The sequence below is a fragment of the Streptomyces sp. NPDC000075 genome (genome assembly GCF_040301925.1).
Lineage (GTDB): Bacteria > Actinomycetota > Actinomycetes > Streptomycetales > Streptomycetaceae > Streptomyces > Streptomyces polychromogenes.
On record NZ_JBEPFL010000026.1, the window covers coordinates 1 to 56048 of the forward strand.

48 protein-coding genes, 3 tRNA genes and 3 pseudogenes (1 of these 54 running past the window's edge) are annotated in these 56048 nt (G+C 73.4%); 22 read left to right on the forward strand and 32 right to left on the reverse strand.

Annotation, left to right across the window (positions count from 1 at the left end):
- Positions 1 to 127: 127 nt before the first annotated feature.
- The 4 genes from ABT403_RS26475 to ABT403_RS26490 form a co-directional block, all read right to left on the reverse strand.
- The gene (locus ABT403_RS26475; protein WP_344155961.1) at positions 128 to 847 is read right to left on the reverse strand and encodes a VC0807 family protein; all 720 of its coding nucleotides are present in this window, start codon (positions 845 to 847) and stop codon (positions 128 to 130) included.
- Positions 848 to 993: 146 nt separating this feature from the next.
- Positions 994 to 1587 (reverse strand): TetR/AcrR family transcriptional regulator, encoded by a 594-nt coding sequence (locus ABT403_RS26480; RefSeq protein ID WP_344155958.1) that lies wholly within the window; start codon positions 1585 to 1587, stop codon positions 994 to 996.
- Between the two features lie 21 nt (positions 1588 to 1608).
- Positions 1609 to 2682 (reverse strand): aldo/keto reductase, encoded by a 1074-nt coding sequence (locus ABT403_RS26485; RefSeq protein WP_344155955.1) that lies wholly within the window; start codon positions 2680 to 2682, stop codon positions 1609 to 1611.
- A gap of 108 nt (positions 2683 to 2790) precedes the next feature.
- Positions 2791 to 4317 (reverse strand): MFS transporter, encoded by a 1527-nt coding sequence (locus ABT403_RS26490; RefSeq protein WP_425580160.1) that lies wholly within the window; start codon positions 4315 to 4317, stop codon positions 2791 to 2793.
- A gap of 60 nt (positions 4318 to 4377) precedes the next feature.
- Here ABT403_RS26490 and dusB point away from each other — a divergent pair, with 60 nt between their 5' ends.
- From dusB to ABT403_RS26510, 4 genes are all read left to right on the forward strand, one after another.
- On the forward strand, positions 4378 to 5520 hold the full coding sequence (gene dusB / locus ABT403_RS26495) for a tRNA dihydrouridine synthase DusB (RefSeq protein WP_344155949.1): 1143 nt from the start codon (positions 4378 to 4380) through the stop codon (positions 5518 to 5520).
- A 366-nt stretch (positions 5521 to 5886) separates the two neighbouring features.
- The gene (ppdK, locus tag ABT403_RS26500) at positions 5887 to 8595 is read left to right on the forward strand and encodes a pyruvate, phosphate dikinase (RefSeq protein ID WP_344155946.1); all 2709 of its coding nucleotides are present in this window, start codon (positions 5887 to 5889) and stop codon (positions 8593 to 8595) included.
- Positions 8596 to 9004: 409 nt separating this feature from the next.
- The gene (locus ABT403_RS26505; protein ID WP_344155943.1) at positions 9005 to 10033 is read left to right on the forward strand and encodes an ArsR/SmtB family transcription factor; all 1029 of its coding nucleotides are present in this window, start codon (positions 9005 to 9007) and stop codon (positions 10031 to 10033) included.
- A gap of 156 nt (positions 10034 to 10189) precedes the next feature.
- A complete protein-coding gene (locus ABT403_RS26510; protein ID WP_344155939.1) occupies positions 10190 to 10597 on the forward strand; it encodes a VOC family protein in 408 nt (135 codons plus the stop codon).
- Between the two features lie 9 nt (positions 10598 to 10606).
- Here the strand turns inward: ABT403_RS26510 and nirD are convergent, their stop codons facing one another.
- Genes nirD through ABT403_RS26525 form a run of 3 tightly spaced genes read right to left on the reverse strand, consistent with a single transcriptional unit; the run spans position 10607 to position 14722 of the window.
- Positions 10607 to 10939: a nitrite reductase small subunit NirD gene (gene nirD / locus ABT403_RS26515; RefSeq protein WP_344155936.1), complete on the reverse strand. Its 333-nt coding sequence runs from the start codon at positions 10937 to 10939 to the stop codon at positions 10607 to 10609.
- Positions 10936 to 13461, reverse strand: coding sequence for a nitrite reductase large subunit NirB (gene nirB / locus ABT403_RS26520; protein ID WP_344155933.1), 2526 nt, complete (start codon positions 13459 to 13461; stop codon positions 10936 to 10938). Before nirB ends, nirD begins: the two co-directional genes overlap by 4 nt.
- Before the next feature lies 1 nt (position 13462).
- Complete coding sequence (locus tag ABT403_RS26525) at positions 13463 to 14722, reverse strand: NAD(P)/FAD-dependent oxidoreductase (protein WP_344155930.1); 1260 nt, start codon at positions 14720 to 14722, stop codon at positions 13463 to 13465.
- Positions 14723 to 14917: 195 nt separating this feature from the next.
- Between ABT403_RS26525 and ABT403_RS26530 the strand changes: the two genes are divergently transcribed.
- A complete protein-coding gene (locus ABT403_RS26530) occupies positions 14918 to 15694 on the forward strand; it encodes a sulfite exporter TauE/SafE family protein (protein WP_344155927.1) in 777 nt (258 codons plus the stop codon).
- Between the two features lie 63 nt (positions 15695 to 15757).
- On the opposite strand, the gene ABT403_RS26535 is transcribed toward ABT403_RS26530, so the two are convergent.
- From ABT403_RS26535 to ABT403_RS26555, 5 genes are all read right to left on the reverse strand, one after another.
- Positions 15758 to 16357, reverse strand: coding sequence for a GNAT family N-acetyltransferase (locus ABT403_RS26535; RefSeq protein ID WP_344155924.1), 600 nt, complete (start codon positions 16355 to 16357; stop codon positions 15758 to 15760).
- Positions 16358 to 16400: 43 nt separating this feature from the next.
- Positions 16401 to 16991, reverse strand: a complete 591-nt coding sequence (locus ABT403_RS26540) for a class F sortase (RefSeq protein WP_344156808.1) — start codon at positions 16989 to 16991, stop codon at positions 16401 to 16403.
- A 270-nt stretch (positions 16992 to 17261) separates the two neighbouring features.
- Entirely contained in the window at positions 17262 to 17804 is a 543-nt protein-coding gene (locus ABT403_RS26545) for a GVDTG sorting domain-containing protein (RefSeq protein WP_344155921.1), read from the reverse strand.
- A gap of 178 nt (positions 17805 to 17982) precedes the next feature.
- Positions 17983 to 19320, reverse strand: coding sequence for an ATP-binding protein (locus tag ABT403_RS26550; protein ID WP_344155918.1), 1338 nt, complete (start codon positions 19318 to 19320; stop codon positions 17983 to 17985).
- Positions 19317 to 20015, reverse strand: a complete 699-nt coding sequence (locus tag ABT403_RS26555) for a hypothetical protein (protein WP_344155915.1) — start codon at positions 20013 to 20015, stop codon at positions 19317 to 19319. Before ABT403_RS26555 ends, ABT403_RS26550 begins: the two co-directional genes overlap by 4 nt.
- A gap of 168 nt (positions 20016 to 20183) precedes the next feature.
- Between ABT403_RS26555 and ABT403_RS26560 the strand changes: the two genes are divergently transcribed.
- Complete coding sequence (locus ABT403_RS26560; RefSeq protein WP_344155912.1) at positions 20184 to 20624, forward strand: gamma-glutamylcyclotransferase family protein; 441 nt, start codon at positions 20184 to 20186, stop codon at positions 20622 to 20624.
- Between the two features lie 12 nt (positions 20625 to 20636).
- On the opposite strand, the gene dnaG is transcribed toward ABT403_RS26560, so the two are convergent.
- The 4 genes and pseudogenes from dnaG to ABT403_RS26580 form a co-directional block, all read right to left on the reverse strand.
- Positions 20637 to 22541 carry a DNA primase gene (gene dnaG / locus ABT403_RS26565; RefSeq protein WP_344155909.1) on the reverse strand — a complete coding sequence of 635 codons (1905 nt, stop codon included), beginning with the start codon at positions 22539 to 22541 and terminating at the stop codon, positions 20637 to 20639.
- A 34-nt stretch (positions 22542 to 22575) separates the two neighbouring features.
- On the reverse strand, positions 22576 to 23850 hold the full coding sequence (locus tag ABT403_RS26570; protein WP_344155906.1) for an NAD(P)/FAD-dependent oxidoreductase: 1275 nt from the start codon (positions 23848 to 23850) through the stop codon (positions 22576 to 22578).
- A gap of 93 nt (positions 23851 to 23943) precedes the next feature.
- Positions 23944 to 25260 carry a deoxyguanosinetriphosphate triphosphohydrolase gene (locus tag ABT403_RS26575; RefSeq protein WP_344155903.1) on the reverse strand — a complete coding sequence of 439 codons (1317 nt, stop codon included), beginning with the start codon at positions 25258 to 25260 and terminating at the stop codon, positions 23944 to 23946.
- Positions 25261 to 25317: 57 nt separating this feature from the next.
- Positions 25318 to 26195, reverse strand: a pseudogene (locus ABT403_RS26580) (sirohydrochlorin chelatase).
- 174 nt (positions 26196 to 26369) lie between these two features.
- On the opposite strand from ABT403_RS26580, the gene ABT403_RS26585 reads away from it, so the two are divergent.
- From ABT403_RS26585 to ABT403_RS26605, 5 genes are all read left to right on the forward strand, one after another.
- A complete protein-coding gene (locus ABT403_RS26585; protein WP_344155900.1) occupies positions 26370 to 27077 on the forward strand; it encodes a SanA/YdcF family protein in 708 nt (235 codons plus the stop codon).
- 48 nt (positions 27078 to 27125) lie between these two features.
- Entirely contained in the window at positions 27126 to 27896 is a 771-nt protein-coding gene (locus tag ABT403_RS26590) for a glucose 1-dehydrogenase (RefSeq protein ID WP_344155898.1), read from the forward strand.
- A 108-nt stretch (positions 27897 to 28004) separates the two neighbouring features.
- A complete protein-coding gene (locus ABT403_RS26595; RefSeq protein ID WP_344155895.1) occupies positions 28005 to 30077 on the forward strand; it encodes a molybdopterin oxidoreductase family protein in 2073 nt (690 codons plus the stop codon).
- An 87-nt stretch (positions 30078 to 30164) separates the two neighbouring features.
- A complete protein-coding gene (locus ABT403_RS26600) occupies positions 30165 to 30839 on the forward strand; it encodes a DUF6445 family protein (protein ID WP_344155892.1) in 675 nt (224 codons plus the stop codon).
- Positions 30840 to 31020: 181 nt separating this feature from the next.
- Positions 31021 to 32172, forward strand: a complete 1152-nt coding sequence (locus tag ABT403_RS26605) for an RNA polymerase sigma factor (protein WP_344155889.1) — start codon at positions 31021 to 31023, stop codon at positions 32170 to 32172.
- 66 nt (positions 32173 to 32238) lie between these two features.
- On the opposite strand, the gene ABT403_RS26610 is transcribed toward ABT403_RS26605, so the two are convergent.
- The 4 genes from ABT403_RS26610 to ABT403_RS26625 form a co-directional block, all read right to left on the reverse strand.
- Positions 32239 to 34161, reverse strand: a complete 1923-nt coding sequence (locus tag ABT403_RS26610) for an ABC transporter ATP-binding protein (protein WP_344155886.1) — start codon at positions 34159 to 34161, stop codon at positions 32239 to 32241.
- Positions 34158 to 35891, reverse strand: coding sequence for an ABC transporter ATP-binding protein (locus ABT403_RS26615; RefSeq protein ID WP_344155883.1), 1734 nt, complete (start codon positions 35889 to 35891; stop codon positions 34158 to 34160). The genes ABT403_RS26610 and ABT403_RS26615 overlap by 4 nt, the downstream gene beginning before the upstream one ends.
- A 187-nt stretch (positions 35892 to 36078) precedes the next feature.
- Positions 36079 to 37515: an FGGY family carbohydrate kinase gene (locus tag ABT403_RS26620; RefSeq protein WP_344155880.1), complete on the reverse strand. Its 1437-nt coding sequence runs from the start codon at positions 37513 to 37515 to the stop codon at positions 36079 to 36081.
- 40 nt (positions 37516 to 37555) lie between these two features.
- Positions 37556 to 37855 carry a YtxH domain-containing protein gene (locus ABT403_RS26625; RefSeq protein WP_344155877.1) on the reverse strand — a complete coding sequence of 100 codons (300 nt, stop codon included), beginning with the start codon at positions 37853 to 37855 and terminating at the stop codon, positions 37556 to 37558.
- A 146-nt stretch (positions 37856 to 38001) separates the two neighbouring features.
- Here ABT403_RS26625 and ABT403_RS26630 point away from each other — a divergent pair.
- The 3 genes from ABT403_RS26630 to ABT403_RS26640 all read left to right on the forward strand — a co-directional run bounded on the left by ABT403_RS26630 (position 38002) and on the right by ABT403_RS26640 (position 38413).
- A tRNA-Asn gene (locus tag ABT403_RS26630) sits at positions 38002 to 38074 on the forward strand.
- Between the two features lie 5 nt (positions 38075 to 38079).
- Positions 38080 to 38152 (forward strand) — tRNA-Asn (locus tag ABT403_RS26635).
- 184 nt (positions 38153 to 38336) lie between these two features.
- A tRNA-Ile gene (locus ABT403_RS26640) sits at positions 38337 to 38413 on the forward strand.
- 178 nt (positions 38414 to 38591) lie between these two features.
- Here the strand turns inward: ABT403_RS26640 and ABT403_RS26645 are convergent.
- Positions 38592 to 39770 carry a carboxylate-amine ligase gene (locus ABT403_RS26645; protein ID WP_344155874.1) on the reverse strand — a complete coding sequence of 393 codons (1179 nt, stop codon included), beginning with the start codon at positions 39768 to 39770 and terminating at the stop codon, positions 38592 to 38594.
- A gap of 213 nt (positions 39771 to 39983) precedes the next feature.
- On the opposite strand from ABT403_RS26645, the gene ABT403_RS26650 reads away from it, so the two are divergent.
- The gene (locus tag ABT403_RS26650) at positions 39984 to 41237 is read left to right on the forward strand and encodes an MFS transporter (protein WP_344155871.1); all 1254 of its coding nucleotides are present in this window, start codon (positions 39984 to 39986) and stop codon (positions 41235 to 41237) included.
- Between the two features lie 51 nt (positions 41238 to 41288).
- Positions 41289 to 41549 (forward strand): annotated as a pseudogene (locus ABT403_RS26655) (esterase-like activity of phytase family protein); the annotation flags it as partial.
- 19 nt (positions 41550 to 41568) lie between these two features.
- Here ABT403_RS26655 and ABT403_RS26660 read toward each other — a convergent pair.
- The 4 genes from ABT403_RS26660 to ABT403_RS26675 all read right to left on the reverse strand — a co-directional run bounded on the left by ABT403_RS26660 (position 41569) and on the right by ABT403_RS26675 (position 46392).
- On the reverse strand, positions 41569 to 42108 hold the full coding sequence (locus tag ABT403_RS26660) for a GNAT family N-acetyltransferase (protein WP_344155868.1): 540 nt from the start codon (positions 42106 to 42108) through the stop codon (positions 41569 to 41571).
- A gap of 164 nt (positions 42109 to 42272) precedes the next feature.
- The gene (locus ABT403_RS26665) at positions 42273 to 43619 is read right to left on the reverse strand and encodes a carboxyl transferase domain-containing protein (protein WP_344155865.1); all 1347 of its coding nucleotides are present in this window, start codon (positions 43617 to 43619) and stop codon (positions 42273 to 42275) included.
- A 95-nt stretch (positions 43620 to 43714) separates the two neighbouring features.
- Positions 43715 to 45358, reverse strand: coding sequence for a sensor histidine kinase (locus ABT403_RS26670; RefSeq protein ID WP_344155863.1), 1644 nt, complete (start codon positions 45356 to 45358; stop codon positions 43715 to 43717).
- Entirely contained in the window at positions 45355 to 46392 is a 1038-nt protein-coding gene (locus ABT403_RS26675; protein WP_344155861.1) for a rod shape-determining protein, read from the reverse strand. The genes ABT403_RS26670 and ABT403_RS26675 overlap by 4 nt, the downstream gene beginning before the upstream one ends.
- A 221-nt stretch (positions 46393 to 46613) precedes the next feature.
- On the opposite strand from ABT403_RS26675, the gene ABT403_RS26680 reads away from it, so the two are divergent.
- The gene (locus tag ABT403_RS26680) at positions 46614 to 47306 is read left to right on the forward strand and encodes an esterase/lipase family protein (protein WP_344155859.1); all 693 of its coding nucleotides are present in this window, start codon (positions 46614 to 46616) and stop codon (positions 47304 to 47306) included.
- Here the strand turns inward: ABT403_RS26680 and ABT403_RS26685 are convergent.
- Together ABT403_RS26685 and ABT403_RS26690 are read right to left on the reverse strand one after the other, a co-directional pair.
- A complete protein-coding gene (locus tag ABT403_RS26685) occupies positions 47303 to 47698 on the reverse strand; it encodes a hypothetical protein (RefSeq protein ID WP_344155857.1) in 396 nt (131 codons plus the stop codon). The two genes, ABT403_RS26680 and ABT403_RS26685, sit on opposite strands and share 4 nt — an antisense overlap.
- A 10-nt stretch (positions 47699 to 47708) precedes the next feature.
- Complete coding sequence (locus tag ABT403_RS26690) at positions 47709 to 48302, reverse strand: hypothetical protein (protein WP_344155854.1); 594 nt, start codon at positions 48300 to 48302, stop codon at positions 47709 to 47711.
- A gap of 78 nt (positions 48303 to 48380) precedes the next feature.
- Between ABT403_RS26690 and ABT403_RS26695 the strand changes: the two genes are divergently transcribed.
- Positions 48381 to 49061, forward strand: coding sequence for an SCO2400 family protein (locus tag ABT403_RS26695; RefSeq protein ID WP_425580150.1), 681 nt, complete (start codon positions 48381 to 48383; stop codon positions 49059 to 49061).
- Between the two features lie 27 nt (positions 49062 to 49088).
- Here the strand turns inward: ABT403_RS26695 and ABT403_RS26700 are convergent, their stop codons facing one another.
- Positions 49089 to 49511: a MarR family winged helix-turn-helix transcriptional regulator gene (locus ABT403_RS26700; protein WP_344155848.1), complete on the reverse strand. Its 423-nt coding sequence runs from the start codon at positions 49509 to 49511 to the stop codon at positions 49089 to 49091.
- 114 nt (positions 49512 to 49625) lie between these two features.
- Between ABT403_RS26700 and ABT403_RS26705 the strand changes: the two genes are divergently transcribed.
- The 3 genes and pseudogenes from ABT403_RS26705 to ABT403_RS26715 form a co-directional block, all read left to right on the forward strand.
- A complete protein-coding gene (locus tag ABT403_RS26705) occupies positions 49626 to 50648 on the forward strand; it encodes an NADP-dependent oxidoreductase (protein WP_344155845.1) in 1023 nt (340 codons plus the stop codon).
- A 64-nt stretch (positions 50649 to 50712) separates the two neighbouring features.
- Complete coding sequence (locus ABT403_RS26710) at positions 50713 to 51138, forward strand: organic hydroperoxide resistance protein (protein WP_344155842.1); 426 nt, start codon at positions 50713 to 50715, stop codon at positions 51136 to 51138.
- A gap of 69 nt (positions 51139 to 51207) precedes the next feature.
- Positions 51208 to 51933: pseudogene (locus tag ABT403_RS26715) on the forward strand (EI24 domain-containing protein); the annotation flags it as partial.
- A gap of 426 nt (positions 51934 to 52359) precedes the next feature.
- On the opposite strand, the gene ABT403_RS26720 reads toward ABT403_RS26715, so the two are convergent.
- The gene (locus tag ABT403_RS26720) at positions 52360 to 53262 is read right to left on the reverse strand and encodes an NAD(P)-dependent oxidoreductase (protein WP_344155839.1); all 903 of its coding nucleotides are present in this window, start codon (positions 53260 to 53262) and stop codon (positions 52360 to 52362) included.
- A 98-nt stretch (positions 53263 to 53360) separates the two neighbouring features.
- Between ABT403_RS26720 and ABT403_RS26725 the strand changes: the two genes are divergently transcribed.
- Positions 53361 to 53699: a winged helix-turn-helix transcriptional regulator gene (locus ABT403_RS26725; protein ID WP_344156805.1), complete on the forward strand. Its 339-nt coding sequence runs from the start codon at positions 53361 to 53363 to the stop codon at positions 53697 to 53699.
- Here the strand turns inward: ABT403_RS26725 and ABT403_RS26730 are convergent.
- The 3 genes in view from ABT403_RS26730 to ABT403_RS26740 are tightly spaced (at most 55 nt apart) and all read right to left on the reverse strand, a layout consistent with a single transcriptional unit that may run on beyond the window.
- Complete coding sequence (locus tag ABT403_RS26730) at positions 53696 to 54412, reverse strand: carbon-nitrogen hydrolase family protein (protein WP_344155836.1); 717 nt, start codon at positions 54410 to 54412, stop codon at positions 53696 to 53698. The two genes, ABT403_RS26725 and ABT403_RS26730, sit on opposite strands and share 4 nt — an antisense overlap.
- 5 nt (positions 54413 to 54417) lie before the next feature.
- Entirely contained in the window at positions 54418 to 55548 is a 1131-nt protein-coding gene (locus ABT403_RS26735) for a low temperature requirement protein A (RefSeq protein ID WP_344155833.1), read from the reverse strand.
- A 55-nt stretch (positions 55549 to 55603) separates the two neighbouring features.
- Positions 55604 to 56048: the 3' portion of a TetR/AcrR family transcriptional regulator gene (locus ABT403_RS26740; protein ID WP_344155830.1), read on the reverse strand. 131 nt of this gene lie beyond the right edge of the window; 445 of the gene's 576 nt are visible here — the last part of the coding sequence; its start codon lies beyond the right edge, outside the window; it ends in the stop codon at positions 55604 to 55606.

Genomic DNA, 56048 nt, shown 5'->3' on the forward strand with positions numbered 1-56048 from the left:
ACCCCTCGCCATATTCGCGCCCCACCTCGGACTAGTTGCGGTGTGCTTTTCGTCCCGTGGCCAATCCCAGGTGGCCATGTCGGACTCCACCGCACCGGGCCACCGGTCTTTCGTCTGCCCGCCCGGGTCAGGCCGCGGAGCCGCCAGCCTGCGCGGCGGCCGCCGAGGCGGCCGCGGCCGCGGCCCGCTTCTCGCCCTCCGCCTTGGTCCGCTTGACGAAGCGGATCGTCCACAGGGCCAGGCCGCCGAGGGTCCCGTAGATCAGGATCGGGCTCACGGTCACCATGGTGTCGGTGTCCAGGACGTACGACAGGGCGACCCGGACCGCCGCCTCGATCAGGTAGACCACGCCCCAGACCAGGGTCATGCGGCGCTGGGCGCTGCGGAAGCCCTCGTACTGCCACAGGCCGTTGTAGTACGCCACGCCCGCCGGGGTGCCGTCCGTGCCGAACTTCCGGCCGAAGTAGAACATCAGCGGACGCGGCGCGAGGAGCGTGGCCAGGCACAGCAGCCCGAACAGCCCCGTGACGGCGGAGTCCTTGACCAGCAGGGCCCGGGTGGAGTTCGCGCCGATGAGGGAGACGGCGGCGGTGATCGCCAGGAACACCAGGGTGACGATGGCGAACTCGTCCAGCTTGCGCCGCCAGGCCACCATGATGGCGCTGTCGAGGACCGGCCAGGCCCCGCTGACCAGCAGTGCCGAGGCCTCGCTCCAGCCGTGGTCGTCGACGAGGGTGTTGTAGGTGACGATCGGCGCGACCACGCTGAGCGCGATGGTCAGGGCCAGGCCGATGGCCGCGGCTCCGCCGGAGCGTGCGGGAGGTGAGGGCTGTACTGCCGTGGACAAGGTTCCCCCTGGAACGTGCCTGAGTAGTGCGGTAGGGGGACCGTAGGGAACTGTTTATGGCATGTACAAGTCGACACGGCCCAAAATGATCGCCAAACCGTGTGGAGCATCTGATTCCGGGTAACGGGGCGCGCAGCCCCGCCGGTTCACGCGCGCAGGCCCCTGATGACGAGCGCGACGACGGCCTCGAACTCCGAGGTGATCGTGGGGGAGAACCACTCCGTCACGTACTGGGGGTCATGGAAGCGGCCGGTGGCGTCGAAGACGGCGCGCGCGGCGGCCGGTACGTCCGGCGCGGCCAGGGTGCCGGACGCGACCCCCTCGCCGATGATCCGGGTCAGCTGGTGGATCAGCTCCGTCAGGTGGGCGTCGACCACCCCGCTGTTCTCGCCGAGCAGCACCGTGTACGTCGCGAACAGCTCCGGGTCGTCGCCCGCCTTGTGGCGCTTGGCCTCGAAGAGGGCCTCCAGCCAGGACTCCAGTTTGGAGGGCGCGGCCTCGCCCGGTGCCGAGGCGATCCCCTCCAGCATGACCACGCTCTTGGCGAGCCAGCGGTCCGTGACGGCCTCGCGCAGCGCCGCCTTCGAGGGGAAGTGCCGGTAGACGCTGCCGTGGCTGACGCCCAGGGCGCGCGCCACGTCCACCACGGTCGCCTTGGTGGGGCCGAAGCGGCGCAGCACCTCCTCGGTGGTCTCGAGGATGCGCTCGGGGGTCAGGGGCTCGGCAGCAGCGGAGGACATGGGTACGACCGTACCGCCAGCTCAGTGCTCGCTGTCGAGGTGGGCCATCTGCGCCGCCGGATACCGGTCGCCGGAAGCGGAGCCGGCCGGCACCGCCGCCTCGATGGCGGCCAGGTCGGAGTCGGTCAGCTCGACCCGCAGGGAGCCGAGGGCCTCGGCCAGCCGGTCCCGGCGGCGGGCGCCCACCAGCGGCACGATGTCGACCCCCTGGCGCGGGCCCTGGGCGAGCACCCAGGCGATCGCTATCTGGGCCACGCTCACGCCCTTCTCCCCGGCGACCTTGCGCAGCGCCTCCACCAGGTCGAGGTTGCGGCCCAGGTTCTCGCCCTGGAAGCGGGGGCTCATCCCGCGGAAGTCGCCGGGGGCCAGGGCGCGGTCACGGCTGAAGTGGCCGCTGATCAGGCCCCGGGAGAGCACCCCGTACGCCGTCACGCCGATGCCGAGCTCGCGGGCGGTCGGCAGGATGCGGTCCTCGATGCCGCGCGAGATCAGCGAGTACTCGATCTGGAGGTCCGAGATCGGGGCCACGGCGGCGGCCCGGCGCAGGGTGTCCGCGCCGACCTCGGACAGGCCGATGTGCCGGACGTGCCCGGCCTGCACGGCCTCGGCGATGGCGCCGACGGTCTCCTCGATCGGGACGTCCGGGTCCACGCGGGCGATCCGGTAGACGTCGATGTGGTCCCGGCCGAGCCGCTGGAGGGAGTAGGCCAGGAAGTTCTTCACGGCCTCGGGCCGCCCGTCGTACCCGGTGAAGCCGCCCTCGACCGTCCGCAGGGCGCCGAACTTGACGCTGGTCAGCGCCCGCTCGCGGGTGGCGGCCGGGGCGGTCCGCAGGGCCTCGTTGATCAGCAGCTCGTTGTGGCCCATGCCGTAGAAGTCGCCGGTGTCCAGGAGCGTGTTCATGCCCTCGGGGGCGGCTTCCAGGTAGGCGTGGATGGTCGCCAGGGATTCGGTCCGGTCGGCCTCGCCGTAGAGGGCGGACATCCCCATGCAGCCCAGCCCCAGGGGGTAGACGGCCGGGCCGGTGGCGCCGAGGCGCCGGGCGGCGGGGGTGGTGGCGGAGGCGGAGGTGGAGGTGTTCTCGTTCGTGGTCATGGAACAAGAATGGCATGACGGCTGACAGATTTCAATATCTGTCAGCCGTTAGGCTGACGGTGCCACGGAACCGCAGGTCAGGAAGGTGTGCGCCCCGCGGCCGGGGCCTCAGCCCGCCGGAGCCGGCCCGGGCGCCGGCGGGAGCCCGCCGTCCATCCGGGAGCCGGGAGCCTGGCCCGGCGGCTCCTGGCGCGGGGGAGCGGCGGGGACCGGCGGCGACGGCTCCAGCTCCCGGGCCGTCCGCAGCGCGGTGGCGTGCGCCCAGGGGCCGGTGGTGAGCGCCCCGACGACCAGCACGAGGAAGGCGCAGCCCGTGATGATCCACCAGGCGGGCCGGGTCGCCGTCGCGAAGTCCGCGCCGCCCGCCGTCCCGGACGCCAGCACCGCCCCGATCACCGCCACGCCCAGCGCCCCGCCCGTCTGCCGGCTGGTGGAGGCCACCGCGGCCGCCACCCCCGCCTGCGCGCGCGGCATCCCGGACACCGCCGTATTGGTGATCGGCGCGTTGACCAGGCCGAACCCGATGCCGAAGAGCACGTACCCGGTGAACATCAGCGGGGTCGAGGTCTCCGCCGAGAACGCCGCGAACAGCAGCCCGCTCGCCCCCATGGCCACCCCGGACACCAGCAGCGAGGGCCGGGGCCCGTGGCTGGCGACGAGCCGCCCCGAGACCGGCGCGCACAGGAACGCGAACGCGGCCATCGGCAGCATGTGCAGCCCCGCGTCCAGGGCGTTCAGCCCCCGTACCTCCTGGAGGTAGAGGGTGGTCAGGAAGAGGAACCCGGAGAGTGAGGCGAAGGTGCTCACCGCGATCACGGTCGCCCCGCTGAAGGGGGCGCTGCGGAAGAAGCGGGGGTCGATCAGCGGGTCCGTCCGCCGGGACTCGTAGAACACCAGCCCCGCCAGCGCGGCCGCCGCGCCCAGCGCGCACCCGAGGACCGCGGGGGAGCGCCACCCCTGGGCCGGCGCCTCGATGATCGCGTACGTCACCCCGCCCAGCAGCACCACGACCAGCAGCTGGCCCACCGGGTCCGCCCGGCGCGGCCGCTCGGACCGGGACTCCGGCACGAAGCGCAGCGTCAGGGCCAGGGCGATCAGCCCGACCGGCAGGTTGACCCAGAAGATGGACCGCCAGCCCACCGAGTCCACCAGCAGCCCGCCGACCAGGGGCCCGGCCGCCATGGAGATGCCGACCACCGCACCCCACACGCCGATGGCGCGGGCGCGCTCCTTCGGGTCGGTGAAGGTGTTGGTGATGATCGACATGGCGACGGGGTTGAGCATCGCCCCGCCGACGGCCTGGACCATCCGGAAGGCGATCAGCCAGTGCAGGCCGGGTGCCAGCGAGCACAGCACCGAGCCGGCGGTGAAGAGCACCAGCCCCAGGGCGAAGACCCTGCGCCGCCCGATCCGGTCCGCCGTGGCCCCGGCCAGGATCAGCAGCGAGGCGAGGATCAGGGTGTACGCGTCGATGGTCCACTGCATCCCCGAGACCGACGCGTCGAACTCCCGGCGCATCGCGGGCAGGGCCACGTTGAGGACGGTGTTGTCCAGGCTGACGATCAGCAGGCTCATGCAGCAGATCGCCAGGACGACCAGGCGGTGCCGGCGACTCACGTGATCCGTGCCACTCATGTGATGCATACCGCCGATCGTACGAATAAGTAGGGAACGCCGCTGCGGGACAATGGGGGGATGACCACGCTTCCCGCCCCCCTCGCGATCGGCCCGCACACCGTGCAGCCCCCCGTGGTGCTCGCGCCCATGGCCGGCATCACCAACGCCCCCTTCCGGACCCTCTGCCGCGAGTACTCGGGCGGCAAGGGGCTGTTCGTGAGCGAGATGATCACGACCCGCGCCCTGGTCGAGCGCAACGAGAAGACCATGCAGCTGATCCACTTCGACGCGAGCGAAAAGCCGCGGTCGATTCAGCTGTACGGGGTGGACCCCGTGACGGTCGGCAAGGCGGTCCGCATGATCGTCGAGGAGGACCGCGCCGACCACATCGACCTCAACTTCGGCTGCCCCGTCCCCAAGGTCACGCGCAAGGGCGGCGGCTCGGCCCTGCCCTACAAGCGCCACCTGCTGCGCGCCATCCTCCGCGAGGCCGTCGCGGGCGCCGGCGACCTGCCGGTGACGATGAAGATGCGCAAGGGCATCGACGACGACCACCTCACCTACCTCGACGCCGGCCGGATCGCCGTCGAGGAGGGGGTCACGGCCATCGCCCTGCACGGCCGCACCACCGCCCAGCACTACGGCGGCACCGCCGACTGGGAGGCCATCGCCCGGCTCAAGGAGCACGTGCCGGAGATCCCCGTGCTCGGCAACGGCGACATCTGGTGCGCCGAGGACGCGCTGCGCATGGTCCGCGAGACCGGCTGCGACGGCGTGGTCGTCGGGCGCGGCTGCCTGGGCCGCCCGTGGCTCTTCAACGACCTGGTGGCCGCCTTCGAGGGCCGCCCCGAGGACTTCCACAAGCCGACGCTGCGCGAGGTCAAGAGCGCGATGCTGCGGCACGCGCAGCTGCTGGGGGAGTGGATCGGCGACGAGGCACGCGGGGTGATCGACTTCCGTAAGCACGTCGCCTGGTACCTCAAGGGGTTCTCCGTCGGGTCCGAGATGCGCGGGAAGATGGCGGTCGTCTCCTCCCTGGCCGAACTGGACGCTCATCTGAGCGAGCTCGACCTGGACCAGCCGTGGCCCGAGAGTGCGGACGGCCCGCGTGGCCGGACGTCCGGAAACAACCGAGTTGTCCTGCCGGACGGCTGGCTGAAGGATCCGTACGACTGTGCCGGTGTGAGCGAGGACGCCGAGCTGGACACGTCCGGAGGCTGACAAATCGCCCTGTGTGGCGCGTGATATACGCCACGCATGGGAGAGGTTTCGCTCAGATGAGCGCGTAAGTCACGGGTAAGACTTCCAAAGGGTGGCACTGGGTGCCACCCTTTGTGCGTTCAAGAGTTGAACGCAAATGTATCGATGATCGCTCATCCGAGCGGGATCAAGCCTCAAACGACCCCTCCGCCTTCGGGATGTGAACGCTGTTCGTAGGTTCTCATTACCGACCGGTTACTTTCGATACGGTGGCGCACGGGTGGTTACGGCCCCATGACCGCCAAGTGGACGTACCGATAAGCCTTCGATCTGGGTATGTTCCTGGCCGTCAGGGCAGCCACCCGAGTCCTCGAGGAGTCGAGACCCGTGTCGGAAAACAAAGATCAGAAGCTCGTCTACGACTTCACCGAGGGCAACCGGGACCTCAAGGACCTTCTCGGCGGCAAGGGAGCCAACCTCGCCGAGATGACCAACCTCGGTCTCCCGGTCCCTCCCGGCTTCACCATCACCACCGAGGCCTGCAAGGTCTACCTCGAGAGCGGCACGGCCCCGGCCGCGCTGCGCGACGAGGTCAGCGCGCACCTCGCCGCCCTCGAGACCAAGATGGGCAAGAAGCTCGGCCAGTCGGACGACCCGCTCCTGGTCTCCGTGCGCTCCGGCGCCAAGTTCTCCATGCCCGGCATGATGGACACGGTCCTCAACATCGGCCTCTCCGACGAGTCCGTGACCGGCCTCGCCGCCCAGGCCGACAACGAGCGCTTCGCCTGGGACTCGTACCGCCGCCTCATCCAGATGTTCGGCAAGACCGTCCTCGGCGTCGAGGGCGAGCTCTTCGAGGACGCCCTCGACGAGGCCAAGGCCTCCAAGAAGGTCACCGTCGACACCGACCTCGACGCCGCCGACCTCAAGAAGCTGGTCAAGGCCTTCAAGAAGATCGTCGCGAAGGAGGCCGGCCGGGAGTTCCCGCAGGACGCCCGCGAGCAGCTCGACCTCGCCGTCGAGGCCGTCTTCAACTCCTGGAACACCGACCGCGCCAAGCTCTACCGCCGCCAGGAGCGTATCCCCGGCGACCTGGGCACCGCCGTCAACATCTGCTCCATGGTCTTCGGCAACCTCGGCCCCGACTCGGGCACCGGTGTCGCCTTCACCCGCGACCCCGCCACCGGCCACGCCGGCGTCTACGGCGACTACCTGCAGAACGCGCAGGGCGAGGACGTCGTCGCGGGCATCCGCAACACCGTCCCGCTCGCGGACCTGGAGGCCATCGACAAGGCCTCGTACGACCAGCTCATGGCGATCATGACGAAGCTGGAGACCCACTACAAGGATCTCTGCGACATCGAGTTCACCATCGAGCGCGGCCAGCTGTGGATGCTCCAGACCCGCGTCGGCAAGCGCACCGCCGGCGCCGCCTTCCGCATCGCCACCCAGCTCGTGGACCAGGGCCTGATCGACGAGGCCGAGGCCCTCCAGCGCGTCAGCGGCGCCCAGCTGGCGCAGCTGATGTTCCCCCGCTTCGACGAGGGCGCCAAGACCACCCTCCTGGGCCGCGGCATCGCCGCCTCCCCGGGCGCGGCGGTCGGCAAGGCCGTCTTCGACTCGTACACGGCCGTCAAGTGGTCGCGTTCCGGCGAGAAGGTCATCCTGATCCGCCGCGAGACCAACCCCGACGACCTCGACGGCATGATCGCCTCCGAGGGCATCCTGACCTCGCGCGGCGGCAAGACCTCGCACGCCGCCGTCGTCGCCCGCGGCATGGGCAAGACCTGCGTCTGCGGCGCCGAGGACCTCGACGTCGACACCAAGCGCCGCCGGATGACGGTCGGCGGGCAGGTCATCGAAGAGGGCGACGTCGTCTCCATCGACGGCTCCACCGGCAAGGTGTACCTCGGCGAGGTACCCGTCGTACCGTCCCCGGTCGTCGAGTACTTCGAGGGCCGCATGCACGCCGGTGCCGACGACGCCGACGAGCTCGTCGGCGCCGTGCACCGGATCATGGCCTACGCGGACCGCGTCCGCCGCCTGCGGGTGCGCGCCAACGCCGACAACGCCGAGGACGCGCTGCGCGCCCGCCGCTTCGGCGCCCAGGGCATCGGCCTGTGCCGCACCGAGCACATGTTCCTCGGCGAGCGCCGCGAGATGGTCGAGCGCCTGATCCTCGCGGACACCGACTCGGAGCGCGAGGAGGCACTCAGTGCCCTCCTGCCGCTGCAGAAGAAGGACTTCGTCGAGCTGTTCGAGGCGATGGACGGCCTGCCCGTCACCGTCCGCCTCCTGGACCCGCCGCTGCACGAGTTCCTGCCCGACATCACCGAGCTGTCCGTGCGCGTCGCCCTCGCCGAGTCCCGCCAGGACGCCAACGAGAACGACCTGCGCCTGCTCCAGGCCGTGCACAAGCTGCACGAGCAGAACCCGATGCTGGGTCTGCGCGGCGTCCGCCTCGGCCTGGTCATCCCCGGCCTGTTCGCCATGCAGGTCCGCGCGATCGCCGAGGCCGCCGCCGAGCGCAAGAACGCCAAGGGCGACCCGCGCGCCGAGATCATGGTCCCGCTCGTCGGCACCGTGCAGGAGCTGGAGATCGTCCGCGAGGAGGCCGACGCGATCATCGCCGAGGTCGAGGCCGCCACCGGCACCAGCCTCAAGCTGACCGTCGGCACGATGATCGAGCTGCCGCGCGCCGCGCTGACCGCCGCCCAGATCGCCGAGGCCGCGCAGTTCTTCTCCTTCGGCACGAACGACCTGACCCAGACGGTGTGGGGCTTCTCCCGCGACGACGTCGAGGCCAGCTTCTTCACCGCCTACCTGGAGAAGGGCATCTTCGGGGTCTCGCCCTTCGAGACCATCGACAAGGACGGCGTCGGCTCCCTCGTGCGCCACGCGGTCGAGCAGGGCCGGGCCACCCGCCCCGACCTCAAGCTCGGCGTCTGCGGCGAGCACGGCGGTGACCCCGAGTCGGTGCACTTCTTCCACGAGGTCGGCCTCGACTACGTCTCCTGCTCGCCCTTCCGGATCCCGGTGGCGCGCCTGGAGGCCGGCCGTGCCGCCGCCGAGGCCAAGGGCTCCGACAGCCGCTGAGCCCGGCCCCCTGACAGCGCCCGCCCCCGGTTCCCTGACTGCCGGGGGCGGGCGCTTCCATCTCCGGGGAAGCCCCCCGCGCCTCACCCGGCCGGGTTTCGCGAATATTCAACGAACTCATTACGGCGCCAGGCGGCGGACGGATCCCCACCCGTCCGCCGCCTGCCGCCTATCCGCCAGGCACGTCGGCGCTTCCCGGTGCGACCGACCGCCAGGCCCCGCAAAGCCCCCCACGGCCTTCACGGAGCGTTTCGGTCGCGCCGGAGTGTGCCTGGCGGAGTACAGGATTTCGCTTGTCACGCCCCTGCCGAAAGGGGTTTCAACTGTGGCCGAAAGGGCGTGGTGACCACGTGTGACGGCATGCATACTCATGGGGCGGGGGGATTGCGGTTGCACAGGTGGGGGTTCGGTGCTTCGTATCCATTTCACTGGAGTGGACCTGGCACGCGTACGGATGGCAGGGCGTCCCGATGCGTTGTGGGAAACGATTCTTAGTTTTCATCGCTTAAGAGACCGGCGTGACGCCCGGCTGTTCGGCGAATGGCGTACGGAAGCCCGGAGCCGGTTGAATGGTGAAACAAGGCTCCTGAGCGCCCTCATACCGGCTCGCGGCTATTTCCCCGATTTCCTGACCCCCTCCGAGGGCCAGTACGGGTGGGACGTGGGCCTCGACGCCCTGCGCGGGCTGCGCGCGGACCGGCTGCGCCACGAGCTCTCGCTCGTGGGCGCGGGCGCCGCCGCGGGCTTCGGCGCGGCCTTCGGGACCCCGCCGCCGACCCGGCTGCGGGAGTTCATGGACGGCGGCACCAAGTACCTGCCCCGGCTGCTGGGAGAGCTGCGCGGCTACCACCGGGCGGCCGTGGAACCGTACTGGACGCACATCCAGGCCCAGATCGAGGCCGAGCGGGCCGCGCGCGGCCGTGCCCTCCTCGACGGGGGCGCGGACGAGCTGCTGGCCTCCCTGCCGCCGATGCTGCGCTGGCGGGCCCCGGTGCTCGAATGCGAGTACCCGGTGGACCGGGACGTACGGCTGCGGGGGCGCGGGCTGCTGCTCCAGCCGTCGTTCTTCTGCCGGCGCACCGCGGTGACCCTCCACGACCCGCAGCTGCCGCCCGTGCTGGTCTACCCGGCCGCCGCCCAGCTGGCCTCCGCCGGCGCGGGCGGGGAGGCCGCCCGGCCCGCCGAGGAGCAGCGCCAGCGCACCCTCGGCAAGCTGGTGGGCCACACCCGCTCGGTGGTGCTGCGGGCCATCGGCGACGGGGCCACCACCAGCGAACTGGCCCGCCGCGCCGGGGTCTCCCTGGCCTCGGCGAGCCAGCACGCCTGCGTGATGCGCGAGGCGGGCCTGGTGACCACCCTGCGCCACGGCAACGCCGTCCTGCACACGGTGACCCCGCTGGGCGCGGCCCTCCTCAAGGGCGGCGCGGTGGTCTCCTGAAGGATCGGTTCCGCAGGGTGGGCGACGGCCGGCAGGGCCGCCGCCCACCCCGCGGAAAAAACTTCCGCGAGGAGCGATGAGTTCGCGCGCCGCCCCCGGTCTACCCCTCGAAAGCACCGCACGGGACGTGCGCCGCCAGAGAGAAGAGGCACCGGGATGTCCGCCACCATGATCTTCGTCAACCTGCCCGTCAGCGACCTGGAGGCCACCAAGGCGTTCTGGGGCAAGCTCGGCTACTCCTTCAACGCCCAGTTCACCGACGAGAACTGCGCCTCCATGCCCATCACCGACACCATCGTCGCGATGTTCCTGACGCAGGCCCGCTACAAGGACTTCACCCACAAGGCCATCGCGGACGCGCGGACCACCTCCGAGGTGCTGCTGTGCCTGAGCGCCGAAAGCCGCGCCGCGGTCGACGAGCTGGTCGACGGTGCCCTGGCGGCCGGGGCCACCGAGCCCCGCCCCGCCCAGGACCACGGCGTCATGTACGGCCGGGCCTTCGACGACCTCGACGGCCACACCTGGGAGATCATGTGGATGGACCCGTCCATGGTCCAGGGCTGACCGTCCGCCCTACGAGGTCGCGGCGGTCCGTACCGGGTACGTCCGGACCGCCACCTCCTCGTCGTCCAGGCAGCGCCCCGACTCCAGGTCGAAGCGCTGCTTCAGCAGCGGCGAGGCCACGAACGGCCGGCCCGCCGACCAGCCCACCAGCCCCCGCGACAGCACGTGCGCGCCGGTGAAGGGGTCCTGGTTGCCGATCGCGTACGGGCGCCCCGTGCGGTCGACGAACACCGCCGCCTGGGACCCGTCCGGGAGCAGGGCCGCGACCCCGCGCCCCGGAACCAGCGACGACAGCTCGCACACCGTCAGCCAGCCTTCGGCCACCCGCAGTTCGACGGTCATCGGACGGGACCTCCCGGGGTCAGGACGGCCAGGTCGGGCTTGACCTGATCGCGTTCGGGGACGAACCGCACGGTGGGGTCGGGGGCGCCGGGCGCGTTCACGAAGGACACGAACCGCCGCAGTCGCTCCGGGTCCCGCAGCGTCTCGGCCCACTCGTCGCGGTAGTGCGCCACGTGCTCGGCCATCAGCGCCTCCAGCTCCGCGCACAGCCCGAGCGAGTCGTGCACCACCACGTCCCGCAGGTGGTCCAGGCCCCCCTCCAGCCGCTCCAGCCAGGCCGAGGTGCGCTCCAGCCGGTCGGCGGTGCGGATGTAGAACATCAGGAACCGGTCGATGAGCCGCACCAGTTCGGCGTCGGACAGGTCCTGGGCGAGCAGGTCCGCGTGGCGCGGGACGGCCCCGCCGTTGCCGCCGACGTAGAGGTTCCACCCGCCGGCCGTCGCGATCACCCCGAAGTCCTTGCTCCGCGCCTCCGCGCACTCGCGGGTACAGCCGGACACGGCCGACTTCAGCTTGTGCGGGGCCCGCAGGCCCCGGTAGCGCAGCTCCAGGTCGATGGCCATCCGCACGCTGTCCTGGACCCCGTAGCGGCACCAGGTCTGCCCCACGCAGGACTTCACCGTCCGCAGGGCCTTCCCGTACGCGTGCCCCGACTCGAATCCGGCGTCGACCAGCCGTGCCCAGATCCTCGGCAGCTGGTCCACGCTCGCGCCGAACAGGTCGATGCGCTGGCCGCCGGTGATCTTCGTGTAGAGGCCGAAGTCGCGGGCCACCTCGCCGATCACGATCAGCTTCTCGGGGGTGATCTCACCGCCGGGGATGCGCGGGACGACCGAGTACGAGCCGTTGCGCTGCAGGTTCGCCAGGAAGTGGTCGTTGGTGTCCTGGAGGGCGGCCTGCTCCCCGTCGAGCACGTAGCCGCTCGCGCCCACGACGGGGGCCAGGGAGGCGATGATCGAGCCGACGGCGGGCTTGCAGACCTCGCAGCCCTCGCCGCCGCGCGCCTGAGCGTGGCCGTGACCGTCGAGGAGCTCCCGGTAGGAGGCCAGGCGCCGGGTGCGGACGATCTCGTACAGCTCCGGGCGGGTGTACGGGAAGCAGCCGCACAGCCCCGGGTCGGCGGCGGCCGGAAGCAGCCGGCCGATCACCTTGAGGCAGCCGCCGCAGCCCGTACCGGCCTTGGTGCACTTCTTGACCTCGGGCAGGGTGGAGCAGGCCGTGATGGCCTTCTTGGTGACGTTGTGGCAGGAGCAGATCACCGCCGTGTCCGGCAGCGCGGACGGGCCCAGCGGGGTGGCGGGCCCCAGCCCGGCGGGCAGGACCAGCTGCTCGGGGGCGACCGGTGGGACGCTGCCGGTGAGCGGGCGCAGCAGCCCGTACGCGTCGGCGTCGCCGACGAGGACCCCACCGAGCAGGACCCCGTCGCCGGACATGACGAGCTTCTTGTAGATCCCCGACCGGGAGTCGGACCAGACGACGTCCAGGCTGCCCTCGGCCGCGCCGTGCGCGTCGCCGAAGGAGGCCACGTCCACGCCGAGCAGCTTCAGCTTCGTGGACAGGTCGGCGCCGGTGAACTCGCTTTCGCGGCCCAGCAGGTCCTCGGCGGCGGTCTCGGCCATCTCGTAGCCGGGCGCGACCAGGCCGTAGACCCGGCCGTCGACGGCCTGGGCGCACTCGCCGATCGCGTACACGTGCGGGTCGGAGGTGCGGCAGCGGGCGTCGACGGAGATCCCGCCGCGTTCGCCGACGGCCAGGCCGCAGTCCCGGGCGAGCCCGTCGCGGGGGCGGACCCCGGCGGAGAAGACGACGAGGTCGGTGTCGACGGTGGACCCGTCGGAGAGGCTCATCCCGGTGACGCGGCCGTCCTCGCCGGTCAGCACGGCCTGGGTGCCGACGCCGGTGTGCACGGTCAGGCCCATGGACTCGATGGTGCGCAGCAGGGCCGCGCCGCCGCCCTCGTCCACCTGGACGGGCATCAGCCGGGGTGCGAACTCCACGATGCGGGTGGTGAGCCCGAGGCCCTGGAGGGCCCCGGCCGCCTCCAGCCCGAGCAGGCCGCCGCCGACGACGGCGCCGGTGGTCCGGGTCCTGGCGTACTCCTCGATCGCGAGGAGGTCCTCGATGGTGCGGTAGACGAAGCAGCCCGGGGCGTCCCTGCCGGCCACGGGCGGGACGAAGGGGTGGCTGCCGGTCGCCAGGACGAGGACGTCGTACGGGAAGACGCGTCCGGAGCGGGAGGTGACCGTACGGGCCTCGCGGTCGACGCTCTCGGCGGGGTCGCCCAGGTGCAGTTCGATGCCGTGCCCGGCCATGAAGCCGGCCGGGGTGAGGGAGAGCTCCTCGGGGCTGCGGCCGGAGAAGTACGAGGTGAGGTGCACGCGGTCGTAGGCGGGCCGGGGCTCCTCGCAGAGCACGGTGACGCGGTGCGTGGCGGTGGCCCCGCGTTCGGCGAGCGCCTCCAGGTAGCGCTGGCCGACCATGCCGTGCCCGATGAGCACGATCGCGGGCAGGGGCTCGGTCATGTCAGTGGCCTCCGTCGTCGGTGAGCAGGTGGAACATGTCGTGCGGGGCTTCCAGGGGTTCGTCGCCCTCCCAGGTACGGGCCAGGGCGCCCACGGTGGAGAGCTCGCCGAGCAGGACCCCGCCGACGAGCCGGTCGCCGCGCAGGACGACCTTGCGGTAGGTGCCGCGGGTGGCGTCGGCGAGGCGGACCACGTCGTCGCCAGGCAGCGGGGTGGGGTCGCCGAATGCGGCCAGGTCGAGGGGGTGGCCGGCGCCGCCGAGGGTGAGCCGGGTCAGGGCGCGGGTGCCGGTGTACCGCGCCGGGGAGCCGGTGAGGACGGCGGCGAGCGCGTCGGCCTGCTCCAGGGCGGGGCCGGCCAGGCCGTACACCCGGCCGGCGTGCTCGGCGCAGTCGCCGATGGCGTGGACGTACGGGTCGCCGGTGCGCAGCCGGTCGTCCACCACGACCCCCGTGCGGACCTCCAGCCCTGCCGCTCGGGCGAGTCCGGTGCGGGGGCGTACGCCGCAGGCGAGGACGACGACGTCGGCCTCCAGGCGGTAGCCGTCCGCGAGTTCGGCCCCGCTGACGCGGCGGCCCCGGCCGGGCGGGGAGGAAGCCCCGCGCGGCGGCGCCGCAGGCGTGGTCGTCAGGCCCCTGACGCGGCACGCGGTGTGGATCTCCACGCCGAGGGCCGTCAGGTGAGCGTGCAGCAGCGCCGAGGCGCCGGCGTCGAGCTGCCGCTCCATCAGCCGCTCCGCCTGCTGGGCCAGCACCACCCGGGCCCCCCGCGCGGCCAGCGCACGGGCCGCGGAGACGCCCAGGAGGCCGCCGCCGATCACCACCGCGTGCGCACCCGGCCGTACGGCCGCGTCCAGGGCCAGGCAGTCGTCCATGGTGCGGAACGCGTGCACCCCCTCGGGGAGTTCCCCGCCGCCGGGCGGCAACAGCCCGCGCAGCGTCGGCAGGACCGGGTTGGAGCCGGTGGCCAGCACGAGGACGTCGTACTCCGGGGCCGTGCCGTCGTCGCAGTGCACCCGCCGCGCGGCGCGGTCGATCCGTACCGCCCGCACCCCCCGCCGCAGGACCGGGCCGGGGGCCGGCAGCGCGGCCACGCCGGGGGCGTACCGGCCGGCCAGCACCTCGGCCAGCAGGACGCGGTTGTAGGGGGCGTGGGTCTCCTCGCCGAGGACGGTCACCGTGGCGGCCGGCCCCAGCCGGGCGGCGAGCCGAAGGCCCGCCAGGCCGCCGCCGATCACCACCACACGCTGCTCCGAGGTCATGGAACGAGCGTGCGGGGCGGCTGTTTCCCCGCGGCATCGCTCCTGTTACCCGGACGGAACGCCGGCCTCAGCGTCCGGGGCGGCGGCCGGTGAGGGTTCCGGCGGCCGGCGAGCGCGGGCCGCGAAGCTCAAGCTTCGCGCAACTTTCCCCGGATCGATGGGACGTGCACGGATCGGCTCCCTAGGGTCGGGTCCGTGCCTGACATATCAACGACCATGATCATCGTGCTGTGCGCGGCCGCGGCGGCGGCCGGCTGGATCGACGCGGTGGTGGGCGGCGGCGGACTGCTCCTCCTGCCCGCCCTGCTGCTCGGCCTGCCGCACGCCCAGCCGCCCGCCGTCCTCGGGACCAACAAGGCGGTGGCCATCGTCGGCACGGCCGGGGCGGCCGTCACGTACGCGCGGAAGGCCCCGGTGGACGTCAAGCTCGCCGTCCGGATCGGGCTCGCCGCGCTCGCCGGGGCGGTGGGCGGGGCCGCGCTGGCGGGCGGCATCAGCAAGGACGCGATGCGGCCGCTCATCATGGGCGTGCTCGTGGTGGTCGCCGCCGTCGTGATCTTCAAGCCGGGCTTCGGCGCCGCCTCCTCCGCCGCGCCGGTCTCCCGGCAGCGGGTGCTGCTCACCATCGCCCTCGCCGGCCTGGGCATCGGCCTCTACGACGGGCTCATCGGGCCCGGCACCGGGACCTTCCTGGTCCTGGCCCTCACCGCGCTGCTCCACCTCGACCTGGTCACGGCCTCCGCCACCGCGAAGATCGTCAACTGCTGCACCAACGCCGGGGCGCTCGCGATGTTCGCCTACCAGGGGATGGTGTTCTGGCAGCTGGCCGCGCTGATGGCCGTGTTCAACCTGGCCGGGGGCATGATCGGGGCCCGGATGGCCCTCAAGAAGGGCAGCGGGTTCGTCCGGGGCGTGCTGCTGACGGTGGTCGGCGCGCTGGTCGTCAAGCTCGGCCTGGAGCAGTGGGGCTGAGCGGGCGCGGGACCCCGGGGCTGAGCGGGCGCGGGACCGGGGGGCCGCGCGCCCGCCGGTGCGTCAGGCCTGCGGGGCGCGGCGCATCACCCAGAGGGCGGGACCGCCGCCGGGCAGCCGGGCCTCGCCGAGCACGGTGAAGCCGAAGTGCTCGTAGAAGGGCACGTTGGACTCCTTGGAGGACTCCAGGTAGACGGGCAGGCCCGCCGCATCGGCCCGGGCCAGGCCCGAACGCAGGAGCGCGGCCCCGTGCCCCCGGCCCTGGCCGGCCGGGTCGGCGCCGAGCACCGCCAGGTACCAGTGGTCCTCCGGGGGCGCGTGCTCGGCGGCCGCCACGATGCCCTCGCGGAACACCCCCGCCCGGTCGCCGAGCACGGTGGCGAGCTCGTCGAGGGTCTCCTCGTCGGGCAGGGCGCGGCCGTCCGGCGCCACCCAGAAGGCGGCGGCCAGGTCCGTGCGCTCGCACACGCCGTGGCGGCCGTAGTGCCGGGTGAGGAGCGTCGCGAAGTACCGGGTCATGCCCTCCTCGCGCGAGGCCTCGTCGGGGAAGAACCAGCACATCATCGGGTCGTCGGCGAAGGCGCGGGCCAGGCTGCGGCTGATGTCCGCGGCGTCGTCGATCGTTGCTGTCGTGGGCGTGTTCGTTATCGACATACGGGTCATTCTGCAACCCGATGATCTTGGTTCCGGCGGTGGGGTGCCCGGGTCAGTAGGTCCCGGTGAGATGGGCGAAGACGACCACGTTGCCCTGGTATCCGGTACGCGGCGAGAACGCGCCGCCGCAGGTGATCACCCGCAGCTCGGCGCGGGGTGAGGGCCCGTACACGCGCCGGTCGGGGAAGGACTTCGCGTCGTAGACCTCGACCGCGTGGACGGTGAACACCGCCGTGCGCCCGTCCGCGCGGGCGACCTCGACCGAGGCCCCCCGGTGCAGGGCGCCCAGGTGGTAGAAGACCGCCGGGCCGCTCGCGTTGTCCACGTGGCCCGCGATCACGGCGGTGCCCGTCGCGCCGGGAGCGGTCCCGTCGCGGTACCAGCCCGCGAGGTCGCCCCGGGCGGGCGGCGGCACTTCGAGGCTGCCGTCGCGCTCCAGGCCGAGGCCGGTGAGCGGGGCGTCCACCCGGATGGACGGGATCCGGATCCGGGTGGGCGGCGAGCCGGGGAGGGGGGCGATGCTCCCGGGGTAGACGGCCTGCGCGCTCAGGGCGTCGGCGGGGGAGGGCAGCGGGGGCCGGACGGTCTCGGCGGAGCCGCTGGTGACCAGCCATACGCCGACGCAGACGGCCACGGCCACCATCCCGGCCCGCCCGCGCCGGTCCACCGGCCCGGAAGGCGTGCCGTGGCCCCGGCCCGGGCCGGGGGGCGGGTTCGTGTCGGGGGCGGGGCGGCGGAGCAGTCCTTGCCAGATGCCCCGGATGCCCGGGAAGCCGGCCATGCCTCGTGCCCCCTCGTCTCGCCGTTGACAGGAGTGGCCGTCGCCCGGCCCCGCGAACGGGGGGGACCTCGCGGGGCAGGCGACGGGGGGCGGTACCGGTCGGACCGCGGCCGCAGCCGCGGTGGGCGCCCGTCAGCTCCGCGTGCCGCTCGCCCGGCGACGCAGGAGCCAGGTACCGCCGACGGCGGCCGCGGCCAGCACTGCCGCTCCCGCCGTGATCTTGGCCGGATCGGTGGTGGTGGACGTGCCACCGCCCACCCCGGTGCGCACGTGCCCCTGGGGGCCGTGCTCGGTGACGACCAGGTCGCCGGTGGCGAACTTGCCGTCCGCGCAGGTGGCCCCGATGCCGTAGGTGCCCGGCCGGATGTCGCGGGCGACCTGGAACTGGCCGGCCACCACGTCCTTGTGGCTGCCCGGGGTCAGCTTGAAGCGGCCCCCGCCCACGGTGGTGGCGTCGCCCTCGGCGTGACCTCCCGGGCCGCAGGCCCTGGTGTTCACCGTGACCGTGGTGCCCGGCACGGCCGACTTCGGCCAGACCTCCAGTACGGCGAAGTCCCCGGGGGCGAAGGGCGGCATCCCGAGGTCCGCGGCGGCCACCGCTCCCGCGACCGGGCCGGCGAAGGCGGCGGCGGTCAGTGCGGCGGCGGTCAGCGCGTGGGCGGTCCTGCGGCGCATGCGTCACTCCAGGGGACACGGGGTCGTGTTCCGAGGAAAACCGGGCTGCCGGTCCAGCGCCTGCTGACCCATCGTCAGATAGCGTGCCGACGCCGCCCGGGGAGGGTATCCGCGCACGTCAGGGGCCCCGTGCGGCCATCGGTGCGCCCCCACCCCGTCCGGGTGACGCCGATCCCGCTCAGGCCTGCGGCAGGGTCACCGTCGCCGCCGCGCCGCCGGCCGCCGGGTTCCACAGGCGCACCCCGGCGCCGATCACCTGGGCCTGCCCGAACGCGATCGTCAGCCCCAGCCCCGTGCCCTGGCCCCGCTCGGCCGCGCCCGTCATGAACCGCCGCGGCCCCTCCCGCAGCAGGGTCCCGGGGAAGCCGGGACCCTGGTCCCGGACCGTCACCGAGGTCCCGGACACCGCAACGGCGACCTGTCCCTTCCCGTGCCGTCGGGCGTTGACCAGCAGGTTCGTCAGGATCCGCTCCAGCCGCCGGGCATCGGTACGCACCCACGCGCCGCCCTCGCCCGTGCCGCCGCCCCCGCCCTCACCCGCGCCCTCGCCGGGAGCCTCCGCCCCCGAGACCTCCGCCCCCGACACCTCCGCCGCCACCCCCGACCGCCGGACGATCGAGACCACCAGCGGCCCCAGCGGCTGCGCCTCCATCCGGGCCTCCTCCCGGTTCCCGTCCAGCCGGGCCACCTCCAGCAGGTCCTCCGTCAGCGTCCGCAGCGCCGCGACCCGGTCCCGCACCAGTTCCGTCGGCCGGCCCGCCGGAAGCAGCTCGGCCGCCGTGTGCAGCCCCGTCAGCGGGGTCCGCAGCTCGTGCGCCACGTCCGCCGTGAACCGCTGCTCCGCCTCCAGCCGGCGCTGGAGGCTCGCCGCCATCGTGTCGACCGCCGAGGACAGTTCGGCCACCTCGTCGCGGCTGCCCGGAGCCCCGGACGGCCCGATCCGGGCGTCCAGGTCGCCCGCGCTGATCCGCCGGGCCGTCTCGGCCGCCGTCCGCAGGTCCTTGCTCAGCCGGCTCGCCATCAGCACCCCGCCGACCGCCGCCAGCGCCACCACCCCCGTCCCGGACGCGAGCAGCCGGGCGTCCAGCTCCTCCAGCTCGGCCCGGTCCCCGGCCAGCGAGCGGTGCACCGACAGCACGTGCCCGCCGCCCACCGGACGCGCCGCCCACACCGCCGGATCCGGGCCCGACAGGTCGAGGTAGGTGGTGCGGCGGCCGTCCAGGGCCGCCTCGCGCAGCTCGGGCGGCACCTCGGGGCAGTCGATCCGGGCGTCGGCCTCCCCGACCTTGTCGTAGTCGAGCCGGCCCGTGAGCTCGTACACCTGCCGTACGCGGATCAGCTGTTCGGTCGCGCCCTTGCGGGCCGCGTCGGCGACCTGGCGCACCCGGGCCTCGTGGATGAGCACCCCGATGGTGACCGCGACCAGCGAGCAGCCGGCCGCCAGCAGCACCGCGATCTTCCAGCGCAGCCCGAGCGCCCGCAGCAGTCCACGGCAGCGGGCCGGCAGGCCCCTCACCGGGAGGCCCCGGCGCCGCCGTCCGCCCCGGGCGCGGAGGCGCCGGGGGAGGGGCTCGGCAGGGCCTTGTTGTAGCGCCGCTCCTCGTTGACCACCGTCATCCGCTCCCCGTCCCAGTGGTAGCGGACGGCCTGTTCCGAGCCGTCGTCCGGGGCCGTACGGACCAGCAGGTCCCGGCCCAGGGACTCGACGGCCATCCGCCGCCCCACGGTGAACAGGACGGGCACGATCCGCTTGCCCCGGGTCGTGTACACGCTCAGCGCGGTGCGGCCCGTCTCGGTGTCGGCGGCGACGACCAGCTCGTCCCGCCCGTCCCCGGTCAGGTCCAGGTAGGCCGGCGGGCGGAGCCCGGACCGGCCGGGGGCGTTGATCGTCCCCTTGTCCGCGAACAGCCGCATGCGCGGGTCCGCCCGGACCACGTCGGCCGCCTTCACCGCCGCCAGGCCGCCGGGTCCCACCTCGGGGACGTCCGCCAGCGCCGCCGGCGGCGGCTGCCGGGTGCCGGTCGCGGCCCCGGGCGCCTTAGGGGAGTCATCGGCCCAGGCCGGCCACAGGGCCTGCGGCCGCGGTTGCGGGGACGCCGGGGTCACCGGCTCCCCGGCGGCCAGGCCGCCGGGTGCGGCACAGGCCGCGAGGGCCAGGGCGGCGGCGCCGAGCAGCACGGCGGTGGGGAGGCGGCGGGGTGATCGCGACATGGGAACGGAACCGTGGGGGTGAGGAAGGGGGATGAACCGGACGGTAATCGGCGACCGTCACAGCGACCGGGAGATTGTGTAACAGCGGTGCGTACGGTGGGGGTGCACGGGAAAGACGGGCCTTTCGGCCCGGCCCGGGCAGGTCCGGCTCAGCCGAAGGAGGGGCTTGTGGCATCGGTCGATCGGCCGGGATCCGGCGGCGTCCTGCCGTTCTTCGTGTACGGGACGCTGCGGCCCGGCGAGGTCAACCACGACCTGTTCCTGCGCGGCCGCACCGCCGCCGAGGAACCGGCCCGGCTGCCGGGCGCGGCGCTGTACGAGGGGCCGGGCTACCCGTACGCGGTGGAGCGGGCCGGGTCGGCGATAGCCGGCGAGCTGATCACGCCCGCGGCGGAGGCGTACGGGGAGCTGCTGCGTGCGCTGGACCTGCTGGAGGAGTACGCCGGGCCGGGCAGCCCGCGCAACGTCTACGACCGGGTCGCGCGGGAGGCCGTCCGCGGGGACGGGAGCCGGGTGCGGGCCTGGGTGTACCTGGCGGCCGCGCCGCTGGCCCACCGGCTCGCCCGGACGGGGACCGAGATCCCCGGCGGGGACTGGCTGCGGAGGTAGCGGCGCCAGGCCCTAGAGGCCCTCCGCGCCGCGGTTGCGCAGGCGCTGGCCGTACTGCTGGAGGACCCACAGTTCCTGCTGGATCGCCGCGTGCTGCTCCGGCGGGGCCTGGGGGCCGAGGCGGGCCAGCTGGCCCTGGATCTCGTGGACCCGCCGGTCCACCGCGCGCAGCCGGACCTGCACCAGCTGCACGCCCGCGTACACCTCGTCCACCGTCTTGGCGTGGATGGCCTCCACCGCCAGCTCCGTCACCAGCGCGCGCACCGTGTCGTTCGGGGCCGCCTCGCGCACCCGGGCCAGGTAGTCCTCCGTGCCCTGCGCGGCGCCGCCCGCGGCCTGGATGGCCTGGCGGACCTCCGCGTAGGGCGGGGCGGTGAACTCGTCCGTCCCGTACGCGTCGAACGCGGGGGAGACCAGAGCCGGCCGCTGGAGCGCCAGCTTGAGCAGCTCCCGCTCCGTGCGGTGCGCCGGGCTGCGCAGGTTCAGGGCCGGACCGCTCGGCTGCGCCGGAGCGGGCGCGGCGGCCGGGGTCTCCTCGTAGCGGCGGGCCGGCTGCCGCCGGTCCGGCTGCTGGCCGCGCTCGCGCGCCCACCGGGCCTGCTGCGCCACGCGCTTGACCACGAACTGCTCGTCGCGGATGCCCAGCATGCCCGCCAGCTGCACCGCCGACTCGTGCTGGATCGCGATGTTCTTGATCCCGGCGACCACGGGAGCGGCCTCGTCGAGCGCCGCCGCCCGCCCCGCCGGGTTCTCCAGGTTGTGCCGGGCCACGATGTGCCGCAGCGCGAACTCGAACAGCGGGGTACGGGACTCCACCAGCCCGGAGACGGCCGCGTCGCCCTGCGCGAGGCGCAGGTCGCAGGGGTCCATCCCGCCCGGGGTGATCGCGATCGAGGTCTCCGCCGCGAACTTCTGGTCGTCCTCGAAGGCCCGCAGCGCCGCCTTCTGCCCGGCCGCGTCACCGTCGAAGGTGAAGATCACCTCGGCGGTCGCGTTGTCCATCAGCAGCCGGCGCAGGATCTTGATGTGCTCCCCGCCGAAGGCGGTGCCACAGGTGGCGATGGCGGTGGTGACCCCGGCCAGGTGGCAGGCCATCACGTCGGTGTAGCCCTCGACGACCACGGCCCGGGAGGTCTTCGCGATCTCCTTCTTGGCCAGGTCGATGCCGTACAGCACCTGGGACTTCTTGTAGATCGGCGTCTCGGGGGTGTTCAGGTACTTCGGGCCGTTGTCGTCCTCGCGCAGCTTGCGCGCGCCGAAGCCGACCACCTCGCCGCTGATGTCGCGGATGGGCCACATCAGCCGGCCGCGGAAGCGGTCGATGGGCTTGCCGCTGCGGCTGTCCTGGGCCAGCCCGGAGAGGATCAGCTCCTTGTCGCTGAAGCCCCGCCCGCGCAGGAACCGGGTCAGGTGGTCCCAGCCGGCCGGGCTGTAGCCCACCCCGAAGTGCTCGGCCGCCCCCTGGTCGAAGCCGCGCTCCGCCAGGAAGCGGCGGGCGATCTCGGCCTCGGCGCCGCCGAGCTGGTCCACGTAGAACTGGGCGGCCGCCTTGTGCGCCTCGACCAGGCGGATCCGCTCCCCGCGGCCGCTGGTGCCGGCGGTGTAGCCGCCCTCCTCGTAGCGCAGGGTGATGCCGGCCTGGCCGGCCAGCCGCTCGACCGCCTCCGAGAAGGAGAGGTGGTCGATCTTCATGATGAAGTCGAGGGTGTCCCCGCCGGCCTGGCAGCCGAAGCAGTGGTAGAGCCCCTTGCTCGGGCTGACCTGGAAGGACGGGGACTTCTCGTCGTGGAAGGGGCACAGGCCCTTGAGGTTGCCGCCGCCGGCGTTGCGCAGCTGGAGGTACTCCGAGACCACGGCGTCGATCGGGACCGCGTCCCGTACCGCCTTCACGTCGTCGTCGTTGATCCGTCCTGCCACCCGTGAATTCTACGGTGGGGCGGCGGCAAACCCGTCAGGCCCCCTCGGCCGGGACCAGGGAGTCGAGCGGAACGGACGGGTCCGCCAGCTTCTCGCGGTCCACCGGGGCCTTGGAGCGGATCAGGTTCTGGATGTGCTCGGTGACGTCCCACACGTTCACGTTCATTCCGGCCAGCACCCGGCCGTCGGACAGCCAGAAGGCGATGAACTCGCGCTTGCCCGCGTCCCCGCGCACCAGCACCTGGTCGTAGCTGCCCGCCGGGGCGTACCCCGAGTACTCCATGCCCACGTCGTACTGGTCGGAGAAGAAGTACGGCACCCGCTCGTACGAGACCTCCTGCCCCAGCATCGCCCGGGCGGCGGCCGGGCCGCCGTTGAGGGCGTTGGCCCAGTGCTCCACCCGCAGCCGCCTCCCCAGCCCCGGGTGCTGGGCGGCCGCCACGTCCCCGACGGCGAAGACGTCCGGGTCGGAGGTGCGCAGCGAGGCGTCCACGGCGATGCCGCCGCCGTGCTCCCGGTCGACCAGGGCCAGCCCGGAGGTCTCCGCGAGCGCGGTGCGCGGCGCCGCCCCGATCGCGGCGAGCACGGCGTGCGCCGGGTGCTCCTCACCGTCGTCGGTCCGCGCGGCCAGCACCATGCCGTCCTGGCCGACGATCTCCGTCAGCTTCGCCCCGAAGTGGAAGCGGACCCCGTGCTCGCCGTGCAGGTCGGCGAAGAACTGGCCGATCTCCGGGCCGAGCACCGCGTGCAGCGGGGAGGGCAGCGGCTCGACCACGGTCACCTCGGCGCCGTAGGAGCGGGCGGCGGCCGCCACCTCCAGGCCGATCCAGCCCGCGCCCGCGATCAGCAGGTGGCCGTTGTCGCGGCCCAGGGAGGTCAGGGCCTTGCGCAGCAGGTCGGCGTGGGCGAGCCGGCGCAGGTGGTGCACCCCCGCCAGGCCGGTGCCCGGGATGTCGAGGCGGCGGGGCTCGGAGCCGGTCGCCAGCAGCAGCTTGTCGTAGTGCAGCAGGGTGCCGTCACCCAGCCGCACCGTCTTCGCCTCGCGGTCCAGGTGCACGGCGGGCTGGCCCAGGTGCAGCTCGATGTCGGCGCCCGCGTACCAGGAGGGCTCGTGCACGAAGACGCTGTCGCGCTCCTCCTTGCCCAGCAGGTAGCCCTTGGACAGCGGGGGCCGCTCGTAGGGATGGTCGCGCTCGTCGCCGATCAGGATCACCCGGCCGGTGAACCCCTCCGACCTCAGCGTCTCGGCGGCCTTCGCCCCGGCCAGCCCCGCGCCGACGATGATGAACGTCTGGTGTGCGTCGACCACCTGATGCCTCCTCATAACCTCTCCGCCATGTGCGGCCACATGCGAGCGTCCCGCACCGAGCCTGCCCCGTGAAGGGGGAATGGCCCGATCGGCTCACCCTTCGGCGCGCCGCCCCCGCCGGGTGAGGCGGGCGTGCAGGGACCGGGCGGAGGCGTCGGTGAGGCAGGCGATCTGGTCGATGACCGCGCGCTTGCGGGCCTTGTCGTCCGGCGCCGCGTCGAAGATCGCCCGGAACTGCGGGTCGAGGCCCTCCGGCGCGCGGGCGCTGAGCGCCTCGGCCAGTTCGGCCAGGACGATGCGCTGGTCGGCCCGCAGCCGCTCCTGCTCGTCGCGCTGCATCACGTACAGGTCGGCGACCGCCTTCAGGACGGCGCACTCGTTGCGCGCGCGGCGCGGGACCACCAGCTCCGCCGCGTACCGGGTCAGCGGGCCGGGCCCGTACGCCTCGCGGGTGGCGCTCTCGGCGGCCAGGCAGAAACGGCCGATCAGCTGGCTGGTGGCGTCCTTCAGGCGGGCCTGCGCCACGGCGGAGCCGTCGTAGCCGTGCGGCCACCACTCCTCCTCCATCAGCCGGTCCAGCGCCTCGCGCAGCTCCTCCGGTTCGGTGCCGGCGGGCACGTACCGGCCGATGGCGACCTGCCAGATGGCGGCGCGCTCGGGCTCCGCGAACAGCAGGTTGGGGTCGAGGTGCCCGGCGTGCAGGCCGTCCTCGAAGTCGTGCACCGAGTACGCGACATCGTCCGACCAGTCCATCACCTGGGCCTCGAAGCACTTGCGGTCGGCGGGCGCGCCGCGCCGTAGCCAGGCGAAGACCGGCAGGTCGTCCTCGTAGGCGCCGAACTTCACCGAGTCGGGGTCGGTGGGGTGCCCGCCGCGCGCCCAGGGGTACTTGGTGGCCGCGTCCAGGCAGGCCCGGGTCAGGTTGAGGCCGACGCTGACGGGCTCGCCCGTGGCCGGGTCGGGTACGAACCGCTTGGGCTCCAGCCGGGTCAGCAGGCGCAGCGACTGGGCGTTGCCCTCGAAGCCGCCGCAGTCCTTCGCGAACTCGTTGAGCGCCTCCTCGCCGTTGTGCCCGAACGGCGGGTGCCCCATGTCGTGCGACAGGCAGGCCGCCTCGACCAGATCGGGATCGCACCCGAGGGCGGCCCCGAGCTCCCGCCCGACCTGCGCGCACTCCAGCGAGTGGGTCAGCCGGGTACGGGGGCTCGCGTCCCAGTCGAACGAGCGGGTGCCCGGGGTGACCACCTGGGTCTTCCCGGCGAGGCGGCGCAGCGCCGCCGAGTGCAGCACGCGGGCCCGGTCGCGCTGGAAGGCGGTCCGCCCGGGCCGTTTGTCGGGCTCGGCGGCCCACCGCTCGGTGGCGGCGGGGTCGTAGGAGTCGTACGCGGGGGTGAGCGCGGTGCCTTCCATGTATCAGACGTTAACCGGAGACACCGACAATCCGAGCAATCCGGTCCCGTCCGGTCTTCAGGCGCTGGCCAGTTCCCGGTGGTGCGCGGGGCGGGACAGGGCCTCGTCGTAGCGGTGGAGGACCAGGCGGGCCAGGGCCGGGTGGGCGCCCAGCGGGACGGCCGCCGGGCCCGGAGCGGCGGCGGCGCTCGCGGTGGCGAAGCGGCCCGGGGCGGTGAAGTACGAGGCCACCGCGGGCCGGTGGCCCCGCGCCTCCAGCGCCCGGACCGCCTGCGGGACGGTCGGCGCGGCCGCCGAGGCGTACGCCGGGACCACGGGCACCCCGCCGAGCCGCTCCGAGAGCAGCGCGGCGGTGCGGCGGGTGTCGGCGGCGGAGTCCGGGTCGAGGGAGCCGGCGGCGGCCAGGACGACGGCCGTGCCCGGCCGCCGGCCGGCCTCCAGGAGCCGTTCGGCCAGGGCCTCCACCAGCAGCGGGTGCGGGCCGAGCGGCGCCGCGACCCGTGTCCGCAGGTGCCCGGCGCGGGCCGCCGCCGCGGGCAGGTCCCGCTTCACGTGGGTCCCGCGCCCGAGCAGCAGCGGTACGAGGACGGCCGGACCGGCGGTGTCCGCCAGGGTGTCGGCGAGCAGGGGCGCGTTCAGGCCGAGGTGCCCGAGCCGGACGTCGAGGTGGGGGCGGAGCTCGCGGACGCGTTCGAGGAGCGCGAGGACGGTGAGAGCGGCGCGGGGGTCGCGGCTGCCGTGGGCCACGGCGACGAGGGTGGGGTGCATGAGGGGGCTCCGTGGGGCCGGGCGTGCGGCGGGCGCACTCCGCTCAGCTGGGCGCCGAGCTGGTCGGTGATCCGGGTCAGCAGCTCGGCGGTGCTGTCGAAGGGGAGGAAGGGGAGGGCGAGGAGGAGGGCGGACTGGCTAGCGGGAGGGTGCACCGGCTCCGTCATGAACCGATCCTGCGGGCTCCGGATTGCGTCCGCGTTGCGCGGGGGTGACGGGTGTTCGCCGGGGTCCTCACACCGCCCGCCCGGCGCCCGGGCTGAAACCGGGACGATCTCCCGGCGCGTCCTGCTCTGCGAACCGGGCGGCCGCGCCCGGCGGGACGACCAGGGGGAACGTTCATGCGCACACCGCGCCCGGGCAGGATCGCGCGCGCCCTGCGCGACCGGACGCCGACCACCGTACGGGCCCGGCGGCGGGCCGTGCAGGCCGTGATGGCGCTGTGCGTGCTGGCCCTGCTGCCGTCGGCCTGGACCCACGCGAGCGCCGCCGGCCGGCTGCGTACGGTCGGGCAGGCGCCCGCCACCGGGGTGGCCGTCGTCTTCGGGGCCGGGCTGTGGGACGGCCGGCCCACCCCGTACCTCGCGGCCCGCCTGGACGCGGCCGTCGAGCTGTACCGGGCCGGGAAGGTGCGGGCCGTCCTGGTCACCGGGGACAACAGCCGCACCGAGTACGACGAACCCGACGCGATGCGCACCTACCTCACCCGCCACGGGGTGCCCGACGGCCGGATCGTCAGCGACTTCGCCGGCTTCGACACCTGGGACAGCTGTGTCCGCGCCCGGGAGATCTTCGGCGTCCGCCGGGCGGTGCTGGTCAGCCAGAGCTTCCACATCCACCGGGCCGTCACCCTGTGCCGGACCGCGGGAGTGGACGCGTACGGGGTCGGCGTCGACGACGCGCACGACGCCACCTGGTACTACGGCGGCGCCCGCGAGGTCTTCGCGGCGGGCAAGGCGGCCGTGGACGCCGTCCTGCGGCCGCGGCCGACGTTCCTCGGGCCCAAGGAGGAGGGGGTGTCGCGGGCGCTGGGCGCTCTGGCAGACTGACGCCGCGATCGCTGGTATTCCGATTAGTCATATCCGAGGAGTGGAACCGTGGCTGTTGTGGATCTGAGCGGCAAGGCCGTCGTCATCACCGGCGGGGCCCGGGGCCTCGGCGCGGCCGCCGCGCGGGCCGTGGTCGACGGCGGCGGCCGGGTGCTGATCACCGACGTGCTGGAGGCGGAGGGCGCCGAGACCGCCGCGAAGCTCGGCCCCGCAGCCCGGTTCCTGCGCCACGACGTCACGAGCGAGACCGACTGGCAGGCCGTCCTGGACCACGCCCTCGCCGAGTTCGGCCGGCTCGACGGACTGGTCAACAACGCGGGCATCGCCACCGGGCAGCTCCTGGAGCACGAGAGCGTCGAGCACTTCCGCCGGTGTGTCGAGGTCAACCTGGTCGGCACGTTCATCGGCGTCAAGGCCGCGATACCGCTGCTGCGGGCGGGCGGGGGCGGGGCGATCGTCAACATCTCGTCGGCGGCGGGGCTCACCGGGCTGGCGCTGACCGCCGGGTACGGGGCCTCCAAGTGGGGTGTGCGGGGACTGTCGAAGATCGGGGCGGTGGAGCTGGCGGAAGCGCGGATCCGGGTGAACTCGGTCCACCCCGGGATGACGCTGACCCCGATGACGGCGCCGGTCGGGATCCAGGCGGGGGAGGGGAACTACCCCGGTGCGCCGCTGGGCCGGGTCGGCGTCCCGGAGGAGATCGCGGCGGCCGTCGCCTTCCTGCTGTCGGACGCCGCCTCGTACATGACGGGCGCCGAACTCGCCGTCGACGGAGGCTGGACCGCAGGCCTGACGGTCGGCCACCTGACGGGCCGGTAGCCGGTCCCCGGCCCTCACCGCCCCCGGAGGCACGCGCTGAGCCCCCGCACCCCGGCCCGTAACCCGGGGGCGCACCCGGCGTAACACCCCCCGCGCACCCTGGCCCGTATGCCCCGCACCCAGGAAGCCGTCCCCACCCACTGCCCCTACTGCGCCCTGCAGTGCGGCATGAACCTGCGCCCCGCCGACGGCACCGTGGTCGTCGAGGAGCGGGCCGACTTCCCGGTGAACCGGGGCGCCCTGTGCGGCAAGGGCCGCACCGCCCCCGCCGTGCTCTCCTCCCGGGTGCGCCTCACCGAGCCGCTGGTCCGTACCCGCCCCGGCGGGCCCCTCGTCCCGGCCACCTGGGAGGAGGCCCTCGACGCCGTCGCCTCCGGCCTCGCCCGCACCCGCCGCGCGCACGGGCCCGACGCGGTCGGCGTCTTCGGCGGCGGCGGGCTCACCAACGAGAAGGCCTACGGCCTCGGGAAGTTCGCCCGCGTCGTCCTCGGCACCTCCCAGATCGACTACAACGGCCGCTTCTGCATGTCCTCGGCCGCCGCCGCCCACCAGCGGGCCTTCGGCCTGGACCGCGGACTGCCCTTCCCGCTGGAGGACGTCCCGCGCACCGGCTGCGTGATCCTCGTCGGATCCAACCCGGCCGAGACCATGCCCCCCGCCCTGCGCTACCTCACCGAGCTCAAGGCCAACGGCGGCACCCTCATCGTCGTCGACCCCCGCCGCACCCGCACCGCCGAACAGGCCGACCTCCACCTGGCCCCCCGCCCCGGCACCGACCTCGCCCTGGCCCTCGGCCTGCTGCACCTCGTCGTCGCCGAGGGCCGCACCGACGCGGAGTTCATCGCCGCCCGCACCACCGGCTGGGAGGACGCCCGGGCCGCCGCCATGGCCCACTGGCCCGAACTCGTCGAACGGATCACCGGCGTCCCGGTCCCGCGGCTGCGGCGCGCCGTCGAGATGTTCTGCGCACCCGCCTCCGCCATGGTGCTCACCGCCCGCGGCCCCGAACAGCAGGCCAAGGGCACCGACACCGTCGGCGCCTGGATCAACCTCTGCCTCGCCACCGGCCGGGCCGGCCGCCCCCTCTCCGGCTACGGCTGCCTCACCGGACAGGGCAACGGCCAGGGCGGCCGCGAGCACGGCCAGAAGGCCGACCAGCTCCCCGGCTACCGCACACTCACGGACCCCGACGCCCGCGCGCACGTCGCCCGGGTCTGGGGCGTCGACCCGCAGACCCTGCCCGGCCCGGGCCGCAGCGCCTACGAACTCCTCGACGCCCTCGGCACCGAGGTGAAGGCCCTCCTCCTCATGGGCTCCAACCCGGTCGTCTCCGCGCCCCGCGCCGCCCACGTCGAGGAGCGCATCCGCTCCCTGGACTTCCTCGCCGTCGCCGACGTGGTCCTCTCCGAGACGGCCGCCCTCGCCGACGTGGTCCTGCCCGTCACCCAGTGGGCGGAGGAGACCGGCACCACCACCAGCCTGGAGGGCCGTGTCCTGCTGCGCCGCCGCGCCCTTACACCGCCCCCCGGCGTCCGCAGCGACCTGGAGGTCCTGCACGGGCTCGCCTCCCGCCTCGGTGTGGAGAAGGGCTTCCCCACCGACCCCGAGGAGGTCTTCGAGGAGCTGCGCCGCGCCTCCGAAGGCGGCCCCGCCGACTACTCCGGCATCTCCTACGCGCGCATCACCGCCGAACAGGGCGTCTTCTGGCCCTGCCCCGAAGGCTCCCCGGGCACGCCCCGGCTCTTCCTGGACCGGTTCGCCACCGAGGACGGCCGGGCCCGCTTCACGCCCGCCGTCCACCGCGAGGCCGCCGAGACCCCCGACGCCGACTACCCGCTGCTGCTCACCACAGGCCGGGTCGTCGCCCAGTACCAGTCCGGGGCGCAGACCCGCCGCGTGCCCGAGCTCAACGAGGCCGCCCCCGGCCCGTTCGTGGAGCTGCACCCCCGCCTCGCCGCCCGCCTCGGGGTGGCCGAGGGCACCCCGCTGGCCGTCACCTCGCGGCGCGGACGGGCCGTGGCACCGGCCCGGATCACCGACGCCATCAGGGCGGACACCGTGTTCATGCCCTTCCACTGGTACGGGGAGGGCCGTGCCAACACCCTCACCCACCCCGCCCTGGACCCCGTCTCCCGGATGCCGGAGTTCAAGGTCTGCGCCGTCCGCGTGGAGCCCGCGTAGCGGCGTAGGTCAGGCCGACCATCTCTTGCCGCAGTCTTGGGGATCGCTTTGGGGAGCCTCACAGCTCCCACAACTAGCGTTCCGCGCATGTCACCTCGACCCCCGAACACCCTCCCCGTGCTGCCCTACCGCAAGCCCACCCGCGGCCGCGACTACTGGGTACTGGACGACGTACTGCCCGACGTGGACGCCGTACGGGCGCGCTGCCTCGCCAAGGACGACTGGGTCCAGGGCGCCCCGCACAAGCCCGAGCCCTGGCCCGGACTGCGCGCCATGCCCGCCCTGGAGCCGGCCGAACTCGCCCATGTGGAGAAGCTGGTGCGGCAGGCCACCGGGGCCAAGGGGATCTGGGCCGAGGACCCGGCCGGCGCCGGGACCTTCAACCACAACTGCGTCCAGGTCGTCGGCGAGGGGGAGTGCGAGTCCCGCCCCCACACCGACTCCCGCACCGTGTGCCGCTACGCCGCCGTGCTCTACCTGACCCCCGGCATACCCAAGGACTGCGGCACCAGCTTCCACCGCCAGAGCCTTCCCGGCGGGGTCCTCGGCGGCAACCAGGTCCTCGCCCCGCACAACAACCTCGTCGACGCCCTCGGCACCCGCTTCGTCCCCGAGGACTCCTTCACCGAGGACCTGCGCGTCCCCCACCGCTACAACCGCCTCCTGCTCTACTCCGCCAACCTGATCCACAGCGCCACCGGCTACTGGGGCACCACCCTGGAGGACAAGCGGATGACGGCCGTCTTCTTCTGGATGGCCTGACGGGACGCCCTGCACGGGCCCGGCCCGGGCGGCCCCCGATCGTCTCGGACATGAGTCGGACATGAGTCCGATCCGCATCGGGGTTGCCGCCGGGGGGTAACCATCCGGTCACGCAGCGGACTCAGAAAGTGTCCGCACGCCCCTCGTGGCGGCGATGTGCCGTACCCCACACTGAGGTGCGGTGCCACCGTCCTCGGAGCCCCTGGAGGTCGCCCCCGTGCAGACCCGGACCCTGACCGTGAACGTGAGCCACCCCGCCGGCGGCCCCTTCCACGCCGGTGACGTCGCAACCGCGGAGGCCGAGGCCGAGGCCGTGGACGAAACCCCGGACGAATCCGTGGACGACGAACCCGAGGTGCTCGAACTCATCGAGCAGCCGCCCCCGCGCACCGCCCGGGGACAGGCCGGCCCCGCAGCGGGCGGCCCCTCCGCCGACCTCTTCCGCCAGTACCTGCGCGAGATAGGCAGGATCCCGCTGCTCACCGCCGCCGAGGAGGTGGAACTCGCCCGGCGGGTGGAAGCGGGACTCTTCGCCGAGGAGAAACTCGCCGGCGCCACCGACCTCGACTCCCAGCTCGCCGTCGACCTCGACAAACTCGTCGTCATGGGCCGGATGGCCAAACGCCGCCTCATCGAGTCCAACCTGCGGCTCGTCGTCTCCGTCGCCAAACGCTACGTCGGCCGCGGCCTGACCATGCTCGACCTGGTCCAGGAGGGAAACCTCGGGCTGATCCGCGCCGTCGAGAAGTTCGACTACGCGCGCGGCTACAAGTTCTCCACCTACGCGACCTGGTGGATCCGCCAGGCGATGTCACGGGCCCTCGCCGACCAGGCCCGTACCATCCGCGTCCCCGTCCACGTCGTCGAACTGATCAACCGCGTCGTCCGCGTCCAGCGCCGCATGCTCCAGGAACGGGGCTACGAGCCCACCGCCGAAGAGGTCGCCCTCCACCTGGAACTGACCCCCGAACGGGTCCTGGAGGTCCTGCGCCTCGCCCAGGAGCCGGTCTCCCTGCACGCCCCCGTCGGCGAGGAGGAGGACGTCGCGCTCGGCGACCTCATCGAGGACGGCGACGCCGCCTCCCCCATGGAGTCCGCCGCCTTCTTCCTGCTGCGCGAACACCTCGAAGCGGTCCTGTCGACCCTCGGCGAACGCGAACGCAAGGTCGTCCAGCTCCGCTACGGGCTCGCCGACGGCCGCCCGCGCACCCTGGAGGAGATCGGCCGGATCTTCGGCGTCACCCGGGAGCGGATCCGCCAGATCGAGTCCAAGACCCTCGGCAAGCTCCGCGACCACGCCTTCGCCGACCAGCTGCGCGGCTACCTCGACTGACGACGCCCCCCGACGGGAAGGGGGCGCCCCGAAGGACGCCCCCACCCGCTCGCACCACGGCGCCGGTCAGTCGACCTCGGCCACCGCCTGCGCGAACTGCGCCGCGTACAGCCGCGCGTACGCGCCCCCGGCGGCCAGCAGCTCCGTGTGCGTGCCCTGTTCCACGATCGAGCCGTTCTCCATCACCAGGATCACGTCCGCGTCGCGGATCGTGGACAGCCGGTGCGCGATCACGAAGGACGTACGGCCGTGCGCCAGGCGCGCCATCGCCTTCTGGATCAGCACCTCGGTACGGGTGTCCACCGAGCTCGTCGCCTCGTCGAGCACCAGGATCACCGGGTCCGACAGGAACGCCCGGGCGATGGTGATCAGCTGCTTCTCGCCGGCGCTGACACCCGCGCCCTCGTCGTCGAGCACCGTGTCGTAGCCGTCGGGCAGCGTACGGACGAACCGGTCCGCGTGGGCCGCCCGCGCCGCCTCCTCGATCTCGGCGCGCGTGACCTCGCGCGCGGCGCCATACGCGATGTTCTCCGCGATGGTCCCGCCGAACAGCCAGGTGTCCTGGAGGACCATGCCGATCCCGGAGCGCAGCTCCTCACGGGTCATCTTCGCGATGTCCACCCCGTCGAGGGCTATCTCGCCGCCCGTCACCTCGTAGAACCGCATCAGCAGGTTGACCAGCGTGGTCTTGCCCGCGCCGGTCGGACCGACGATCGCGACCGTCTGCCCCGGCTCCACGCGCAGCGAGAGGTTCTCGATCAGCGGCTTGTCCGGCTCGTAGCGGAAGGCCACCTTGTCGAGGACGACCTGTCCGCGCAGCACCTCCGGACGCTCAGGGACCTCGGCGTCCGGCTCCTGTTCGGGAGCGTCCATCAGCTCGTACACCCGCTCCGCCGAGGCGACGCCGGACTGCACCAGGTTCGCCATCGAGGCCACCTGCGTCAGCGGCATCGAGAACTGGCGCGAGTATTGGATGAAGGCCTGCACGTCACCGATCGACAGGGTGCCCGAGGCCACCCGCAGACCGCCGACCACCGCCACCAGCACGTAGTTGATGTTCGAGATGAAGAACATCACCGGCTGCATGACGCCGCTGACCAGCTGCGCCCTGAACGAGGCCCGGTACAGCGCCTCGTTCTGCTCGGCGAAGAGCTCCGCCGACTCCTTCTGCCGCCCGAAGACCTTCACCAGCGCGTGGCCGGAGTACATCTCCTCGACGTGCGCGTTCAGCGCGCCGGTGCTCTTCCACTGCGCCACGAACTGCGGCTGCGACTTCTTGCCGATCTTCGCCGCGACCACCATGGCCACCGGCACGGTCGCCAGCGCCACCAGCGCCAGCAGCGGGGAGATCCAGAACATCATCGCCAGCACGCCGACGATCGTCAGCAGCGAGTTCATCAGCTGACCCAGCGTCTGCTGGAGCGTCTGCCCGATGTTGTCGATGTCGTTCGTCGCCCGGCTCAGCACCTCACCGCGCTTCTGCCGGTCGAAGTACGACAGCGGCAGCCGCGACAGCTTCGCCTGGAGCTCCTCGCGCATCCGGAACACCATGCCGTTCTGCACGAGGTTCGACAGCCTCGTCGCGACCAGCATCAGCAGGGCCGCCATGACGAACACCGCCAGCGCCCACAGCGCCACGACCCCGACGGCCCCGAAGTCGATGCCCTCGCCCGGCGTGAAGTCGGTGCCCGCCAGCATGTCGGCCATGCCGCCGTGCCCCTTGGCACGCAGCCCCTCCAGCGCCTGCTCCTTGGTCAGGCCCGCGGGCATCTCCCGGCCGACGATGCCCGCGAACACCAGGTCCGTGGCCTCGCCCAGGATCTTCGGCCCGACCACCGAACAGCCGACGCTGCCGACCACGGCAGCGACCATGCCCCACAGCTTCGCCTTGTCCTGCGCCAGCTGCCCCAGCAGCCGTTTGCCCGACCCCTTGAAGTCCAGGGACCTCTGGGGCGAGCCCGTCATCATCCGTCCTCCGGGCCCGCTCATGCGGCCTCCGCCTCCGTCAGCTGGGAGAGCACGATCTCCCGGTAGGTCTCGTTGCCGGCCATCAGCTCGTGGTGCCGGCCCTCGCCGACCACCTGGCCCTCGTCGAGGACGATGATCCGGTCGGCGTCGCGGATCGTGGAGACCCGCTGGGCGACGATGACCACCGTCGCCTCCTGCGTCTCACGGGCCAGCGCCGCGCGCAGCGCCGCGTCCGTCGCGTAGTCCAGCGCCGAGAAGGAGTCGTCGAACAGGTAGATCTCGGGGCGCTGCACGAGCGTCCGGGCGATCGCCAGACGCTGGCGCTGGCCGCCGGAGACGTTCGTGCCGCCCTGGGTGATGGGCGCGTCGAGGCCGTGCTCCAGCGCGGAGACGAACTCCTTGGCCTGGGCCACCTCCAGGGCCCGCCACAGCTCCTCGTCCGTCGCGTCCGGGCGCCCGTAGCGCAGGTTGGAGGCGACGGTCCCGGAGAACAGGTACGGCTTCTGCGGGACCATGCCGACCGTCCTGGCCAGCAGCTGCGGGTCCAGCCGGCGCACGTCCTCACCGTCGACGAGGACCTCGCCGCCGGTCACGTCGAACAGCCGCGGCACCAGGCCCAGCAGCGTGGACTTCCCGCTGCCGGTGGAACCGATCACCGCCGTCGTCTCGCCGGGGCGGGCCACCAGGTCCACCCCGCGCAGCACCGGAGCCTCGGCGCCCGGGTAGCGGAAGTCGGCGCCGCGCAGCTCCAGCCGCCCGCGCACGGACAGCGTGCGCACCGGGTCGGCCGGCGGGACCACGCTGGACTCGGTGTCCAGGACCTCCTGAATGCGCTCGGCGCAGACCTCGGCACGCGGCACCATCATGAACATGAAGGTGGCCATCATGACGGCCATCACGATCTGCATCAGGTAGGCGAGGAAGGCCGTCAGCTGGCCGATCTCCATCTCCCGGCCGTCCACGCGCATCGCGCCGAACCAGATGACGGCCACGCTGGAGATGTTCACGACCATGATGACGACGGGGAACATCAGCGCGAGCAGCCGGCCCGAGGCCAGCGAGACCCCGGTCAGCTCGGTGTTCGCCCCGCGGAAGCGCTCCTCCTCGTAGCCGTCGCGGACGAACGCGCGGATCACGCGGTTGCCGGTGATCTGCTCGCGCAGCACCCGGTTGACCACGTCGAGGCGCACCTGCATCCGGCGGAACAGCGGACGCGTCTTCCAGACGATCGCCCCGACCGACGCGCCCAGCACCGGGACGACGGCGAGCAGCACGCCCGACAGCTTCACGTCCAGGGAGAGCGCCATCGCGATGCCGCCGACGCACATGATCGGCGCCGAGACCATCAGCGTGAAGGTCAGCAGCGCCAGCATCTGCACCTGCTGGACGTCGTTGGTCGTCCGGGTGATCAGCGAGGGCGCGCCGAACTGGCCCAGTTCGCGGGCGGAGAAGCTCTGCACCCGGTCGAAGACGGCGGCCCGCAGGTCCCGGCCCAGCGCGGCGGCGGTCCGCGCACCGAAGTAGACGGCCCCGACGTTGCAGGTGAGCTGGACCAGCGAGACACCGAGCATCAGCGCGCCGAAGCGCAGGATGTAACCCGTGTCACCGTTGACGACACCGTTGTCGATGATGTCGGCGTTGAGGGTGGGCAGGTAGAGGCTCGCACTGGTCTGCAGGAGTTGCAGCAGCACCAGTGCGGCGATGGGTTTCCGGTGCGGACGCAAGTACGTCCGCAGAAGTCGTATGAGCACGCGCAGGCTCCGGTAGGCAAGATCGAGGGGGTTCACTCCATCTTGTGCCAAGCGGCGGCCTGATCCCTACCGCTTTTCGCAAAGCCGGGTCAAAAGGAGTAGGGCGCCTCGTGCCAAGGTCCCCTTGCGCCCCGGATTCGCGGCAGCAAGGGGTCGGACGGGCGGTGCGCGCCCCGTCCCGGGCGGCTCAGAAGGCGCCCGGGTGCAGCTGCTCCCGGGTGGTGACGTACTGCTGGCGCACCGCCTGCCAGGCGGCGAAGTCCTCGCCCGGCTCGAAGACCTGCGCGGCCGGGGCCGGCCACAGCGGAGGGGTGTGCGGGGCCAGCGTGCCCTGCTGCACCCCGAGCGCCCACGCCGCCTGCCGGGCCGCGCCCAGCGCCGCGTAGTCCGCCGGGGCGGGCACGACGATCTGCGTCCCGAACAGCCCCGGAGCGGCGGCCTGTACGGCGGGCAGCTCGGCCGCCGCGCCCAGCAGGAACACCCGCCGGATCCCCACGCCCCGGTGCCGCAGCACGTCCAGGGCGTCCACCAGCCCGCACAGCATCCCCTCGAACGCGGCCCGCGCCAGGTGCTCCGGCTTCATCGAGTCCCGGCGCAGCCCGGACAGGGTCCCGGCGGTGTGCGGCAGGTTCGGGGTGCGCTCGCCGTCCAGGTACGGCAGGAGTACGAGTCCGTGTGCACCGGGCGTCGACTTCAGCGCGAGCATGCTGAGCCCCTCCAGGTCGGTGCCCAGCATGTCGGCGGTGCCGCGCAGGGTCCGTACGGCGTTGGAGGTGTTCACCACCGGCAGGTGCATGCCGCCGGCGTCGGCGAGGGAGGTGATCAGCCCGTTCGGCTCGGTGAGGGCCTCGTGGTGCACGGCCATCACCGAACCGGTGGCCCCCAGCGAGACCACCGCGTCCCCCGGCCCCAGGCCCAGCCCGAGCACGGCCGCCGTGGTCTCCCCGGTCCCGGCGGAGATCAGCAGCCCCTCCGGGGTCACCCCGGCGACGTCGCACGGGCCGAGCACCTCGGGCAGCAGCGCCTGGTGCCCGAGCGCCAGCTCGACCAGGTCCGGCCGGTAGGAGCCGGTGGCCGCCGACCAGTACCCGGTCCCGGAGGCGTCGGCCCGGTCGGTGGTGCGGCGGGCGGGCCGGCCCAGCAGCTGCCAGACGAGCCAGTCGTGCGGGGACATCAGCACCGCCACCCGGCGCGCGGCCTCGGGATCGGTACGGGCCAGCCAGGCGAGCTTCACTATCGGCTGCGCGGGGTGCGGGACCGAGCCCACGGCCGCCGTCCAGGCGGCCTTGCCGCCGAGGGCCTCGGCCAGGTCGGCCGCGGCGACCTGGCCGCGCTTGTCGTTGCCGACCAGGGCGGGCCGGACCGGGGCGCCCTGTGCGTCCAGTGCCAGCAGGCCGCGCCGCGCGGAGACCCCGATGGCCTGGACGCCCTCCAGGAGCCCGCCGCCGGCGGCCTCGCCGAGCGAGAGCAGCCAGGCCTGCGGGTCGCTCTCGCCCGGCACCGGCTCGCCCGCTGACGGCGGATGGGGTGCGTAGCCCTGGCGCAGCACGGCGCCCGTGTCCGTGTCACAGACGACGATGCGAGTGAAGGCGGAAGAGCTGTCCAGCCCGGCGACTATCCCCATGCGGAGAATTCTGCCCCACCGGGCGACCTGACCAGCAGGGTCAGGTGTTGCTGGTTCCCCACTCGTCCTCGTACCCCTGCCCCCGCTCCCGCAGCCCGGGCACCCGCTTCGCCACGGAGGGCGGCAGGACGTCGCCGACCTTGTCGCCGACGGCGGCGAACGCCTTGCCGGCGAACGCGCGCCCGCTCTGCCCCGCCGTCTCGGCGGCGTTGCGCACCACCGGGTTCTGCGCGACCCGCCGCGCGGACTTCCTCATCGCCTCGTACCGCTCGCGTCCCGCGGCCGTTCCCACCACGTAGCCGAGGGCCACTCCGGCGAGGAACGTGACCTTGTACCGCATGCCTGCCACCCTTCGTCGTGTCGGTGCCCGGCCGGCTGGCGATACCGATTGGCGGAGCACCCCCCTGCTTGCGCTAATCTATGACTCGCAACGGGCACTCGCCCCCCGGCAAGGCCGGAGGTGGGCTGTTCGTGGCACCGTAGCAATCCCCTGTAGCTCAATTGGCAGAGCAGCCGGCTGTTAACCGGCAGGTTACTGGTTCGAGTCCAGTCGGGGGAGCGCGGTCCCCTGTAGCTCAATTGGCAGAGCAGCCGGCTGTTAACCGGCAGGTTACTGGTTCGAGTCCAGTCGGGGGAGCAGGAAGGGAAGAGGGCCCGGTCGGGTCCTCTTCTTTTTTGCCCCGGACCTGGAACCGGGCAGCGCTCAGCGCGGTCTCTCTGAACAAGCGAAGCCGATCTTGCGGGGCATCCGAAGCAGGAGATCGTATGAGCGGCTATGCTGCGGCAGACGGCGCGCACACATGTACGCGCCACGCCGTGAAGGGGCGGTAGCTCAGCCGGTTAGAGCAGCGGACTCATAATCCGTCGGCCGTGGGTTCGAGTCCCACCCGCCCCACCACGAGGCCCGTCCCGCAGAAACGTTGCGGCAGGTGCCGTCGGCGTCATCAGTGCCCCGCCCCAGTACATCTGGGCCGGGGCGCTCGTGCGTTCCGGGGGTGTGAGGAGCACCACGACACGGCGAAGGGGCCGCAGGTGCGCGCGTCGGCGCCTGCGGCCCCGGGGCCCCGGCGGCGGGGTCAGAACTTCTCGGTCTCCTCCACCAGGTGGCGCAGTACGTCCGTCAGGTCCTGACGGCGGGCGAAGGCCGCCCGTTGCCGGGCCGCGCCCGAGCCGGCGCGCAGCAGTCCGCCCAGGGTCCGGGCCGCGTGGTCCAGGTCGCCGGCGGCGGCCAGGTCCGGGGCCACCAGGTCGAGCAGGGCCTCCGCCAGGTCGGCCGCCGGGAGTTCGGCGCCCGTGTACGGGTCCAGGCCGAAGCCCTCCAGGCCGTCGTGCGCCGCCCGCCACCGCGCGAGGCGCAGGACCTCGTCGCGTACGGGCCGGTCGGGCCGCTGCTCCGCGATGTCCCGCAGCGCCGAGGAGACCAGGGCGCGGCCCAGCTCGGCCTGGAGCACGGCCGTGTCGATGTCCGGGGACATGTCGGGCGCCCGGATCTCGAGCGTGGGCCAGTTCCCGGAGGGGCGGAGGTCCCAGTAGACCATCTTGGTGTCCAGGGCGGCCCCGGAGCCGAGCAGGGTCTGCACCGAGCGCCGGAAGTGGGCCGTGGACGGGAAGTGCGGGGGCGGACCCGCCGAGGGCCAGCCCGACCAGGCCATCGCCCGCCAGCTGGAGTGGCCGGTGTCACGGCCGCCCCAGAAGGGGGAATTGGCCGCCAGCGCGATCAGCGTGGGCAGCCAGGGACGGACCCGGTTGGACACCGCCACCGCCGTGTCCACGTCGAGGGTGCCGATGTGGATGTGGCGGCCGCAGCTGACCAGGGTGTCGGTCAGCGCGCCGAACCGGCGGTGCTGCTCGCGCTGGCGCGGCTCGTCGTCGGTCAGGTGCAGCGGGCCTTCGACGGCCACGACGGGCGAGGGGGCGGCCAGCAGCCGGCAGCCGTGCTCGCGGGCCGCCGCGGCGAGGGTCCGCCGCAAGGTGGCGAGCTCCTCGCGCAGGGTGATCGCCGAATCGGCGACCGGGGTGGAGATCTCCACCTGGTACCGGGTCCCCTCGGGGTGCAGCTGTGCCGGGAGCCCGGCCGCGGTGGCCAGGACGAGCGGCGCCGCCGGGACCACCCGTAAGGTGCGCTCGTCGACGAGCAGGAACTCCTCCTCGACCCCGACCGTGAGAGGGGTGGTGACACCGTCCGCGGTGCGCAGGCTGGGGCCCGCGGGGCCGGTGTCACTGGTGCTCGTGGTGCTGTTGCCAGGATCGATCACTACGCCTCCCTGGACATACGAGTCTTTCATCATGGGCCGAACAGGCGGCGCGGGGACAAGGCCGATCCGGTCAAATGTCGGGTGATAATGGCGAGTTAGCGGCAAGCCCGATCCCATCCTGAAACACCCGGTACGGGTGGGTCGTACGTTGCGCGTGGGTGAACGCGCTCCGGACTCCAGGGACGCCCTAGACAGGGGTGGTTAGCATCCCGTGTGACTGGTATCGCCTCCCCGCCCCGACCGAAGCGACGCGTGTTCGCCGATCTGACCCCGCTGCGCACCTCTGCCCACTACCGGCGGCTCTGGGTGGGCGGCACCATCTCCTGGATGGGCCAGGCCATGACGGCCCTGGCCATCTCGCTCCAGGTCTACGAGATCACCGGCTCCAGCTTCTCCGTCGGCCTCGTCGGTCTCTTCTCGCTCGTCCCCCTCGTCGTCTTCGGCCTCTACGGGGGCGCCATCGCCGACACCGTGGACCGGCGCAAGCTCGGCCTCTACAGCCAGATCGGGCTCACCGTCCTGTCCTCGGGCCTGGCCGCCGCGGCCCTGCTCGACTACCACCGGGTCTGGCTGCTCTACACCGTCGTCGCCCTCCAGGCCGTCTGCGGGGCGCTGAACGGGCCGGCCCGCTCGGCCATGATCCCCAAGCTGCTCCCGCCCGAGCAGCTGCCCGCCGCCAACGCGCTGGGCTCCGTCACCATGACCTCCGGGACCATGCTGGGCCCGGTGCTGGGCGGCCTGATCGTCGGCTGGTGGGGCTACCAGGCGGCCTACCTGATCGACGCGGTGACCTTCATCGCCGCCCTGTACGCCATGTGGCGGCTGCCGGCGATGCTGCCGGAGGGGCGCAAGGGGCGGGCCTCGGTGATGGACGGGCTGCGCTTCCTGGGGACCAGGCCCAACCTGCGGATGAACTTCTTCTCCGACATGGCGGCGATGATCTTCGCGAAGCCGACGGCGCTGTTCCCGGCCATCGCCGTCCTCTGGTACGGCGGCGACGCCAAGACCGTCGGCCTGCTGGTCGCCGCCCCCGCCGTGGGCGCGCTGCTCGGCGGGGTGTTCTCCGGCTGGCAGGGGCGGATCCGGCGGCACGGGCTGGCGATCCTGCTGTCGGTGGCGGCGTGGGGGCTGGCCATCGCCGTCTTCGGGATGACCCGCAGCCTCTGGCTGGGGCTGTTCTTCCTCGCGCTGGCCGGATGCGCCGACACCATCTCCATGGTGTTCCGCTCCACGATGATGCAGACCGCGACCCCGGACGGGATGCGGGGCCGGCTCCAGGGCGTGTACATCGTGGTCGTCGCCGGCGGACCCCGGCTCGGGGACTTCCTGGCCGGCACGGTCGCCGACCTCACCTCCCCGGCCGTCGCCATCACCGGCGGCGGTCTCGCGTGCGTGGTGGTGCTGGGGCTGCTGGCCGCGCGGTGGCGGTCCTTCGCCCGCTACGACTCGCGGTCGCCGGAGGCGTAGGGGAGGGCCGGCCGGAGGTGTGGCGGGAGGGTCTGGAGGCGCCCGCTCGCCGGGGACGGCAAGGACGCGCGGGGGCGCACCCTCCAGCGGAGCCAGACCTGGGAGCGGCGCGGCGACGGGGAGTTCGTCCTGGGCCGCCAGTACGCGTACGCCGTCGACGCGGGCCACGGGATCGCCGAGCTCGCGGCGGTCCGGGACGGGCGGCTGATCGTCCTGGAACGGGGCTTCACGCGCGAGTTCGACAACGAACTCCCGCAGCCGATCACCCGGCTGTACCGGGTGGACGTACGGCTCCCGGCGCGTCGGCCGTAGCGGCTTCGGGGCCGGCTCGTCAGGCCTCGGGGCCGCCGGCGGGGGCGGGGGCGGTGAGGTCCAGGCGCCAGTCGTTGCTGCGCATCAGGGTTCCGCTGCCGGCCGGGTACTCGAAGTCGCAGGGGCCGAGGAGGGTGAAGCCGAGGCGGTTGCAGAGGGCGTTCGAGGGGGCGTTCTCGACCGAGGGGAAGGCGTGCAGGGCGCGCGGGCTGCCGGGCCGGTGCGCGATCCCGCGTACGACGGCGATCAGAGCGGCGCCGGCCGCGGCCGCCACGCCCCGGCCCTGGTGGGCGGGGAGCACGTTCCAGCCGGTCTCGAAGACCTCCTTGCCCCGCCAGTCGCGCCGGTGGTAGGCGATGCTGCCCGCCATCTCGCCATCGAGCAGGACGGCGAACATGCAGCCCCGGCCGGACTCCGGCAGGGCGAGGTAGCGGCGGTGCCGGACGAGTAGCTGCTCCTCGGACTCGGGGCCGCCGACGTGGTGGCGCATCTGCGGGGTGTTGATCTGCCGCAGGAGTTCCAGCACGGCTTCCGACCAGGGTTCGAGTCGCACGTCCATGCGGCGAAGCCTGTCAGGGCGCCCCGCGGCCGCGCACGCGATTTCCGGGCCGGACGGGACGCCGGGACCTGCCCCGGGGCCCTGGTTCGAGTGGGGGCGGCGCCGGTGGGGGAGGGGTGACGGCCGAGGGCCGTGGGGGCGTGACGTTCGGGGCCGGGGCCGGCCTACGGGTGCGGGCCCACGATGCCCCGGGCCACGCCGAGGGCGACCAGGTCCTGGGGGCGGATGCGGAGTTGGTCCGCCGTGGCCGGGGCCTCCTCGGGCGGGCGCTTGAGGATGGCCGCCGCCAGTTCGGGGGCGATGACGGAGAAGTAGCCGTCCGGGGTCACCCAGGTGTTCCCGGGTGCCGCCAGGGCGAGCGCCCCGCCGGAGCCGCCCTCGCCGATCAGCAGGGTCGTCACGGGGACGGTGGCCGCCGCGACCGCCGCGAAGCAGTCCGCGATGGCCGGGCCGGCTCCCGCGTGCTCGGCGGCGGCGTCGTTGGCCGCGCCCGGGGTGTCGACCAGGGTGAGCACCGGCACGCCGAGCCGGTCCGCGAGCCGGATCACGCGGGCGGCCGTACGGTAGCCCGCCGGGCGGGTGGCGGTGCCGCACTGGGCGGCGTACGCGACCGCCCGGCCCTCCCGCAGCCCGAATCCGCACAGCATCCCCGGGTCGGCGGCCCCGGCGCGGTCCCCGCGCAGCGGCAGCCGCAGCTCGAAGTACGCGTCCAGGTACGCCTCCGCGCGGGGGCGCTCGGGCCGCCGGGCCTGCCGGACGGCGTCCCAGCCGGTCAGCGGGGGCGTGACGCCGCCCAGCGCCGCCGGGGGCTCCACCGGCCCGGCGGCGCGGGGCGCGGCCAGCACCCGCAGCCAGTCCCCGACCGCCGAGGGGAGCTGCGCCGCAGGGACGACGGCGTCGACGTGCCCGGCGGCGTACTGCCCCTCGGCGGTGTAGGCCGCCGGATCGGCGTCGGCCGGCCGCACCCGGGACCCGGCGAAGCCGACCTGCGCCCCGGGCAGCGCCAGCACCACGTCGGCCCCCGCCCCGAGGGTGGCCCACCCGCCACCGGTGGTGGGGTCGCGCAGCACCGCGATCTGGGGCAGCCCGGCGGCCCGGGTCAGCACGCACTGGCGGGCCACGCGCTGGAGCTGCGCCAGCGCGAGCATCCCCTCCTGCATACGGGACCCGCCGGTGGCGATCAGGGAGACCAGCGGCAGACGGCGCTCGCGGGCGTGCGCGTAAGCGGCCTCCAGCCGGTCCCCGGTACGCCGGCCGAGGCTGCCGCCGAGGAACCCGAACTCGAAGGAGACGAGCACGGCTTCGCGGCCGCCGATCCGGGCGGCCCCGGTGACGACGGACTCCCGCTCCCCGGTCCGCGCGGTCGCCCGGGCCCGTGAGGCGTCGTACCCCTCCCAGCCGAGCGGCCCGTCGTCGTCGGGATACTCCGCGAGAGGCGCGGGCAACTCCTCGAAGCTCCCGGGGTCGGTCAGGGCGGCGATGGCGGCACGGGCCGAGAGACGGGTCGTCACACGGCCAGGGTAGGCGCGGGTGGCTGGGCGGGCAGCCGTTTCCCGCCGGGCCGCGATCCCTACAAGCCCTGCAACCCCTACAAGACCTGCAACCCCTACAACCTCGACTCCCACGTCACCGTCGTCCCCCGGGTGCCCGTCTCCGTGTGGCCGTCGTCCGAGACCGTGAGGCGGACGCGGGAGGGGGTGGCGTCGACCTCGACCTCGATCGACGTGACACCGCTGCGGCGGTGGGCCGCCGCAAGGGCGCCGCGGAGGGTGGACAGCAGGGCGTCCGTCACGCGGTCCGGGAGCAGGGCGTCCACCGCGCCCGCGAAGTGCACGGACGGCTGGAAGCCGAGCAGGACGGCGGCCCCGCCGGTTTCCCTGAGCACCCGGCCCCGGAAGGTCGTCGGCGCGTCCGTCGGCGGCTGCTGGAGGGCGAAGATGGCCGTGCGGACCTCCTGGATCGTGGAGTCCAGCTCGTCCACGGCCCGGCTGAGCTCGTCGCCGACGTTCTCCGCGTCCCCGGTCGGGGCGTTCGAGGAGCGCCGGCGGGTGCTCTCCAGCATCATCTCCGTCGCGAACAGCCGCTGGACCACCAGGTCGTGCAGGTCGCGTGCGATGCGGTCGCGGTCCTCGTAGACGGCGAGCTGCTCGCGGTCGTGCTGCGCGTCGGCCAGGACGAGGGCCAGGGCCGCCTGGGAGGCGAACTGGGAGGCCAGCAGCCGGTCCACGGCGTCGTACGGGCGTCCGCCCCGGGCCCTGGGCAGGGCGAGGGTGCCGATCAGCTGGCCGCCGCTCTGGAGCGGCAGCATCATGCTCGGCCCGAAGCGCTTGCGCACGTGCGTGGTCATCCGGGGGTCGGTCGCGGAGTCCTCTATGAAGACGGGTTCCCCGCCCAGCAGTTGCACCAGCACCGGCGAGCCCGGGGCGATGGTCGTGCCGATCAGGTCGCCGGGGTCCCCGTGGGTGGAGGCGGCGACGATCTCCATGCCGCCCGCCGGGGTCGGCTGGAGCACCACGCCGGCCGCAGCGTCGGCGAGCAGCCGGGCGCGTTCGGCGACGCACATCAGGGCGTCGGCCGCCGGGCGTCCCGCCAGCAGGGTGGTGGTGACGGCGGCCGCGCCCTCGATCCAGCGCTCCCGGCGGCGCGCGGTCTCGTACAGCCGGGCGTTGCCGATCGCTATCCCGGCCTGTGAGGCCAGGACCCGCATCAGCGCGAGGTCCTCGTCGGTGAAGGGGCCGCCGCGCTTCTCGGTGAGGTAGAGGTTCCCGAAGACCTCCGTGTGGACGCGGATGGGCACGCCCAGGAAGCTGTGCATGGGCGGGTGCCCGGGCGGGAAGCCGGCCGAGCGGGGGTCGCGGGTGAGGTCGTCCAGGCGCAGCGGCCGGGGGTCGGTGATCAGCGCGCCGAGCACGCCGCCGCGGCCGTCGGGCAGCCGTGGGATCGCGGCCCGTTCGGCCTCGGTCATGCCGGAGGTGAACAGCTGGGTCAGCCGGCCGCGCTCGGGGTCGACGACGCCGAGCGCGCCGTAGCGGGCCCCGCACAGGTCGGCGGCGGAGTCCACGACGTGCTGGAGGGTGGCCTGGAGTTCGAGCTCCGAGCCGACGCTGAGGACGGCGTCCAGCAGCACCGGGAGGCTGGACGGAGCCGCGTCCGCGACCAGCCCGCCCGGCTCCGGGGCCGCACCGCCGCCCGGACCCGGCTCCCGGTCGGGGGCCGCGTCCGGGTCTCCGTCAGCGGGGTTCCGCGTCATTCGGCCAGCGGGTTGAGGACCATCGGGGCGATCTTCCCTTCGAGCATCGCGCCGAGACCCAGGACGGCGCACACGTCGGGCCGCTCCGCGATGGCCACGGGCATTCCCGTCGAATCCCGCAGCATCTGGTCCAGCCCCGGCAGCAGGGCGCTGCCGCCCACCATCATGATCCCCCGGTCCGTCAGGTCCGCGACCAGGTCGGGCGGGCAGTCGCGCAGCACCTTGCCGATGCCGTCGAGGACGGCTGTGAGCGGGGTGTGGATGGCGTCGCGCACGGCGGCGGTGTCCACGTGGACGGAGCGGGCCAGCCCGGTGGCCACGTCGCGGCCGTGGATCAGGGTGGAGGCGGGGCCGTCGGGGGTGATGCCGTTGCCGTGCAGGGCCAGCTGGAGGGGACGGACGGCCTGGCTCGGCAGCATCAGCTCGTGGGCGTGGCGCAGGTGCTGGACCACCGCGTGGTCGATGGCCTCGCCGCCGACGGGGATGCGCTCGGCGGTGACGATCGAGCCGAGGGAGAGGACCGCGACCTGGGTGGCCGCCGCCCCGCACACCATGATCATCGTCGCGGTCGGCTGCTCCACGGGCAGGCCGCAGCCGACGGCCGCCGCGATCAGGGTGTCGACCAGTTCGACGCGCCGGGCGCCCAGTCCGACCATCGTCTCGACGGCCGCGCGCTGGGCCAGCGGGTCGGCGTCGTGCGGGGTGCAGCAGGCGGCGCGCAGCCGGGGCTTGCGGCGCAGGGCGCGGCGCAGCTTCTCGCCGAGGAGGTGACGCAGCATCCGCTGGGCCATCTCGATGTCGACGACGGTGCCGCCGGAGACGGGGCGGACGACGCGGATGTAGTCGGGCGTGCGGCCCGTCATCCGTTCGGCGAAGGTGCCGACGGCGATGAGGGCGCCGGTACGGGTGTTGACGGCGGCGACGCTGGGCTCGTCGACGACGAGTCCGGCGCCCTTCACGTAGACGCGGGTCCTCGCGGCTCCCAGGTCGACGGCGACGTGGCAGCGGCGCAACTGCTCAAGACTGACGGTCACGGCAGGTCCTCCCGAGAGCGCTGGTGCAGAAGGGACCGACGGACGCCGGTCGCAATCCATATTTTCTCGGGTTAATAGGACATATCGCCTGCTGGAATGCTCCGGCCGGGGCGTGTCGCAGGGGACGGGCGTGCTGCACGGGGGTGGATTTCTGTACCGACAGGCAGCACCATGCGCGCACCATCCGCGCTACCCGTGCGTAACAAGGTAAAGGGGACCCGATGCTGACGCCCCGCCAGAAACTCCTGGCGCTCCTGACCCTCTGCCTCACCCTTCTCGCGCCCGTCCCAGCCCAGGCCGCGACCGCCGGGCCCGCCGCCGCCCGCAATCCGGTGGTCTTCGTCCACGGATACAACGCCGACCCGGGCGTCTGGGGTTCCCTCCGCGAGGACCTGCGCGCCGACGGGTACGCGGACTCCGAGCTCTTCTCCTTCGGCTACGACACCCACCAGTCCGTCAACGAGGTGCTCTCCGGCCGCCTCGCCGCCTATGTGGACGAGGTCCGCCGCCAGACCGGCGCGGCCCGGGTGGACATCGTCGGCCACTCCTTCGGCTCGCTCGTCAGCCGCTGGTACGTCAAGTACGGCGGCGGGACGGCGGCCGTCGACCACTGGGTCTCACTGGCCGGCCCCAACCACGGCACCTCCACCGCCTGGGCCTGCGCCCTGTGGGACCAGGCCTGCCGGGACATGACCCCGGGCTCCTACGTGGTGAAGAACCTCGCCTCCGGCGACGAGACCCCCGGCGCGGTGAAGTACGCGACCTTCTGGTCGGACTGCGACGAGGTGGTCAACCCGGACGCCAGCGTCCCGCTCGCGGGGGCCCTGAACACGCCGGTCGGCTGCCTCAAGCACAACGACCTGCTCGGCGACGACGCCACCTCGGCCGGCGTCCGCGCCTTCCTGCGCTCCTAGGGGGTGTCCGCGAGGGGGTGGTGCCGGGCGCAGGGTTCCTCGGGTGACCACGGAACCCAGGAGAGGGCGTCGCGCCAGCCGGGCCGCCCACAGGCCCAGCCCCGGACCACCTCGGCCACGGGTTCCACCGCGAAGACCTCGTGCGTACGGGGCACCCAGGCCTGGAAGTGCCGGTCCGGGCCGCCCTCGCGGTACTCCACCTGGTAGCTCAGGTCGTCGTTGAGGAAGACCTGCATGTAGTACTGGTCGGCGGGCTCCAGGCCGAGCCGCCGCACGATGACGAACCGCGACCCGAGGCTCATGTCGGCCAGCAGGTCGTGCAGCTGTTCCTCGGAGGGGTCGTCCCAGGCCGTGCCGTCCGCCTCGACCGCTTGGAGCACCGGTGTCGTCATGCCGCCGACCCTAGCCCCCCGCTTCTCCCGCCGGCTGCACCCGCTGGAGCAGCCCGTACGTGAACTCCGCCACCAGGGCCCGGCCCGACGCGGTGAACGCCAGCCGCCAGCGCGTCGGGGCGGTGCCCTCCATCGGCCGGGCCGGCGCGAAGGCCCGGGCCACCTCGTCCACCGTCGCCGACCAGGGCAGCAGGTCGGCGGCCGTCTCCAGTACGGGCCCCCGCGCGCCCGGGGCCCGCACCAGCCACTCGTTCCACACCGCCCCGTCCGGCGCGGCCAGCACCTCGAAGCGCAGCTCCGGCCAGAGCGGCAGCGGCCACAGCAGCGCCTCGCACTCCAGGTCCCCGATCCGGCGGCGCTCCGCCGACTCCGGCGGCCCGAGCACCGACCGGTAGCGGGCCAGCGCCCCGCGCGAGCGGGGAGATCGGGCCATCGCCTGCCAGCGCCGGTTGGCCTCCCGCTGCTCGGCGAGGGTGGCGCCCAGCCGCTGCCGGGCCGCCTCCGCGAGGCCGGGCTGGAAGTCCGCCATCCTGCGCAGCAGCACCAGCTGGAAGGCGCCCGGCCCGAAGGCTCCCCGGCGCCCCGGATCCGGGGTAGCGGTCATGGGGGCCACGATTCCACACAGGATCCTCACGCTCCCGGAATGCTTATGTTGCCGGGGACCGCATAGCCTGCGGGCGCCATGAACTACTTCTGCCCCGCCTGTCAGAGGCACCTCAATGGCGCACTCGCGTGTGCCGGGTGCGGTACCCCGGCCGAGCGACTGGTGGCTGCCGCGCCCGGCGCGCCCGCCCCCGCCCCAGAGCCGCAGCCCGCGCTGGCCGAGGTGTTCGCGGACTCCCTCGTCGTACTCACCGCCCCCCACGAGGGCCGCGCCGGGACGCGCAAGCGCGCGGCCTCCCGCCGCAGGCGCGGGCGGACCGCCCTGGCCGTCGGCCTGGGCCTGGTGCTCGCGACCGGGGGCTCGATCGCCGTGGCCCGGATCGTGGGCGACGACGAGGGCGTGGACCGGGCCGACCGGGTCGTGCTCACCGACTCCGGGCCCAAGCAGCCCGACGCCCTCCCCAGCGAGGCGCCCGCCGCGCCCTCCGCCCTGCCGAAGGCCCCGGGCGGGCCGTCGAAGCCCGTGCGGCCCAGCGAGAGCCCGAGCGGCTCCCCGTCGGGGCCGAGCGTGAGCGCCTCCGCTCCGACCGGGACCCCCTCGCAGAAAGGTTCCGGCGGCGGGGCGACCGTAAGACCGACGGGATCGGCGAAGCCGTCGCCGGGAACGTCCGGCACGCCGCAGCCGGCCCCGACGAAGGCCAAGCCGGGCAAGCCGAAGCCCCAGCCGACCGAGACGTGCGTGTTCTGGATCTTCTGCTGAGCGGGCCGGGGCGGCCGGCCCCGGATCTCAGCCCAGCATCCGCTTGAGCAGGTCCCGCAGGGCCGTGCGCTCCTCGGCGGAGAGCCCGGCCAGCGGTTCGCGCGCGAAGTCCAGCGACTCGCGCAGCCGCTCCGCGGTCTCGGCGCCCTCCTCGGTGGGCGCGGCCAGCTTCACCCGGCGGTCGGCCGGGTCCGGACGGCGTTCGACCAGGCCGCGGGTCTCCAGCCGGTCGATGATTCCGGTGACGTTGGACGGCTCGCAGCGCAGCTTCTGCGCGATGCGGCGCATGGGCAGCGGCTCCAGCGACAGCAGCGTCAGGACCTTCGCCTGGGCGCCGGTGAGCTGGTGGCGGGCGGCCGCCTCCTCGTACTCCATGTGGTAGCGGGCCACGACGTCGCCGATGAGCTCGACGACCTCGACGGTCACTGGGTCTGCGCGACGAGTGGGCATGACACCAGGGTACCCACTTGCTTGACAACATGAAATATCCAGGAGCATGGTTGTTTCAGGTCGTGAAGCATTCCACTTCCCTCCTCACTTCTCTCCCCTCTCCCTGGAGCCGTCATGTCTCAGATCCCCGCCGTCAGCCGCGAGTGGCACCTCGTCCGCCGTCCGCAGGGCTGGCCCGTGGCCGAGGACTTCGCCCTCCGTGAGGTGCCCGTCTCCGCCGAGCCCGGCGCCGGCCGGATCCTGGTCCGCAACCTCCACATGTCCGTGGACCCGTACATGCGCGGCCGGATGAACGACACCAAGTCCTACATCCCGCCCTTCCAGCTCGACGAGCCGATGCAGGGCGGCGCGGTCGGCGAGGTCGTCGCCTCCGACGCGGAGGGCTTCGCCGTCGGCGACCACGTCCTGCACATGCTGGGCTGGCGCGAGTACGCGGAGCTCGACGCGCGGCACGTCACCAAGGTCGACGCCTCGCTCGCCCCGCTCTCCGCCTACCTCGGCGTCCTCGGCATGCCGGGCCTGACCGCCTACGCGGGCCTCTTCGAGGTCGCCTCCTTCAAGGAGGGCGACTCCGTCTTCGTCTCCGGCGCCGCGGGCGCCGTCGGCGGCCTCGTCGGCCAGTTCGCGAAGATCAAGGGCGCCTCCCGGGTGATCGGCTCCGCCGGCTCGGACGAGAAGGTGACGCTCCTCACGGAGAAGTACGGCTTCGACGCCGCCTTCAACTACAAGAACGGCCCCGTCGCCGAGCAGCTGAAGGAGGCCGCCCCCGACGGCGTCGACGTCTACTTCGACAACGTCGGCGGTGACCACCTGGAGGCCGCCATCTCCGCCATGAACGTCCACGGCCGCGCCACCCTGTGCGGTGCGATCGCCGGCTACAACGACACCGAGCCCGCCCCCGGCCCGCGCAACCTGATGATGGTCATCGGCAAGCGCCTGCGCCTTCAGGGCATCCTGGTCGGGGACCACGCCGCCCTCCAGCCGCAGTTCGTCAAGGACGTCGCGGGCTGGCTGGCCTCCGGCGAGCTCCGCTACGACGAGACGGTCGTCGAGGGTGTCGAGAACGCGACCGACGCCTTCCTCGGAATGCTGCGCGGCGAGAACACCGGAAAGATGATCGTCACGTTCACCCGTTAGGCTCCCTCCATACCGTCGCGATCGTGGGCGCGAGTCGCGGCGACTATCTGGAGGATTCGCTTTCATGTCCATCACCCAGTCCGACGTCGCGTACACGGCCGTCGCCACCGCCGAGAACGGCCGTGACGGCCGCGTCGCCACCAACGACGGCCGGCTCGACGTCGTCGTGAACCCGCCGAAGGAGCTCGGCGGCAGCGGCGCCGGCACCAACCCGGAGCAGCTGTTCGCCGCCGGCTACAGCGCCTGCTTCCAGGGTGCCCTGAGCGTCGTGGCCCGCAACGAGAACGTCGACGTCAGCGGCTCCACCGTGACCGCCGAGGTCGGCATCGGCAAGAACGACGAGGGCTTCGGCATCATCGTCAAGCTGACCGCCTCGATCCCGAACGTGGACGCCGCCGTGGCGAAGGACCTGGTCGAGAAGGCCGACCAGGTCTGCCCCTACTCCAAGGCGACCCGCGGCAACATCACGGTCGAGCTGAACGTCGCCTGACGCCGGCGCCCCAGCTCACGAAGGCCGCACCCCCTCAGGGGGGTGCGGCCTTCGCCGTAAACTGGCCGCATGCGTGATCTTGCGGGGGGCTTCCGGTACCTGATGGCCGGACAGAGATGGGTGTTCGGCAACGGCCGCTGGCTGGGCTTCGGCCTGCTGCCGGGGCTGGTCTCGCTGGTGCTGTACGGCGCCGCGCTGACCGGCCTGTTCTACGGCGCCGACGACTTCACGGCCTGGGCGACGCCCTTCGCCTCGGACTGGTCCTCGCCCTGGCTCGGCCTCTTCCGCGGCTTCCTGACCGCCGTGGTCATCTCGCTCGGGCTCTTCCTGTCGGTGATCACCTTCACCGCCGTGACCCTGCTGGTCGGGCAGCCCTTCTACGAGTCCCTCTCGGAGCAGGTCGACCGTACCGAGGGCGGCGAGGTCCCGGAGTCGGGGCGCTCGTTCTGGGAGGACCTGTGGATCTCCGCCCGGGACAGCCTGCGGCTGCTGGTGCGGGTGATGCTCTACGGGATCCTGCTCTTCGCCCTCGGGTTCATCCCGGTGATCGGGCAGACGGTGGTCCCGGCGATCGGCTTCTGCGTCTCCGGCTTCTTCCTCACCCAGGAGCTCACCTCCGTCGCCCTCCAGCGGCGCCGGGTGGACCTGGACGAGCAGCTCGTCCTGCTGCGCGGGCGGCGCGCGACGGCCCTCGGCTTCGGCGTGCCGCTGGTCCTGCTGTTCCTGATCCCGTTCGTCGCGGTCTTCCTGATGCCGGGCGCGGTGGCGGGGGCGACCCTGCTGGCGCGTGACCTGGTGGGGGCCGACGGTTCCGCGGACGACGCGGACGACGCGGAGGACGAGGCCGCTCGGGATCAGGCTCAGGGCGGCCAGACGGGCCCGTACGGGAACGCCGGGCCCTACGGCGGCGGCCAGCAGCCCTACGGTGCGGGCCAGCAGTCCTACGGCCAGGGCTACGCCCAGGCGCCGGGCCAGGCGTACCCGCAGGCTCCCGGGCAGGGTTACGGGGGCCAGGGCTACGCCGGCCAGGGCCAGGGCTACGCGGCCCCCGCTCCGGGCCAGGGCCAGGGCTACGGCCAGCCCCCTTACGGCCAGCCCCCGGCGCAGGGCTACGGCTACGACTACGGCCAGGCCCCGGCTCAGCCCGGTTACGGCCAGGCCCCCGGCTACGGCCACAACCCGGACCCGCGTTCCTCCTCCTGAGGCCGCGCCCCGGGCGCCTCAGCGCCCGGACCCGCGCCGCAGCAGGGTGATCGCCCCCACCGTGTCCTCGCCCGCGTGGGCGGCCGGGTCGGCGTCCAGCCGCTCCCGCATCAGGTTCAGGTACGGCTCGATCAGCTCCGCGCTGACCCCCTGGCCGGCGGCGGTGCGCAGCAGCGTGCCGCTGCCCGCGACCTGCATGGCCAGGTTGGACACCACCCCGCTGGTGAAGTCCCGGGAGGTCAGCCGCTCGGCCGCGTTGCCGACGAAGAAGCCCATCGCCCCCAGCCACTCCGAGAGCAGCGGGGCCAGGTCCTTCGGGGCGATGTCCTCGCCCTCGATCAGCGCGTAGGCGTGCGAGATCCCGGCGAACAGCCCGTACATCGCGCTCAGCAGTGCCACGTCGTGCAGGGCGGCGTGGCCCGGGTCCGTGCCGACGTAGCGGGCGCCGGCCGGGACCTCCAGGGTGGTCCGGTGGGTGTCGAAGAGGGCGCGGGAGCCGCTGTAGAAGACGTACCCGCCGGCCTCCGGGACGCCGATCATCGCCGGGGTGGCCATGATCCCGGCGTCCACGAAGCGGGCGCCCCGCTCCTCGGCCCAGGCGGCCCGGGCCCGGCCCTCGGCGGGGGTGCCGGTGGTGAGGTTGACCAGGTCCTTGCCGGTCAGGTCGACCCCGTCCAGCACGGTGGCGATGCTCGCGTCGTCCAGCAGGCAGAGCACGATCAGGGTGTTCGCGCAGACGGCCGCGGCGGCGCTGCCGGCGACGGCTGCGCCCTCGGCGGCCAGGGCCTCGGCCTTGGCGGGGGTGCGGTTCCAGACGGTGAGGGGGTGCCCGGCGGCGAGCCAGGTGCGGGCGAGGGCGGTGCCCATGTCGCCGAGGCCGAGGAGGGTGAGCGGGCGGTGCCGGGTGTCGTTGTCGGTCATGCCGTTTAGCCTGGTGGCAGGCTGACGGGTGCTCAAGTACGCACTTCGGAGTGGGTGGTTACCCCGGGGTGAGCGAGCAGGTGGGAGGGGTGGACGGGATGGCGTTGACGCGCAGGCCGGGTGCGGACCACTGCGGGATCGCGGCGGCGATGTCGGTGATCGACGGCAAATGGAAGGTCTCGATCCTGTGGGAGCTGGACCAGTGCCCGGGTCTCCGGTTCGGTGAGATGCGCCGCCTGGTGCCGGGGGTGTCGGAGAAGGTCCTCGCGGCGCAGCTGCGCGAGCTGGAGGCGGACGGCATAGTCCACCGCGAGGTCTACGACGAGGTCCCGCCCCGGGTGGAGTACTCCCTGACCCCGCTCGGCCAGGAGCTGAACGGGGCCCTGGAGTCCCTGGGGGAGTGGGGCGCCAAGCACCTGCTGCCCGACTCGGTCTAGACCGAGGGGACGTCCGCCGTGGCCACCGCCGGGGTGAGGGCGTCCGCTTCGGCGAGGAGGGTGCCGTCGGGGGCCCAGACCGCCGCGCCGCCGCAGCCCGTCCAGGGGCCCGCCGGGCCGACGTGGTTGGCGAGGACCACGTACAGGCCGTGTTCCTTCGCCATGCCCGGGTAGAGGGTGGCGCGTTCGGCGACACCGTCGCCGGTGCCGTACAGGGAGCTCGCCAGGTGGACGCGGCAGCCGTCGGCCGCGCCCCGGGCGGGCAGGTCCGGGAAGTGGTTGTCGAAGCAGACGCCCAGGGAGAAGCGGAGGCCGCCGAGTTCGAAGCGGCCGTCCTCGGTGCCGGGGGTGAAGGCGCCCCGCTCGTGCTGGTAGAGGTGCTGCTTGGCGTACGTGGTGAGGTGCGCGCCGTCCGCGTCGTAGACCAGCGTCGCGATGGCCGGCAGCGGGTTCTCCGTGCGCAGGGCGGCGTTGACGGCGACCGCGATGCCGGACGAGCGCAGTCCGTCCAGGCGGGGGTCGTCGGCGTCGGCCAGCCACAGGGCGGGGTCCCCGGCGAGGGACTCCAGTTCGTAGCCGGTGAGCGTGAACTCCGGGAAGACGACGAGTTCCGCGCCCTCGTCCCGGGCCCGGGCGGCGAGGGCGGTGGCGTTCGCGGCGTTCGCGGTGACGTCGGCGGGTGTGCAGGTCAGCTGGGCGGCGGCGATCTTCATGCCGGTCAGGATGCCAGGGCGGCGCCGGGGAGCCGTCCCCGGCGGCGGACGAAGGCCAGCTCGACCAGGTTGAGCCCGGTCACCACGGCCGTCAGCAGGGCGAGCGCCGCCAGGGAGGGCAGCAGGACGGCAGCCGGCAGCAGGAGCAGGACGACGGCGGAGGCCGCGAGCCGGGTCACCGACCAGGAGCGGAACAGGTGCCAGCGGGTGTACCCGAAGGTGGCCAGGAAGAGGGCGCAGCCCCCGTAGAGGAGGGCGGCGACGCCGAGCGGGAGCCGGGCCCCGGGGCGGGCGACGGCCTCGGCCATGCCGACGGCGACGGCGATGATCGAGGCGATCAGCGAGAGGTGCCCGTACGAGAGGACCTGCCGGGCCACGTCCGCGCGTACGGCGGCGGTCTCCAGGCCGTGCCGGACGGCGTCGGCCGCGAGGTGGAAGTACACCCACCACAGGCCGCAGACGAGGGCGAAGGCCATGGCGACGGCGGCGAGGGAGCCGGTGTCCAGCCCGGGGGAGGAGGCCACGGGGGCGCCGACGGCCACGATGGACTCGCCGAGCGCGATCATCACGAACAGGCCGAACCGCTCGGCGAGGTGGCCGGAGTCGAAGGCGATGCGGACCATGTTGCGGCGGGTCAGCCGGGGCGCGGCCAGGTCCACGGCGGCGGCCAGCGCCCACAGCCCGATCCGGGCCGGTCCGTCGAGGAACGAGCCGGCCAGCAGCAGGGGGCCGCTGACCAGCACCGACAGGGTGACCGGGGTGAGCCTCAGGCGGCGGCCGCGGCCGTGCGCGAGGACGGCGAGCACCAGGCGGGCGCAGAAGTAGGCGCCGGCCAGCAGCGGTCCGCGGTCCCCGAAGGCGTCGGGCAGGGCCAGCGCCATCAGCAGGCCGCACAGTCCGGCGGCGAAGAGGCCGAGCCGCTCCAGGGGCCGGTCGGCGTCATGGGTGTTGGAGTGGACGGTGTTGCCCACCCACACCCAGTAGACGGGTATGAACACGATCAGGGCCCGGCCGGTGCCGGCCCAGCCGTGGTCGTGGTGCAGCAGCGCCGAGACCTGGGTCACGGCGAACACCAGCACCAGGTCGAAGAAGAGTTCCGACCACGCGACCTTCTTCTCGCGCTCTTCCGGCTCCATGTCGTGTCCCCCCGCTCGAAGTCCGGGGGAAAGGATGCCCGGTGGGGGCGGGCGGCTATGCGCCGGGGCCCCGCAGCAGGGTGAGGAACGAGCGGAACGCGGCGGGCATGTCCACCGATTCCGGGGCGAGCAGCCACTGGTACTGGAGGCCGTCCATGACGGCGGTCAGCAGCGGGGCGGCCTGTTCCGGGGTGAGGCCGGAGGGGAGGCGCTCGCCGAACTCGGCGCGCAGTACGGCGGCCATCTCCTCGCGGACCTGCGCGTAGCGCTCGGTGAAGAAGGCGCGGGCCGGGTGGCCGTCGGTGACGCTCTCGCCGAGCAGGGCGGAGAAGGTCTGGACGATGCCGGGGCGCATGGCGTTGTACTCCACCAGTGAGGCCAGCAGGTCCAGGCGCCAGCTGCCCGCGGAGGCGCGGGAGCCGCCGCCGGTGTCCCAGCGGTCGCGCTCCTCCAGGACGGCGACCAGCAGGGCCTCTTTGGTCGGGAAGTAGTGCAGCAGG

Excerpts from the sequence above, each read along its gene's own strand:
- ABT403_RS26545 (WP_344155921.1), bottom strand. The coding sequence starts at position 17,804 with ATGCGCCGCAGGACCGCCCACGCGCTGACCGCCGCCGCACTGACCGCC.
- ABT403_RS26480 (WP_344155958.1), bottom strand. The coding sequence starts at position 1,587 with ATGTCCTCCGCTGCTGCCGAGCCCCTGACCCCCGAGCGCATCCTCGAG.
- ABT403_RS26625 (WP_344155877.1), bottom strand. The coding sequence starts at position 37,855 with ATGCGGTACAAGGTCACGTTCCTCGCCGGAGTGGCCCTCGGCTACGTG.
- ABT403_RS26490 (WP_425580160.1), bottom strand. The coding sequence starts at position 4,317 with ATGAGTGGCACGGATCACGTGAGTCGCCGGCACCGCCTGGTCGTCCTG.
- ABT403_RS26610 (WP_344155886.1), bottom strand. The coding sequence starts at position 34,161 with ATGAGCGGGCCCGGAGGACGGATGATGACGGGCTCGCCCCAGAGGTCC.
- ABT403_RS26595 (WP_344155895.1), top strand. The coding sequence starts at position 28,005 with ATGCCCCGCACCCAGGAAGCCGTCCCCACCCACTGCCCCTACTGCGCC.
- ABT403_RS26555 (WP_344155915.1), bottom strand. The coding sequence starts at position 20,015 with ATGTCGCGATCACCCCGCCGCCTCCCCACCGCCGTGCTGCTCGGCGCC.
- ABT403_RS26720 (WP_344155839.1), bottom strand. The coding sequence starts at position 53,262 with ATGACCGACAACGACACCCGGCACCGCCCGCTCACCCTCCTCGGCCTC.
- ABT403_RS26620 (WP_344155880.1), bottom strand. The coding sequence starts at position 37,515 with ATGGGGATAGTCGCCGGGCTGGACAGCTCTTCCGCCTTCACTCGCATC.
- ABT403_RS26735 (WP_344155833.1), bottom strand. The coding sequence starts at position 55,548 with ATGGAGCCGGAAGAGCGCGAGAAGAAGGTCGCGTGGTCGGAACTCTTC.
- ABT403_RS26685 (WP_344155857.1), bottom strand. The coding sequence starts at position 47,698 with ATGACGACACCGGTGCTCCAAGCGGTCGAGGCGGACGGCACGGCCTGG.
- dusB (WP_344155949.1), top strand. The coding sequence starts at position 4,378 with ATGACCACGCTTCCCGCCCCCCTCGCGATCGGCCCGCACACCGTGCAG.
- ABT403_RS26660 (WP_344155868.1), bottom strand. The coding sequence starts at position 42,108 with ATGGACGTGCGACTCGAACCCTGGTCGGAAGCCGTGCTGGAACTCCTG.
- ABT403_RS26575 (WP_344155903.1), bottom strand. The coding sequence starts at position 25,260 with ATGGAAGGCACCGCGCTCACCCCCGCGTACGACTCCTACGACCCCGCC.
- ABT403_RS26670 (WP_344155863.1), bottom strand. The coding sequence starts at position 45,358 with ATGACGCGGAACCCCGCTGACGGAGACCCGGACGCGGCCCCCGACCGG.
- ABT403_RS26705 (WP_344155845.1), top strand. The coding sequence starts at position 49,626 with ATGTCTCAGATCCCCGCCGTCAGCCGCGAGTGGCACCTCGTCCGCCGT.
- ABT403_RS26700 (WP_344155848.1), bottom strand. The coding sequence starts at position 49,511 with ATGCCCACTCGTCGCGCAGACCCAGTGACCGTCGAGGTCGTCGAGCTC.
- ABT403_RS26600 (WP_344155892.1), top strand. The coding sequence starts at position 30,165 with ATGTCACCTCGACCCCCGAACACCCTCCCCGTGCTGCCCTACCGCAAG.
- ABT403_RS26690 (WP_344155854.1), bottom strand. The coding sequence starts at position 48,302 with ATGACCGCTACCCCGGATCCGGGGCGCCGGGGAGCCTTCGGGCCGGGC.
- nirD (WP_344155936.1), bottom strand. The coding sequence starts at position 10,939 with ATGACCGTCGAACTGCGGGTGGCCGAAGGCTGGCTGACGGTGTGCGAG.
- ABT403_RS26540 (WP_344156808.1), bottom strand. The coding sequence starts at position 16,991 with ATGGTGGCCGTGGCCGTCTGCGTCGGCGTATGGCTGGTCACCAGCGGC.
- ABT403_RS26510 (WP_344155939.1), top strand. The coding sequence starts at position 10,190 with ATGTCCGCCACCATGATCTTCGTCAACCTGCCCGTCAGCGACCTGGAG.
- ABT403_RS26695 (WP_425580150.1), top strand. The coding sequence starts at position 48,381 with ATGAACTACTTCTGCCCCGCCTGTCAGAGGCACCTCAATGGCGCACTC.
- ABT403_RS26680 (WP_344155859.1), top strand. The coding sequence starts at position 46,614 with ATGCTGACGCCCCGCCAGAAACTCCTGGCGCTCCTGACCCTCTGCCTC.
- ABT403_RS26710 (WP_344155842.1), top strand. The coding sequence starts at position 50,713 with ATGTCCATCACCCAGTCCGACGTCGCGTACACGGCCGTCGCCACCGCC.
- ABT403_RS26535 (WP_344155924.1), bottom strand. The coding sequence starts at position 16,357 with ATGACCCGTATGTCGATAACGAACACGCCCACGACAGCAACGATCGAC.
- ABT403_RS26730 (WP_344155836.1), bottom strand. The coding sequence starts at position 54,412 with ATGAAGATCGCCGCCGCCCAGCTGACCTGCACACCCGCCGACGTCACC.
- ABT403_RS26485 (WP_344155955.1), bottom strand. The coding sequence starts at position 2,682 with ATGACCACGAACGAGAACACCTCCACCTCCGCCTCCGCCACCACCCCC.
- nirB (WP_344155933.1), bottom strand. The coding sequence starts at position 13,461 with ATGACCGAGCCCCTGCCCGCGATCGTGCTCATCGGGCACGGCATGGTC.
- ABT403_RS26585 (WP_344155900.1), top strand. The coding sequence starts at position 26,370 with ATGCGCACACCGCGCCCGGGCAGGATCGCGCGCGCCCTGCGCGACCGG.
- ABT403_RS26725 (WP_344156805.1), top strand. The coding sequence starts at position 53,361 with ATGGCGTTGACGCGCAGGCCGGGTGCGGACCACTGCGGGATCGCGGCG.
- ABT403_RS26525 (WP_344155930.1), bottom strand. The coding sequence starts at position 14,722 with ATGACCTCGGAGCAGCGTGTGGTGGTGATCGGCGGCGGCCTGGCGGGC.